52 protein-coding genes, 1 tRNA gene, 1 pseudogene and 1 riboswitch (1 of these 55 running past the window's edge) are annotated in these 57,098 nt (G+C 63.8%); of the genes and pseudogenes, 21 read left to right on the forward strand and 33 right to left on the reverse strand.

Annotated elements, in window-relative coordinates:
- The 3 genes from X726_RS151110 to X726_RS151105 form a co-directional block, all read left to right on the forward strand.
- On the forward strand, positions 1-2,337 hold a 2,337-nt coding region (locus X726_RS151110), incomplete at its 5' end, for a glycine cleavage T C-terminal barrel domain-containing protein (protein ID WP_023670759.1).
- On the forward strand, positions 2,330-2,947 hold the full coding sequence (locus X726_RS0135485) for a sarcosine oxidase subunit gamma (protein WP_050588551.1): 618 nt from the start codon (positions 2,330-2,332) through the stop codon (positions 2,945-2,947). The genes X726_RS151110 and X726_RS0135485, both read left to right, overlap by 8 nt.
- Positions 2,948-3,100: 153 nt before the next feature.
- On the forward strand, positions 3,101-4,543 hold the full coding sequence (locus tag X726_RS151105) for an MFS transporter (RefSeq protein WP_023670761.1): 1,443 nt from the start codon (positions 3,101-3,103) through the stop codon (positions 4,541-4,543).
- Between the two features lie 18 nt (positions 4,544-4,561).
- On the opposite strand, the gene X726_RS151100 is transcribed toward X726_RS151105, so the two are convergent.
- Positions 4,562-5,266, reverse strand: a complete 705-nt coding sequence (locus tag X726_RS151100) for a nitroreductase (protein WP_023670762.1) — start codon at positions 5,264-5,266, stop codon at positions 4,562-4,564.
- Positions 5,267-5,548: 282 nt separating this feature from the next.
- Here X726_RS151100 and X726_RS151095 point away from each other — a divergent pair, with 282 nt between their 5' ends.
- From X726_RS151095 to X726_RS151075, 5 genes are all read left to right on the forward strand, one after another.
- Positions 5,549-6,091: an XRE family transcriptional regulator gene (locus tag X726_RS151095; protein ID WP_023670763.1), complete on the forward strand. Its 543-nt coding sequence runs from the start codon at positions 5,549-5,551 to the stop codon at positions 6,089-6,091.
- Between the two features lie 96 nt (positions 6,092-6,187).
- On the forward strand, positions 6,188-8,641 hold the full coding sequence (locus X726_RS151090; RefSeq protein WP_023670764.1) for an FAD-dependent oxidoreductase: 2,454 nt from the start codon (positions 6,188-6,190) through the stop codon (positions 8,639-8,641).
- Positions 8,638-9,537: a homocysteine S-methyltransferase family protein gene (locus tag X726_RS151085; RefSeq protein ID WP_023670765.1), complete on the forward strand. Its 900-nt coding sequence runs from the start codon at positions 8,638-8,640 to the stop codon at positions 9,535-9,537. Before X726_RS151090 ends, X726_RS151085 begins: the two co-directional genes overlap by 4 nt.
- Positions 9,537-10,718 (forward strand): pyridoxal phosphate-dependent aminotransferase, encoded by a 1,182-nt coding sequence (locus X726_RS151080; protein WP_023670766.1) that lies wholly within the window; start codon positions 9,537-9,539, stop codon positions 10,716-10,718. Before X726_RS151085 ends, X726_RS151080 begins: the two co-directional genes overlap by 1 nt.
- Positions 10,715-13,162 (forward strand): FAD-dependent oxidoreductase, encoded by a 2,448-nt coding sequence (locus X726_RS151075; RefSeq protein ID WP_023670767.1) that lies wholly within the window; start codon positions 10,715-10,717, stop codon positions 13,160-13,162. Before X726_RS151080 ends, X726_RS151075 begins: the two co-directional genes overlap by 4 nt.
- A 170-nt stretch (positions 13,163-13,332) precedes the next feature.
- Here X726_RS151075 and X726_RS151070 read toward each other — a convergent pair whose 3' ends face one another.
- The 7 genes from X726_RS151070 to X726_RS151040 all read right to left on the reverse strand — a co-directional run bounded on the left by X726_RS151070 (position 13,333) and on the right by X726_RS151040 (position 20,350).
- Complete coding sequence (locus tag X726_RS151070) at positions 13,333-13,914, reverse strand: NAD(P)H-dependent oxidoreductase (RefSeq protein ID WP_023670768.1); 582 nt, start codon at positions 13,912-13,914, stop codon at positions 13,333-13,335.
- Positions 13,914-14,495 (reverse strand): NAD(P)H-dependent oxidoreductase, encoded by a 582-nt coding sequence (locus X726_RS151065; RefSeq protein ID WP_023670769.1) that lies wholly within the window; start codon positions 14,493-14,495, stop codon positions 13,914-13,916. The genes X726_RS151070 and X726_RS151065 overlap by 1 nt, the downstream gene beginning before the upstream one ends.
- A gap of 286 nt (positions 14,496-14,781) precedes the next feature.
- Entirely contained in the window at positions 14,782-16,185 is a 1,404-nt protein-coding gene (locus tag X726_RS151060) for an FAD-binding oxidoreductase (RefSeq protein ID WP_031215058.1), read from the reverse strand.
- On the reverse strand, positions 16,185-17,486 hold the full coding sequence (locus X726_RS151055; protein ID WP_023670771.1) for a cytosine deaminase: 1,302 nt from the start codon (positions 17,484-17,486) through the stop codon (positions 16,185-16,187). The genes X726_RS151060 and X726_RS151055 overlap by 1 nt, the downstream gene beginning before the upstream one ends.
- Positions 17,487-17,680: 194 nt before the next feature.
- Positions 17,681-18,532, reverse strand: a complete 852-nt coding sequence (locus tag X726_RS151050; RefSeq protein ID WP_023670772.1) for an ABC transporter permease — start codon at positions 18,530-18,532, stop codon at positions 17,681-17,683.
- The gene (locus X726_RS151045) at positions 18,519-19,343 is read right to left on the reverse strand and encodes an ABC transporter ATP-binding protein (protein ID WP_023670773.1); all 825 of its coding nucleotides are present in this window, start codon (positions 19,341-19,343) and stop codon (positions 18,519-18,521) included. Before X726_RS151045 ends, X726_RS151050 begins: the two co-directional genes overlap by 14 nt.
- A gap of 2 nt (positions 19,344-19,345) precedes the next feature.
- On the reverse strand, positions 19,346-20,350 hold the full coding sequence (locus X726_RS151040; protein WP_023670774.1) for an ABC transporter substrate-binding protein: 1,005 nt from the start codon (positions 20,348-20,350) through the stop codon (positions 19,346-19,348).
- Between the two features lie 255 nt (positions 20,351-20,605).
- Between X726_RS151040 and X726_RS151035 the strand changes: the two genes are divergently transcribed.
- A complete protein-coding gene (locus X726_RS151035) occupies positions 20,606-20,989 on the forward strand; it encodes a RidA family protein (protein WP_023670775.1) in 384 nt (127 codons plus the stop codon).
- A gap of 53 nt (positions 20,990-21,042) precedes the next feature.
- A complete protein-coding gene (locus X726_RS151030) occupies positions 21,043-21,846 on the forward strand; it encodes a creatininase family protein (RefSeq protein ID WP_023670776.1) in 804 nt (267 codons plus the stop codon).
- A gap of 9 nt (positions 21,847-21,855) precedes the next feature.
- Here X726_RS151030 and X726_RS151025 read toward each other — a convergent pair whose 3' ends face one another.
- Positions 21,856-22,365, reverse strand: a complete 510-nt coding sequence (locus X726_RS151025) for a tyrosine phosphatase family protein (RefSeq protein WP_023670777.1) — start codon at positions 22,363-22,365, stop codon at positions 21,856-21,858.
- Positions 22,362-23,417, reverse strand: coding sequence for a threonine-phosphate decarboxylase CobD (cobD, locus tag X726_RS151020; protein ID WP_023670778.1), 1,056 nt, complete (start codon positions 23,415-23,417; stop codon positions 22,362-22,364). The genes X726_RS151025 and cobD overlap by 4 nt, the downstream gene beginning before the upstream one ends.
- On the opposite strand from cobD, the gene cbiB reads away from it, so the two are divergent.
- The gene (cbiB, locus tag X726_RS151015) at positions 23,416-24,405 is read left to right on the forward strand and encodes an adenosylcobinamide-phosphate synthase CbiB (protein ID WP_023670779.1); all 990 of its coding nucleotides are present in this window, start codon (positions 23,416-23,418) and stop codon (positions 24,403-24,405) included. The genes cobD and cbiB overlap by 2 nt on opposite strands.
- A 14-nt stretch (positions 24,406-24,419) precedes the next feature.
- On the opposite strand, the gene X726_RS151010 is transcribed toward cbiB, so the two are convergent.
- The 7 genes and pseudogenes from X726_RS151010 to X726_RS150985 all read right to left on the reverse strand — a co-directional run bounded on the left by X726_RS151010 (position 24,420) and on the right by X726_RS150985 (position 27,943).
- A complete protein-coding gene (locus tag X726_RS151010; RefSeq protein WP_023670780.1) occupies positions 24,420-24,734 on the reverse strand; it encodes a hypothetical protein in 315 nt (104 codons plus the stop codon).
- A gap of 24 nt (positions 24,735-24,758) precedes the next feature.
- Complete coding sequence (gene cobO, locus X726_RS151005; protein WP_023670781.1) at positions 24,759-25,373, reverse strand: cob(I)yrinic acid a,c-diamide adenosyltransferase; 615 nt, start codon at positions 25,371-25,373, stop codon at positions 24,759-24,761.
- A gap of 1 nt (position 25,374) precedes the next feature.
- On the reverse strand, positions 25,375-25,869 hold the full coding sequence (gene cobU, locus X726_RS151000; protein ID WP_023670782.1) for a bifunctional adenosylcobinamide kinase/adenosylcobinamide-phosphate guanylyltransferase: 495 nt from the start codon (positions 25,867-25,869) through the stop codon (positions 25,375-25,377).
- Positions 25,852-25,961: pseudogene (locus tag X726_RS1000000171755) on the reverse strand (bifunctional adenosylcobinamide kinase/adenosylcobinamide-phosphate guanylyltransferase); the annotation flags it as partial. The pseudogene X726_RS1000000171755 and the gene cobU, both read right to left, overlap by 18 nt.
- On the reverse strand, positions 25,954-26,757 hold the full coding sequence (locus tag X726_RS150995) for a CbtA family protein (RefSeq protein WP_023670783.1): 804 nt from the start codon (positions 26,755-26,757) through the stop codon (positions 25,954-25,956). The gene X726_RS150995 and the pseudogene X726_RS1000000171755, both read right to left, overlap by 8 nt.
- A gap of 15 nt (positions 26,758-26,772) precedes the next feature.
- Positions 26,773-26,952: a CbtB domain-containing protein gene (locus tag X726_RS150990; RefSeq protein WP_023670784.1), complete on the reverse strand. Its 180-nt coding sequence runs from the start codon at positions 26,950-26,952 to the stop codon at positions 26,773-26,775.
- 35 nt (positions 26,953-26,987) lie between these two features.
- Positions 26,988-27,183, reverse strand: a riboswitch (cobalamin riboswitch).
- Positions 27,184-27,250: 67 nt separating this feature from the next.
- Positions 27,251-27,943 carry a gamma-glutamylcyclotransferase gene (locus X726_RS150985; RefSeq protein WP_031199063.1) on the reverse strand — a complete coding sequence of 231 codons (693 nt, stop codon included), beginning with the start codon at positions 27,941-27,943 and terminating at the stop codon, positions 27,251-27,253.
- Between the two features lie 134 nt (positions 27,944-28,077).
- On the opposite strand from X726_RS150985, the gene X726_RS150980 reads away from it, so the two are divergent.
- Positions 28,078-29,253: an aromatic ring-hydroxylating dioxygenase subunit alpha gene (locus X726_RS150980; protein WP_023670786.1), complete on the forward strand. Its 1,176-nt coding sequence runs from the start codon at positions 28,078-28,080 to the stop codon at positions 29,251-29,253.
- A 7-nt stretch (positions 29,254-29,260) separates the two neighbouring features.
- On the opposite strand, the gene X726_RS150975 is transcribed toward X726_RS150980, so the two are convergent.
- Entirely contained in the window at positions 29,261-30,460 is a 1,200-nt protein-coding gene (locus tag X726_RS150975) for an MFS transporter (protein WP_023670787.1), read from the reverse strand.
- A gap of 233 nt (positions 30,461-30,693) precedes the next feature.
- Here X726_RS150975 and X726_RS150970 point away from each other — a divergent pair, with 233 nt between their 5' ends.
- Together X726_RS150970 and X726_RS150965 are read left to right on the forward strand one after the other, a co-directional pair.
- A complete protein-coding gene (locus X726_RS150970) occupies positions 30,694-31,704 on the forward strand; it encodes a DUF1624 domain-containing protein (protein ID WP_023670788.1) in 1,011 nt (336 codons plus the stop codon).
- Positions 31,701-32,207: an isoprenylcysteine carboxylmethyltransferase family protein gene (locus X726_RS150965; protein ID WP_023670789.1), complete on the forward strand. Its 507-nt coding sequence runs from the start codon at positions 31,701-31,703 to the stop codon at positions 32,205-32,207. Before X726_RS150970 ends, X726_RS150965 begins: the two co-directional genes overlap by 4 nt.
- A gap of 311 nt (positions 32,208-32,518) precedes the next feature.
- Here X726_RS150965 and X726_RS150960 read toward each other — a convergent pair whose 3' ends face one another.
- Both X726_RS150960 and mgtE read right to left on the reverse strand, forming a co-directional pair.
- Positions 32,519-32,905, reverse strand: a complete 387-nt coding sequence (locus X726_RS150960) for a MerR family DNA-binding transcriptional regulator (RefSeq protein WP_006203215.1) — start codon at positions 32,903-32,905, stop codon at positions 32,519-32,521.
- Positions 32,906-33,063: 158 nt separating this feature from the next.
- Positions 33,064-34,482, reverse strand: a complete 1,419-nt coding sequence (mgtE, locus tag X726_RS150955; RefSeq protein WP_023670790.1) for a magnesium transporter — start codon at positions 34,480-34,482, stop codon at positions 33,064-33,066.
- Between the two features lie 266 nt (positions 34,483-34,748).
- Here mgtE and X726_RS150950 point away from each other — a divergent pair, with 266 nt between their 5' ends.
- From X726_RS150950 to sucD, 5 genes are all read left to right on the forward strand, one after another.
- Positions 34,749-35,414, forward strand: coding sequence for a response regulator transcription factor (locus tag X726_RS150950; RefSeq protein WP_023670791.1), 666 nt, complete (start codon positions 34,749-34,751; stop codon positions 35,412-35,414).
- A 146-nt stretch (positions 35,415-35,560) separates the two neighbouring features.
- Positions 35,561-36,751: an aminotransferase class V-fold PLP-dependent enzyme gene (locus tag X726_RS150945; protein WP_023670792.1), complete on the forward strand. Its 1,191-nt coding sequence runs from the start codon at positions 35,561-35,563 to the stop codon at positions 36,749-36,751.
- A 6-nt stretch (positions 36,752-36,757) separates the two neighbouring features.
- On the forward strand, positions 36,758-37,732 hold the full coding sequence (locus X726_RS150940) for a CoA ester lyase (protein WP_023670793.1): 975 nt from the start codon (positions 36,758-36,760) through the stop codon (positions 37,730-37,732).
- A gap of 18 nt (positions 37,733-37,750) precedes the next feature.
- A complete protein-coding gene (locus X726_RS150935; protein ID WP_023670794.1) occupies positions 37,751-38,935 on the forward strand; it encodes a malate--CoA ligase subunit beta in 1,185 nt (394 codons plus the stop codon).
- A 14-nt stretch (positions 38,936-38,949) separates the two neighbouring features.
- Positions 38,950-39,849, forward strand: coding sequence for a succinate--CoA ligase subunit alpha (gene sucD / locus X726_RS150930; protein ID WP_023670795.1), 900 nt, complete (start codon positions 38,950-38,952; stop codon positions 39,847-39,849).
- Between the two features lie 27 nt (positions 39,850-39,876).
- Here sucD and X726_RS150925 read toward each other — a convergent pair whose 3' ends face one another.
- A complete protein-coding gene (locus X726_RS150925; protein WP_023670796.1) occupies positions 39,877-40,809 on the reverse strand; it encodes a TauD/TfdA family dioxygenase in 933 nt (310 codons plus the stop codon).
- A gap of 399 nt (positions 40,810-41,208) precedes the next feature.
- Between X726_RS150925 and X726_RS150920 the strand changes: the two genes are divergently transcribed.
- On the forward strand, positions 41,209-42,288 hold the full coding sequence (locus tag X726_RS150920) for a histidine kinase dimerization/phosphoacceptor domain -containing protein (protein ID WP_023670797.1): 1,080 nt from the start codon (positions 41,209-41,211) through the stop codon (positions 42,286-42,288).
- Positions 42,289-42,955: 667 nt separating this feature from the next.
- On the opposite strand, the gene X726_RS150915 is transcribed toward X726_RS150920, so the two are convergent.
- A tRNA-Leu gene (locus X726_RS150915) sits at positions 42,956-43,040 on the reverse strand.
- Between the two features lie 338 nt (positions 43,041-43,378).
- On the opposite strand from X726_RS150915, the gene lipB reads away from it, so the two are divergent.
- On the forward strand, positions 43,379-44,122 hold the full coding sequence (lipB, locus tag X726_RS150910; RefSeq protein WP_023670798.1) for a lipoyl(octanoyl) transferase LipB: 744 nt from the start codon (positions 43,379-43,381) through the stop codon (positions 44,120-44,122).
- A gap of 19 nt (positions 44,123-44,141) precedes the next feature.
- Here the strand turns inward: lipB and X726_RS150905 are convergent, their stop codons facing one another.
- The 11 genes from X726_RS150905 to nuoL form a co-directional block, all read right to left on the reverse strand.
- Positions 44,142-45,392, reverse strand: coding sequence for a peptidase M50 (locus X726_RS150905; RefSeq protein ID WP_023670799.1), 1,251 nt, complete (start codon positions 45,390-45,392; stop codon positions 44,142-44,144).
- Positions 45,393-45,851: 459 nt separating this feature from the next.
- Complete coding sequence (locus X726_RS150900; protein WP_023670800.1) at positions 45,852-46,535, reverse strand: ABC transporter ATP-binding protein; 684 nt, start codon at positions 46,533-46,535, stop codon at positions 45,852-45,854.
- Positions 46,532-47,878 carry a lipoprotein-releasing ABC transporter permease subunit gene (locus X726_RS150895; RefSeq protein ID WP_023670801.1) on the reverse strand — a complete coding sequence of 449 codons (1,347 nt, stop codon included), beginning with the start codon at positions 47,876-47,878 and terminating at the stop codon, positions 46,532-46,534. The genes X726_RS150900 and X726_RS150895 overlap by 4 nt, the downstream gene beginning before the upstream one ends.
- Positions 47,875-49,203, reverse strand: a complete 1,329-nt coding sequence (proS, locus tag X726_RS150890) for a proline--tRNA ligase (RefSeq protein ID WP_023670802.1) — start codon at positions 49,201-49,203, stop codon at positions 47,875-47,877. Before proS ends, X726_RS150895 begins: the two co-directional genes overlap by 4 nt.
- A 729-nt stretch (positions 49,204-49,932) precedes the next feature.
- Positions 49,933-50,217 carry a DUF1467 family protein gene (locus X726_RS150885; protein ID WP_023670803.1) on the reverse strand — a complete coding sequence of 95 codons (285 nt, stop codon included), beginning with the start codon at positions 50,215-50,217 and terminating at the stop codon, positions 49,933-49,935.
- Positions 50,214-50,618 carry a methylmalonyl-CoA epimerase gene (mce, locus tag X726_RS150880; RefSeq protein ID WP_023670804.1) on the reverse strand — a complete coding sequence of 135 codons (405 nt, stop codon included), beginning with the start codon at positions 50,616-50,618 and terminating at the stop codon, positions 50,214-50,216. The genes X726_RS150885 and mce overlap by 4 nt, the downstream gene beginning before the upstream one ends.
- A 97-nt stretch (positions 50,619-50,715) precedes the next feature.
- Positions 50,716-52,389 carry a ribonuclease J gene (locus X726_RS150875; RefSeq protein WP_023670805.1) on the reverse strand — a complete coding sequence of 558 codons (1,674 nt, stop codon included), beginning with the start codon at positions 52,387-52,389 and terminating at the stop codon, positions 50,716-50,718.
- A gap of 32 nt (positions 52,390-52,421) precedes the next feature.
- The gene (locus tag X726_RS150870) at positions 52,422-53,243 is read right to left on the reverse strand and encodes a biotin--[acetyl-CoA-carboxylase] ligase (protein ID WP_023670806.1); all 822 of its coding nucleotides are present in this window, start codon (positions 53,241-53,243) and stop codon (positions 52,422-52,424) included.
- 4 nt (positions 53,244-53,247) lie between these two features.
- Positions 53,248-54,684 (reverse strand): NADH-quinone oxidoreductase subunit NuoN, encoded by a 1,437-nt coding sequence (gene nuoN, locus X726_RS150865; RefSeq protein ID WP_023670807.1) that lies wholly within the window; start codon positions 54,682-54,684, stop codon positions 53,248-53,250.
- An 18-nt stretch (positions 54,685-54,702) separates the two neighbouring features.
- Complete coding sequence (locus tag X726_RS150860; protein WP_023670808.1) at positions 54,703-56,208, reverse strand: NADH-quinone oxidoreductase subunit M; 1,506 nt, start codon at positions 56,206-56,208, stop codon at positions 54,703-54,705.
- A protein-coding gene (gene nuoL / locus X726_RS150855; protein ID WP_023670809.1) for an NADH-quinone oxidoreductase subunit L crosses the window boundary here: on the reverse strand, positions 56,208-57,098 show its 3' end. It continues 1,083 nt past the right edge of the window; only the last 891 of its 1,974 coding nucleotides appear in the window; the start codon falls outside the window, past its right edge; it ends in the stop codon at positions 56,208-56,210. The genes X726_RS150860 and nuoL overlap by 1 nt, the downstream gene beginning before the upstream one ends.

Below are 57,098 nucleotides of genomic sequence, written 5' to 3' on the forward strand. Positions count from 1 at the left end.
ATCGACGGCGCGCCGGCCGCCGACTGGGCGGCGCGCGCCGTCAGCCAGCTCGAAGGCCATGACACGGTCCGCCTGCTGCCGCGCACCACGGTGTGGGGCTATTACGACGGCAACACGCTAGCCGCGCTCGAGCGCGTCACCGACCACAAGGAAACGCCCGGCAAGGGCGAGCCGCGCCATCGCTACTGGGCGATCCGCGCCAAGACGGTGGTGCTGGCCACCGGCTCTTTCGAGCGGCCGCTTGTGTTCCCCGGCAATGACCGGCCGGGCGTCATGCTGGCGCATGCCGCCGAGCGCTATGCTAACGATTATGGCGTGCTGCCCGGCGACAGGATCGCGCTGTTCACCAACAATGACAGCGCCTATCGCTCGGCGCTGGCGCTGAGGAAGGCCGGGGCGGCTATTGTCGCCATCGTCGATGTGCGCCCCGAGCTTTCGGCCGAAATGCGCAGCCTCGCCACCGAGGCCGAAGCCGAAATCCTCTCCGGCCATGCCGTGGTCGCCACCGAAGGCGGCAAGGCGCTCTCCGGCCTCAAGGTGCAGCGCTTCGACATGACCTCGGGCGCGCTCAGCGGTGACGCCCGCAGCATCCACGCCGATTGCCTGCTGATGTCGGGTGGCTGGTCGCCGACCATCCATCTCGCCAGCCAGGCCGGTGCCAGAGCCGAATGGAACCCTGCCCGCCAGGCCTTCCTGCCGCCGAAACCGACTCGGCAATGGATTGGCGCCGGCGCTTTCAACGGCAGCTTTTCGACCGTCGAAGCCATCACTGAGGGCCGTGCAGCCGGCCTGTCCGCCGCGGGCGGAGCGGCTGCGCCGGCAGCTTTGCCGGATGTCGAAGCAGCCCCGGGAAACCCCGATCCGGCGCCGGTGTTCGAGATCAAAGCCAAGGGAAAAAGCTTCGTCGACTTCCAGCATGACGTGACTGCCGAAGACGTGCGGCTGGCGCATCGCGAAGGTTTTGTCTCCGTCGAGCATCTGAAGCGCTACACCACGCTCGGCATGGCGACCGACCAGGGCAAGAACTCCAACGTTCCGGGCCTCGCCATCATGGCCGAGGCGTTGGGCAAACCGATCCCCGAAGTCGGAACGACGCGCTTCCGCCCGCCCTATTCCGCGGTGTCGATCGGCTCGCTTGCCGCCGAACGCTTCGGCGATCTGAAACCCGAGCGCCTGACGCCCATGCATGACTGGCACCTCGCCAATGGCGCAACGATGTATTCCGCTGGCCTCTGGTATCGACCAATGATCTACGGCCTTGCCGGCGAGACGGTCGAGCAGGCCTATGTCCGTGAAGCCAGGGCGACGCGCGAAAGCGCCGGCATCGTCGACGTCTCGACGCTGGGCAAGATCGCCGTTCAGGGGCCGGATGCGGGCGAATTCCTCGACCGGGTCTACACCAACATGTTTTCCACCCTCCCCGTCGGCAAGGCCCGCTACGGCCTGATGCTGCGCGAGGACGGGCTGGCCTTCGACGACGGCACCACATGGCGGCTCGGCGAACAGGATTTCCTGATGACGACCACCACGGCCAACGCCGGCAAGGTGATGCAGCATCTGGAATATTTCCTCGACGTCATCTGGCCGGAGCTCAAAGTGCACGTCACCTCGGTAACCGACGAATGGGCGGGCGCGGCCATCGGCGGGCCGAAGGCGCGGGCCATCCTCGCCGCCTGTGTCACCGGCACCGCGGTCGACAACACAGCCCTGCCGTTCATGGGCATCGTGCGCGGCGAGATATCAGGCGTGCCGGTGATGATTTGCCGGCTGTCCTTCTCCGGAGAAATGGCCTTCGAGGTCTATTGCGGCGCCGGCTACGGCACCCATGTCTGGGAAGCCCTTATCGAAGCCGGCAAGCCGTTCGGCCTGGTCACCTACGGGCTGGAGGCGTTGGGCACGATGCGCATCGAAAAGGGCCATGTCACCGGCGCGGAGATCGACGGGCGCACTACGGCGCGCGACCTGCATCTCGACTGGATGCTGTCGAAGAAGAAGCCGTTCATCGGCTCGGCGATGATGGACCGCGAAGGCCTGATCGCGCCCGAGCGGCTGCAGCTGGTCGGCCTAGTCTCGCTCGACAATCGGCCGTTCAATGGCGGAGCCCACCTCGTCGAGGAACTGGACGAAGCCAATCCGCACGACTCCATCGGCCATATCACCGCCTGCTGCTACTCGCCGGCGCTGGGCAAGCACATCGCGCTGGCTTTGGTCGAGGGCGGCAAGGCGCGCCATGGCACCCGGGCATTCGTCTCCGATCCGCTGCGCAAGCGGTTCGGGCCGGTCGAGATCGTCTCCAACCATTTCTACGACCCGGACGGGAGCCGCATGCATGGCTGAGCGCCAATCACCCGAACGCCAATCACCCGAGCGCCTCTCGCCGCTCGAGCCGGTGTCCCATCCGGGTTCGCACGGCAATTTCGAGCATGGCGTCGATGTCATCCTGACCGAGACCCGGCCGGGCTCGATCCTGCAGCTGGCCGCGTGGCCGGGCGCGGAAAAGCAACTGATCGACGTGATCGGCAAGGTCACCGGCCTCGATTTGCCCGATGGCGCCGGCGGCGGTCTCGCCAAGGACGGCAAGGCCGTGTTCGGTTTCGCGCCTGGAAAATTCACAGTCGTCGACGAGGCCGAGGGCCTGGCGGCGAGTTTTGCTGGGGACGTAACCCCGGCAATCGGCACGATCACCGACCTGTCGCATGGCCGCACCGCTATCCGCATCGCCGGCCCTAAGGCCGAATGGGTGCTGGCGAAATTCTTCGCCATCGACTTCGCCCTGCCCGCCTTCCCCACAGGCTCCGGCCGTTCGACCACCCATCACGACGTCTTTGCGCAGATCCAGCGCACCGGCGCCGACCAGTTCGACATCTATGTCTTCCGCTCCTTCGCCCGATCGTTCTGGAAGGCGCTCTGCCATGCCAGCGAGGAGGTCGGCTACGAGGTTCAGTAGGGCCAAAAGCCGTTCTGGCCTCAAGGCCAGCCGGTTCTGCCGCTAGAGAATGCTCCAATGGAAGCCCATGGTGGGGAACGTGGCCCAACCGGCCCAGGGGATTAAAAAGATCCCGTCTCAGAGTCGGCATCGTCGTTTGGTTCGAACATCCCCATGACCGCAGAACTATCCGCCGGCGCCACGGATTGCGCCGATGTGTCGGCCAGAGCCTTGCTCCTGCTGCCGCTCACGGTCGCCTGCGGCGTGTTCATGACCAGCCTCGACCAGAATGTCGTGGTCACCGCCCTGCCCGGCATCAGCGACAGCCTCGGCCGGCCGCCGAGCCAGCTCGGCCTGTTGATCACCGTCTATGTCGCCAGCCTGATCATCTCGATGCCGCTCGGCGGCTGGGCCGCCGACCGCTTCGGCCTGCGCAATGTCTACTGCTTCGCCTTGCTGGTGTTCGCCGCGTCATCGGCGCTGTGCGGCCTGTCCAACGACATCTGGACGCTGGTCGGCGCCCGCGCGCTGCAAGGCTTCGGCGGCGCCTTGATGGGGACGCTCGGCCAGGTCGTCATCCTGTCGACCTTCCCGCGCAGCCGCACGCTGAAGATCAACATGTATATTTCGCTGGCCGGCCAGTCCGGACCGCTGGTCGGCCCGCTGGTCGGCGGCGCCCTGACGACTTATATCTCCTGGCGCTGGATCTTCTTCATCAACGTGCCGTTCGCGCTGGCGGCGGCCGTTCTTGCCGCCTCGCTCTTTCCGACTGTTACCAAACCGGTGCGCACGCCGTTCGATTTCCCGGGCTTCCTGCTGGTCGGCAGCGGCATGGTCCTGCTGGTCTTCGGCATGGATTCGCTTGCGGCGAAAGACGCCGCCGGCAGCATGATCGCGGCCGAGCTGACGCTGGCGATCGTCATCCTGACGCTTGCCTCCTTCCACTGCCTGCGCGCCCGCAACCCCTTGCTTGACCTGAAACTCCTGCGCATCCGCACCTTTCGCATCTCCTTCCTCACAGGCGGCGGACTGGACACGATCGGCCTCAGCTCGGTCGTCTTCCTGCTGCCGCTGATGTTCCAGCTCGGCTTTGGCATGAGCGCGGTGCAGGCGGGATCGCTGACTTTCGTTGCCGCAATCGGCTCGCTGATCATGCGTGTGTTCATGCCGCGCCTGCTCAACCGCTTCGGCTTTCGCCGTGTGCTGGTTGTCAACACGCCGATCGTTGCCGCCATGGTTGCGGGCTTCGCCTTGATAGAGGCAACAACGCCCGTCTGGATCGTGCTTGCCTATATCTTCGCCTTCGGTGTCCTGCGCTCGGCGCAATGGGCTTCGACCGGCAATCTCGCCTATTCCGACATCGCGCCCGACCAGCTCGCCCGCTTCAGCGCGCTCTACTACATACTGTGGCAGTTGGGGGTGGCGATCAGCGTCGGCCTGGCGGCGGCGCTGTTGTCGTTCCTGGCTGGCGGCAGGCCGGCGGTGACCAACGATTTCCGCATCCTGTTCGTGGTCGAGGGCGTCATCACTTTGTGCGCGCTGATCGCCTATCTCAGACTGACACCGCAGGACGGCGCCCATGTCAGCGGCCATGGCGCGCAGATGAACGTGGAATAAGGCCCCGGTAGCCGAGGCCTAGCCGCTGAACGTCACCCACTCTTCCAGCGGCACGCGGTCGGTGCGGAAGTCGTTTTCGGGTTTCGACGTATCCTCGAGGCCGAGCGCCATGCCGCAGACGACGATCTCCTCGTCGGGGATGTTGAGCACCGGCCGGATCTGCCGGTGATAGGGCGCGAAGGCGGCCTGCGGGCAGGTGTGCAGGCCCCTGCCTCGCGCCGCCACCATGATGTTCTGCAGGAACATTCCGTAGTCGATCCACGAGCCCTGGTTCAGCCGCCGGTCGATGGTGAAGATCATGCCGACCGGCGCGTCGAAGAAGACGAAGTTGCGGTCGTGCTGGGCGCGCATCTTGTCGACCTCGCGGCGGCCGATGCCGAGTGCCCCATAGAGCCCGAAACCGTTGGCGCGGCGGCGGGTGAGATACGGCTCGAAGAACTGGGTGGGGTAATAGCGATACTCGTCCCAATCGGCCTTTTCGGCCCGGATACCGGAATTCAGGATGGCATCGGTGATCTGCTGCTTGACCTCGCCCTTGACGACATAGACCCGCCAGGGCTGCATATTGGTGCCCGAAGGCGCGCGCGCGGCGACGCCAAGAATGGCTCGGATCGTCTCGTCATCGACCATGTCGGGCAGGAAGGCGCGCACCGAACGGCGCGAGATGATCGCCTCGTCGACAACAGCCGCGTTATGCGCTGCCAGGCCGTTTTTTTCCAGCATGGGCCGTCCCTTTGCGCACACTTCGAAAGCCGAACCGGCTATCGGAAAAGACCTTGCGCAGATTTCAATCCTTGGTCGCCGACCCGCATTCCCACACCCGCCGCTCGTGCCAGAGCCTTTGCATGAACCGCCAAAATCGCGCAAGCAAATCTTGTGTGTACATGAAAATTCGCTTGATTTTTTCACGGACGTGAGCTCTCATGAAATTCATTTCCAGTTTTTCATCAAGTGAGCGTTTTGCCCCCAGCTATCCCCAAAACATTGCAGGGACCTGACGAGCGCCTGCTGGCGAGCGACATCCGTGCGCTGCGCAAGGCGCGCGGGCTGACGCTGGCTGAGATCGCGCTGAAGCTTGGTCGCTCCGTCGGCTGGGTCAGCCAGGTCGAGCGCGGCCTGTCTATCCCTTCGCTTGGCGACCTCAGGGCTTTCGCCGATTTGTTCGGCGTGCCGCTCAGCCTGTTCTTCAGCCACGACGTGCCGATCGAAAAGGAGCGCGGTTTTGTCGTGCGCGCCGGCAGCCGGCGCACGCTTGGCACAAGCGAATCCGGCCTGGTGGAGGAGCTTCTGTCGCCCGATCTCGGCGGTAGTTTCGAGATGGTGCGTTCGATCTTTGCGCCGGGCGCCGAGATGAAGAGCGAGCAGCTGCGGCCGACCGAGGAAGCCGGCTACATCGCCTCTGGCGTTTTCGAGATCGAGATCGCGGGCGTCTGGCACCGTCTTGTCGAAGGCGATTCCTTCCGCTTCGAGCGCAAGCCATATCGCTGGCGCAATCCCGGCAGCGAGCCGGCCGTAATCATCTGGGTGGTTTCGCCGCCTGTTTATTGAATGCATGTCGCCCAAAAGTGTGCAGCGGTTTTGGGACAACGACATGCATCAAGCAAAAAATAGAAGCGCAGCGCGCTTCAGGTTTGGGAGAAGAATATGGCCGGTTTGCCGACCACGGCACGCGTGGTGATCATCGGAGGCGGTGTCGTCGGCACCTCCTCGCTCTACCACCTTTGCAAGGCGGGCTGGACCGATTGCGTGCTGCTTGAAAAGAACGAGCTGACATCGGGCTCGACCTGGCATGCCGCCGGCAATGTGCCGACCTTCTCGTCGTCCTGGTCGCTGATGAACATGCAGCGCTATTCGACCGAGCTCTATCGCGGCTTGGCTGATGCCGTCGACTATCCCATGAACTACCACGTTACCGGCTCGCTCCGCCTCGCCCACACGAAGGAGCGCATGCAGGAGTTCCAGCGCGCCAAGGGCATGGGCCGCTACCAGGGCATGGACATCGACATCGTCGGCCCCGACGAGATCAAGCGCCGCTATCCCTTCATCGAGACGCATGAATTGAAAGGCGCGCTCTACGATCCGAACGACGGCGACATCGACCCCGCGCAGCTGACGCAGGCACTTGCCAAGGGTGCGCGCGACATGGGGGCAAAGATCATCCGCTTCTGCCCAACCACGGGCGTGCGCCGCGAGAACGACGAATGGGTTGTCGAGACGCCGCAAGGCGAGATCCGTTGCGAGATCGTCGTCAACGCCGCCGGCTACCGAGCCGCGGAAGTCGGCAAAATGTTCGGCCGCGACGTCCCGATGATGGTGATGAGCCATCAGTACATCTTGTTCGAGGAAATCCCCGAACTGGTGGCCTGGTCGAAGGAGCAGGGCAAGAAACTGCCGCTGCTGCGCGACGTCGACACCTCCTACTATCTGCGCCAGGAAAAGAACGGCATGAATCTCGGCCCCTATGAGCGCAATTGCCGCGCGCATTGGGCGACCCACAACGACCCGATGCCGGAGGATTTTTCCTTCCAGCTATTCCCCGACGATCTCGACCGTCTCGAGCACTACCTTGCCGATGCCGTCGCCCGCGTGCCGATCCTGGGCACTGCCGGCCTGTCCAAGGTGATCAACGGGCCGATCCCTTACGCGCCGGACGGCAATCCGCTGATCGGTCCGATGCCCGGCGTTCCCAACGCGTTCGAGGCCTGTGTCTTCACCTTCGGCATCGCCCAGGGCGGCGGCGCCGGCAAGGTGCTGGCCGAATGGGTTACGCAGGGCCAGACCGAATGGGACATGTGGTCTTGCGATCCGCGCCGTTTCACCAGCTTTGCGGCCGCCCCCGACTATAGCGTCGCCAAGGGCATGGAGATCTACGGCAACGAATACGCCATCCAGTTCCCGCGCCATGCCTGGCCGGCTGGGCGCGACCGCAAGCTGTCGCCGATCCACGATCGCATCAAGGCGCTCGGCGCCCAGTTCGACGCCTATAATGGCTGGGAGCGTGCCACCTGGTATGCGCAACCCGGTGACGACACGTCGGAAGAAGCAACACTCACCTTCCGCCGCGACGGGCCGTGGCAGCACCGCGTGCGCGAAGAATGCTTGGCGGTGCGCGACGCCGCCTGCATTCTCGACCTGCCCGGCTTCTCGCGCTTCAACCTCGAAGGTCCTGGCGCAGCCGAATGGCTGGCACTGCAGGTCACCGGTCTGGTGCCCAAGCCCGGCCGAATCGGCCTCGCCTATTTCGCCGACGACAAGGGCCGCATCGTCACCGAGATGTCGGTGGTGCGCCATGGCGAAGAGCAGATGACGCTGATCACCGCGGCGGTAGCGCAGTGGCACGATTTCGAATGGCTGAAGTCGCGCCTGCCGAAGGACGCGGCTTTCACCCTCACCGACAGGACCGAAGACTATTCGACGCAAATCCTCGCCGGCCCCAGTTCGCGCAAGATCCTGGCCGAGGTCTGTGGCGCGGATCTCTCGCTGCCCTGGCTGATGCATCAGGAAACCACCATCGCCGGCCGCTGGGCGAAGCTGGTGCGGGTATCCTTCGCCGGCGAACTCGGCTGGGAAATCCACACCAAGGTGGGAGACACCGCCGCCATCTTCGACGCCGTCTGGACGGCGGGACAAAAACACGGTCTGAAACCGTTCGGCATGTATGCGCTGGATTCGCTGCGCCTCGAAAAGGGCTACCGGACCTGGAAGGGCGACCTGTCGACCGACTATACGGTCCTGCAGGGCGGGCTCGAGCGCTTCGTAAAATGGGACAAGCCCGACTTCCGCGGCAAGGCAGCCCTGCAGAACGAAAAGCAGCAAGGCGTAAAGAAGCGCTTCGTCACGCTGGTGGTCGAAAACCCCGGCGATTGCGACGCGCCGTCGGTGTCGACGCTCTGGCATGACGGCAAGATCGTCGGCGAGACGACGTCCGGCGGCTGGGGGCATCGCATCGACAAATCGATCGCGCTCGGCATGCTGCGCGCCGACCTGGCTGAACCCGATACCGCGATCGAGATCGAAATCTTCGGCGATCGCTTTCGGGCGGTCGTGCAGAAAGACGAGCCGCTGTGGGATCCGAAAAACGAAAGATTGAGAGCATGAAGAAAGTCATTCTCACCGATGGCGGCATGGGCCAGGAACTGGTCCGCCGCAGCAGCTCCGAGCCGACGCCGCTCTGGTCGGCCAGGGTGCTGATCGACGAGCCGGATCTGGTGCGTGGCCTGCATGCCGAATTCATCCGGGCCGGCGCTCGCGTCATCACCATCAACACCTATTCGGCGACGCCGGAGCGGCTCGCGCGGGAAGGAGCAGAAGACCTCTTCAGGCCCTTGCAGAAGCGCGGCATCGAATTGGCAAGACAGGCACGCGAGGAGGCAGGCGATGCAGCGATCGCCGGCTGCCTGTCACCGCTGTTCGGCAGCTATGCGCCGGCGCTGACCATATCGTTCGAGGAGACGCTGGACATCTATCGCCGCATCGTCGCCGAGCAGACCGACGGCGTCGACCTGTTCCTGTGCGAGACCATGGCCTCAGCCGAGGAAGGCCGTGCGGCCGTTACCGCTGCGTCGGAAAGCGGCAAACCTGTCTGGGTGTCTTGGACGCTCGCCGATCACGGCGCGCCGCGGCTGCGCAGCGGCGAAACAATAGCGGCAGCGGCGGACGCCCTCGACGGCCTGACGGTTGCAGCGCGCCTGGTCAATTGCTGCCGGCCAGAAGCGATCGCCGCGGCACTGCCCGAATTGATTGCTCTCGGCGGCCCGGTCGGCGCCTATGCCAATGGCTTCACCTCTGTCGAAGCGCTCAAGCATGGTGGAACGGTGGAAGTGCTGCACGCACGCCACGACCTTGATCCGGATGCCTATGCCGACCAGGCGCTCGGCTGGGTCGCCGCTGGCGCCACCATCGTCGGCGGCTGCTGCGAAGTCGGCCCTGCCCACATCGCCGCCTTGCGCGACCGGCTCGAACAGGCCGGCCACGAAATCTCGGGAGTATCCTGATGCCCAGACCATCATCGCGCATTTCCGGCATCGTGCCTTCGGGCAAGGATGGCTGGGAGGTCCACACCGAGGCATGGGCCCGCAAGGAGGCGGGCCAGGACATCATCATGCTGTCGGTCGGCGACCATGATTTCGATACGCCGAGCCAGACCATCGAAGCCTGCGTGACGGCGGTTCGCGGCAGCAACCACCACTACACCCCGCTTCCCGGCGTTCCGCGCCTGCGCAGGGCGATGGCGGCGGCCTCGACCGCCTGCACCGGGGTCGAGACGAGCCCCGACCAGGTGATCGCCACGCCGGGCGGTCAGGCCGCCCTTTACGCGGCGGTGCAGGCCGTTCTCGACCAGGGCGACCACGCTATCGTGGTGGCGCCCTACTACGCGACTTATCCCAACACCTTCAGCGCCGCCGGCGCCAGCTTCACCGTCGTCGAGACGCCGGCCGGAGACGGTTTCCAGCCGCACGCCGAGATGATCCGCGCGGCGCTCAAGCCCAACACGCGCGCCATTTTGATCAACACGCCGAACAACCCGACCGGCGCCGTCTATTCGCGTGAGCGTCTGGAAGAGCTGGCCGAGATCTGCCGCGAGCACGATCTCTGGCTGCTGTCGGACGAGGTCTACTGGACGCTCGGCGGCGGCGAGCACATCTCGCCGCGCGGCCTGCCCGGCATGGCGGAGCGCACGCTGGTCATCAATTCGATGTCCAAGAGCCATGGCATGACCGGCTGGCGCATGGGCTGGCTGACCGGCCCAGCGCAGATGATCACGCTGTTGACCAATCTCAATCTGGTGACGACCTACGGCCTGCCGGCCTTCATCTCGATCGCCTGCGCCGAGGCGCTGGAGAACCGCTTTGGCGTCAGGGAGATCGCCGAACGCTATGCGGCGCGCCGCACCGTCCTGCTCGACGCCGTGCGCGGCATGAACAATATCAGCGTGCACGGCTCCGAGGGCGGCATGTATGTCATGCTCGACATCTCCGCAGTCGAGCCCGACGACGAGAAATTCGCCTGGGCCTTTCTCGACCAGGAGAGTGTCGGCGTCATGCCGGGTTCCAGCTTCGGCAAGGCCGCTGCCGGCCACATCCGCATCAGCCTCTGCCAACCGGAACCGGTGCTTCAGGAAGCCGCAAAACGCCTGCGCCGCTTCGCATCCGGCTATCGCCGCGAGGCCGCATGACCAGAAGCATTCCCACCAAGGCCCGCGCGGTTATTATCGGCGGCGGTGTCTCCGGCTGTTCGGTCGCCTACCACCTGGCCAAGCTCGGCTGGACCGACATCGTGCTGCTGGAACGCAAGCAGCTGACCTCGGGCACGACCTGGCACGCCGCCGGCCTGATCGGCCAGCTGCGCGGCTCGCAGAACATGACGCGGCTGGCGAAATATTCGGCCGACCTCTACGTCAAGCTGCAGGCCGAAACCGAAGTCGGCACCGGCATGCGCCAGGTCGGCTCGATCACCGTGGCGCTGACCGAGGAGCGCAAGCACGAGATTTATCGGCAGGCCTCGCTCGCCCGCGCCTTCGATGTCGATGTGCGCGAGATTTCGCCTGGTGAAGTCAAGGAGATGTACCCGCATCTCAACGTGTCCGATGTGGTCGGCGCCGTGCATCTGCCGCTCGACGGCCAGTGCGATCCGTCCAACATCGCCATGGCGCTGGCCAAGGGCGCCCGCCAGCGCGGCGCCGCCATCGTCGAGAATGTGAAGGTCACCAAGGTCCATACCAAGGCCGGTCGCGTCACCGGTGTGTCGTGGGCGCAAGGCGAGGATCAGGGAACGATCGAGGCCGACATCGTCGTCAACTGCGCCGGCATGTGGGCGCGCGAGCTCGGCGCCCAGAACGGCGTCACCATCCCGCTGCATGCCTGCGAACATTTTTATCTCGTCACCGAGCCGATCCCCGGGCTCGGTCGTCTACCGGTGCTGCGCGTTCCCGATGAATGCGCCTACTACAAGGAAGATGCCGGCAAGATGATGCTCGGCGCTTTCGAGCCTGTGGCCAAGCCCTGGGGCATGGACGGCATCCGCGAGGATTTCTGCTTCGACCAGTTGCCGGAGGACATGGAGCATTTCGAGCCGATCCTCGAAATGGGCGTCAACCGCATGCCGATGCTGGCAACCGCCGGCATTCACACCTTCTTCAACGGCCCCGAAAGCTTTACCCCCGACGACCGCTATTATCTCGGCGAGGCCCCGGAACTCCGTGGCTACTGGATGGCGACCGGCTACAATTCCATCGGCATCGTCTCGTCCGGCGGCGCCGGCATGGCACTGGCGCAATGGATCAACGATGGCGAAGCGCCCTTCGACCTCTGGGAAGTCGACATCCGCCGCGCCCAGCCATTCCAGAAGAACCGTAGGTATCTCAAGGAGCGTGTCTCCGAAACACTCGGCCTGCTCTATGCGGATCACTTCCCCTACCGGCAGATGGCAACGTCCAGGAATGTCAGGCGCTCGCCTTTGCACGAGCATCTGAAGGCGCGCGGCGCCGTGTTCGGCGAAGTCGCCGGCTGGGAGCGCGCAAACTGGTTCGCCCGCGAGGGACAGGAGCGCGAATACCGCTATTCCTGGAAGCGGCAGAACTGGTTCGACAACCAGCGCGAGGAGCACCTGGCGGTCCGCAACAAGGTCGGCCTGTTCGACATGACCTCGTTCGGCAAGATCCGTGTCGAAGGCCGCGACGCCTGTGCCCTCCTGCAAAGGCTGTGCGCCAACGATATGGACGTGGCGCCGGGCAAGATCGTCTACACCCAGATGCTCAACCAGCGCGGCGGTATCGAAAGCGACCTGACGGTGTCGCGGCTATCTGAGACCGCCTACTTCCTCGTCGTGCCGGGCGCGACGCTGCAGCGCGATCTCGCCTGGCTGCGCCGGCATGTCGGCGACGAATTCGTCGTCATCACGGATGTCACAGCAGCTGAGGCGGTGCTCTGCCTGATGGGTCCGGATGCGCGAAAACTGATGCAGAAGGTCAGCCCTAATGATTTTTCTAATGAGAACAATCCGTTCGGCACCTTCCAGGAGATCGAGATCGGCATGGGCCTCGCCCGTGCCCACCGCGTCACCTATGTCGGCGAACTCGGCTGGGAACTTTATGTCTCGACCGACCAGGCGGCTCATGTCTTCGAGGCGATCGACGAGGCCGGCGGCGATGTCGGCCTGAAACTTTGCGGCCTGCATACGCTGGATTCCTGCCGCATCGAAAAGGCGTTTCGGCATTTCGGCCACGACATCACCGACGAGGACAATGTGCTGGAGGCCGGCCTCGGCTTTGCGGTCAAAACCGCCAAGGGCGAGTTCATCGGCCGCGATGCGGTGCTGAAGAAAAAAGAAGCCGGCCTGTCGCGCCGGCTGGTGCAGTTCCGTTTGAAAGACCCTGAACCCCTGCTCTTCCACAACGAGGCGATCCTGCGCGACGGCAAGATCGTCGGCCCGATCACATCGGGGAATTACGGCCACCATCTCGGCGGCGCGATCGGACTGGGCTATGTGCCCTGCCAGGGCGAGAGCGAGGCGGATGTGCTGGCCTCGTCCTACGAGATCGAGATCGCCGGCGAGCGTTTTGCGGCGGAAGCATCGCTGAAGCCGATGTACGATTCCAAGGCGGAACGGACGAGGATGTAGCACCTTTTTACCCTCCCCTTGTGGGGAAGGTCGGCTCGCAGTCGGAGCGAAGCGGCGATTGCGAGACGGGGTGGGGGGTGCGCCCTACGAGACCCCCCACCCCGCTTCGCAAAAGCCGCCTTGCGGCATTTGCTGCGCTACCCTCCCCACAAGGGGGAGGGTGAAGAAGCTCAAAACCGCTCCAGCTTCGCCCGCACCTTCACCAGAAACGCCGCCCTCGTCCTTGGCGTCGAGGCGTCCATCAGGTAGTGCGCCAGGAAAAACGTCCGGCAGCGGCGGGCGCACAGCGCGCGCATACCGCGCAGCAAGGTCTTGCGGCCGGGCTGGCCGACGACGACGCTCCACCAGGTCGGCGCGCCGCAGGTGGTGATGACGCCAACCTTGGTGACATGCGTCATCAGCGACGTGATACGCCCCTTGCCCAGCTTGAAGGCGACATCGGTCGCCCAGACCCGGTCGAGCCAGCCCTTCAGCATGGCCGGCAGCCCGTACCACCAGGTCGGATAGATGAACAGGATCGCCTCAGCCCAGGCGAGATGCTCGAAATGCGGTTTTAGGGCCGGATCCTCCGGCGCCCGCTCATTGTAGGCGCGCCGCTCCTCGCTACCCATCACCGGGTCGAATTTTTCGGCATAGAGGTCGAGCAGCCTCACCTCCCAGCCGCGTGCCTTCAGCACATCGACGGCGGCATCTCTGATGGCGGCGCAAAAGCTTTCGGGCACCGGATGGCAATAGACCACCAGCACGCGCATCAGAATTCATCCATCCCGGCCGCGACCTTGGCCATGAAGGCTGCCCGCGTCTCGTCGGTCGACAGGTTCATCGAATAATGAGCGAGGTAGGACACCGAGGCGCCGGGCCTGATCGTCGCGCGCAGCATCCGCTTGACCAATTTGCGCGGCGGATCGCCCATCAGCATGGCGCGGAACCGGCTGCCGCCATAGGTGGTGACGGCGGTCAGCTTGCGGATGTTGTGGAGCGAAGGCTGCGCCTTGCCGTCGACCAATTTGAACGACACGCCGGGCAGAAACACGCGGTCGAAAAAGCCTTTCAGGATGGCCGGGAAGCCGTAGTTCCAGACGGGATATGACAGCACCAGCGCCTCGGCCTTGAGCAGCCGCTCGACATAGGGCGCGGCCAGGTCCGCAGGGCTGCGTTGGTTATGATAATCCAGCCTCTCCCCGCGCGTCAGCCGGGGGTCGAAATCCTCGGCATAGAGATCGCAATCGTCGACCTCATGGCCGGCGGCCGTCAGCCGCTCGACGATCGTGCGGTGCAGACCTGCATTGAAGCTGGTCTCCACCGGGTGTGCGTAGAGGACGAGGACTTTCATGGGGAAATACTTGCGAGGTGGGCGCGAGGCACCCCCCTCTGCCCTGCCGGGCATCTCCCCCGCAAGGGGGGAGATCGGACTGCCGCATCGCTTTCACTAATTGTCAGCGTGTCAGATTGGCCGCGGCGTTCAGGCTGCCAATCTCCCCCCTTGCGGGGGGTGAGAAGTGGTCGGCGAAGCCGATGGGAAGCCAATTGCTTGGCTTTCCAAACGACGAACGCCCGAAGCGGCAGCGTAGGGCCTGTGCCGGCAGGACAGAGGGGGGTGCTCAAGCTCAAACCTCTGCTCATTCTGCTTTCTGCAAACCCTTGAACAAAAAAGTCCGGCCCGAGCGATAGTCGTAATCCGGATTTTCCCAGGCGATCATCTTGCCGGGATTGAGCAGGCCTTGCGGATCGGTCTCGCGCTTGAAGGCGAGCTGGATTTCATCCGTCTGCTTCATGCCGCCCTCTTCCAGCGTGTAGCGGTGCGGGTTGAAGATCGGGCAGCCGTTCTCCTCATGCAGCCGGATGATTTCGTTGAGCCGCGCCTCGGTGGTGAATTTCACCAGCGGCAGGCCAAAACAGGTGATGTTGCCGTCGAGGCGCACGAATTCGAGATGCGAAAAGACCTCGTTCGGAAACATCGCGTCCATCTTCTCCACCAGCGCCAGCTGGTTGGGAAACGGATAGAGCGATTGCAGATAGGTGATCGCGGGATCGACCCGCAGTGCCCTGAGCGTGGTGTGGTTCCACGCCAGTTCGAAGCCCGGCGGCAGGCCCTTTTTCTCTTCGTCCGTGGCCGTCGCCGCATTGAAGATGACTTCGCCGCCGGTACGGCGGGTGAAGGCGAGGAACGCGTCTAGCCCATGCCGGGCAACCATGACGACGCAGATGCTTTGCCCGTCCCGGAAGAACTTCTGGTGGCGCTTGAAATAGAGCTGCGGCACGGGCGCGGCGATCGGCGTGATCAGCTTGGTCAGGATGCCGTCCTGGCGTGCCAGCGCGTTGCCGTAGCGGGCTGCCGGCATGAAAGCGTCGAAGCCGACGATCACGTCGATCCATTCATAGGCTGCAGTCAGCGGCATCTCGACCTCGGTGATGATGCCGTTGGTGCCATAGGCGTGGGTGACCTTGTGCAGGTCCTCGCCGGCGAGTTCGAGCGCCTTCGGCTCCGCCTCCATAGTGACGACGCGCAGGCGCAGCACATTGCCGAAATCACGCAGACCGCCGAAATTGATCGAGCCAACGCCGCCCGAGCCGCCGGCGATGAAGCCGCCGATCGAGGCGGTGTTGTAGGTCGACGGCGACAGCCGCAGTTCCTGCCCGGAATGCGCGCGCGTCGCTCTGTCGATGTCGGCGAGGATCGCGCCCGGCCCGGTGACGACGCGGCCCGGCGCTATGGCCTTGATCTCGTTCATCTCGGCGAGGTTCAAAACCACGCCGCCCGACAGCGGCATCGCCTGGCCGTAATTGCCGGTGCCGCTGCCGCGCGGCGTCACCGGAACGCCATGACGGTGGCAAGCGGCAAGCACGCGGATCAGTTCGGCCTCGTTCCTGGGCGTCACGATCAGGTCGCCGGTGACGTGGTCGAGCTGCTGCTTCAGCACCGGGCTGTACCAGTAGAAGTCGCGGCTCTTCTGCTGGACGATGGCCGGATTGTCGTCGAGCTTTATCCCGTCGAGATCGCGTTTGAGCGCCGAAACATCCATCATTCCACCATCAGTTCGTCGAGCTCGGCATAGTCGGGCAATTGCCTGTCGATCGCTCGGCCGTTGCGCACGACGATGCGATCCGATTCGGGCCGCGACAGCAATTCCGTCCAGTTCCGCCCTTTGAAGACGATGAAATCGGCGCTGCCACCGGCTGCCAGTGTCCCGACACCGTCGAGCCGCATCACCTTGGCCGGCGTCGCCGCCACCGTCTGCGGCCAGTCGCCGACCGGATGGTCGAAATGCAGGATGCGCGTCGCCATGCGGTAGACCTCCAGCATGTCGAGATCGCCATAGGCATAGAAAGGATCGCGGGTGTTGTCGGAGGCGACCGCGACCGCAATGCCCCTCGCCTTCATCTCGTGCAGCAAGGTCACGCCGCGCCAGCGTGGCGTGGTCTGGTCGGCGCGCCGGTCCTGCAGATAGAGATTGCACATCGGCAGCGACACCACGGCAAGTTTGGCCTTGGCGACCTTGTCCAGCGTGTCGAGCACGTCGAGGTCCGGCTGGCGCGCCAGCGAGCAGCAATGTCCCACCAGTATGTTGCCCTCAAAACCGTTCCAGAGTGCGGCCTCGGCAATCTTCTTCAGCGAGATCGCCGCGATATCGTCGGTCTCGTCGGCGTGGAAATCGAGATCGAGCCCGTGCTTGTTCGCCTCGGCGAACACCTTGTCGAGAAGCTCTTCGAGATCCGGCACCATATAGGTGACGACGCCGAGCACGCCCTTGGCCGCAGCCACACGCTTGGCCAGCCTCTCGAACCACTTTCTGTCGCGCACGCCTTCGATGCCGAGCAGGCAGGCCGCCTGCAGCTCGATGCGGCCGCGCCATTTCTCTCGCATCGCCTCGAACACCGGCCAGGAGATCTCCTCCTGCGGCGGCACGCTGTCGAGATGAGTGCGCAAGGCCCTGGTGCCGTGCGCGTAGGCCGAGCACAAAGAGAAATCCATGCGCCGCGCCACGTCCTCGGCGCTCCAGCGCGCTGCACGGTCGGCGCCGGTGGCGTTGAGCGCGCCGATGAAACTGCCGTCGGGATTGGGTTTGCGCGGCCAGATATGGCCCTTGTCGATGTGGGTGTGGCAATCGACGAAGCACGGCAGGATGATGCGGCCGGCAAGGTCGATGGCGGTGGCTGGCGCTTTTGATTTCTTGTGCGCGGCGATGCTGGAGAGCTTACCGTCGGCGACGGCGATGTCGGCCAGCGCGAAGCCGTCAGTATCGTAAGTGGTGGCAAGACCTGATGTCAGCGACCGGTGGAGGCGGACGTTGGTGAGATGGTACGAGCCAGAGGTCGGTATCAAGGACCGCCCCCCTCTGCCCTGCCGGGCATCTCCCCCTCAAGGGGGGAGATTGGCAGCTTTGCCGGCAGCACCCGTCTTCCAACGTCGATAATTGGCGAAATCCCGGATGACGTCCAATCTCCACTCTTGAGGGGGAGATGGCCGGCAGGCCAGAGGGGGGTGCTTCGCGCCAACGTCTCGCTCACCTCGTCACCCTACCGCTCCTGCTTCAGCGCGCTCTCGTGCCAGCGGCGCAGGATGAGATGCGACACCAGCGACAGCACCAGGAAGATCAATATGCCGGTGAGCGAGATCAGGATCAGCGCCGCGAAAAGCCTTGGCGCGTTGAGGCGGTAGCCGGCCTCGATGATGCGCGAGGCGAGCCCTGAGGATTGTCCCTGCGCGCCGGCGACGAACTCGGCCACCACGGCGCCGATCAGCGACAGGCCGCCGGCGATCTTCAAGCCTCCTAGAAAATACGGCATGGCCGCCGGCAGTCTGAGATAGCGCAATTGCTGCCAGCGCGTCGCGCCGTTGAGCTTGAACATGTCGCGCAGATTGCGGTCGACCGAATTGAGGCCGAGCGTGGTGTTGGACAGGATCGGGAAGAACGCGACGATCCAGGCGCAAAGCAAAAGCTTCACCGTCTGGTTGTCCACATAGATGTTGATGAGCGGGAAGACCGCCACGATCGGCGTTACCTGCAGCACGATGGCGAAGGGAAAGAACGACATCTCCACCCATTTTGATTGCGCAAACAGCACCGCCAGTCCGACGCCGCCGACGACCGCGAGCAGCAGGCTGAGAAAGGTTATGCGCAACGTGACCAGCAGCGCGGAGAACAGGAGCCCGGCATCGCTATAGAGCGTCCACAGCACCACGCCGGGGCGCGGCAGAATATATTGCGGGATCGCGTTCCACACGCAGATGCGGTCCCACAGCCAGATCGCCAGGATCATGATCGCCAGCGGCAAGACCCACCGGCCGATCCGCTCCAGCCGCTCCTGACGTACGCGGCCGGCCTCCTCCGCGTCGAGCGTTGCGGCATTCTGGTCAATGGCCGTCATGGTGCGGTCCGGCTGATGTGTTGATGGCGTTGACCAGGATGTCCGAGGCCTGGCGGCAGAGCGCGGCATAGTCGGGCGAGGTGCGAAACACCTCGTCGCGTGGATAGGCGGCATCGATTGCCAACTCGGCATGGACGCGGCCCGGCCGCGCCGCCATGACGACGACGCGGTTGGACAGGAACACGCTTTCGAAGACGCTGTGGGTGACGAAGACGACGGTGAAGCGCTCTTCCTGCCACAGCTCCAGAAGGTCGTTGTTGAGCTTGAAGCGGGTGATCTCGTCGAGGGCGGCGAACGGCTCGTCCATCAACAGAATGCGCGGCTTCGTCACCATCGCGCGTGCGATCGAGACGCGCATCTTCATGCCGCCGGAAAGTTCGCGCGGCACGGCGTTTTCGAAACCGGTCAGGTGCACCCGCTCCAGCATCTCCATCACCACCGGCGCCGCCTTGGCACGCGACACGCCTTTCAGCCTGAGCGGCAGCCAGACATTGTCGAAGACATCGGCCCAAGGCAGCAGCGTCGGTTCCTGGAAGACGAAGCCGATATTGGCGCGGTCGATCGAACCGCCCCAGTCGAGTTGACCGGATGTCGGCGTCGACAGGCCCGCGATCAGCCTCAACGCCGTCGACTTGCCGCAGCCGGACGGCCCGAGCAGGCTGACAAAATCGCCCTCGCGGATGGCGAGATCGACGTCGCTCAATGCAGTCACGCCATTGGAAAACACCTTGCCGACATGGCGCAGCGTCAGCAGCATCGGGCCTTCACCCGATGCCGTCATGGGCGCCTGCGCCATCTTTTCCAGCTTCACGATTACTTCTTCAGCTCGATTCCGACACCTTTGTTGATGAAGGCCAGCGTATAGGCCTTCTTGATATCGATGCCCTCGGGCGTGACCTTGGCCTTGACCATCTTGTCATAAAAGCTCTTGATCCGGTCTTCGTTCATGGCGCCGATGCCGAGCTTTTCGGTGTCGCCGGAATCGGCCAGGCCGAACTTCTTCATCTGCTCGATCGAGAAGGCAATCTGCTCGTCGCTCATGTCGGGATTGTCTTTCTTGATCATCTCGTTGGCGGCCTTGTTGTCGCCGTAGAGGTAGTTGTACCAGCCCTTGGCCGAGCCATCGACGAAGCACTGGACCACCTCCGGCCGCTTGTCGATCGTGTCCTGCATCACCTCGATCGTCGTCGAATAGGTGTCCCAGCCATAGTCGGCGAGCAGGAACTGGTTGGGCACGAAGCCGCCTTCCTTCTTGACCGCAAAAGGTTCCGAGGTGACGTAACCCTGCTGGATCGACTTCTTGTTGGCCAGGAATGGAGCGGTGTTGTAGGTGTAGGGCACGCGCTTGGCGGCATCGAAACCGAGTTCGATGACCATCCACTGGAAGAAGGTCTGGACGCCCTCGTCGCCGAGAATGTACTGGTCGGCGTTCTTCAAATCCTCCCACTTGTCCAGCCCCTGCCCCGGGTGGGACATGATGACTTGAGGGTCCTTCTGGAAATCGGCGGCGACGACGCGCATCGGGATGCCCTGCTGGACGGCGTCGAAAGCCGACAGCAGATTGCCGCCCATGTAGAAATCGAGCTTGCCGGCCAGCAGCAGCGGCCGCCCGCTGACCTGCGGACCTCCCTGCGAAATCGTCACGTCGAGGCCACATGCAGCGTAGGTGCCGTCGGCGACGGCCTGGTAGTAGCCGCCATGCTCGGGCTCGGCCAGCCAGTTGGTGCCGAAGGTGACCTTCTCGTTTGCTGCCGCGCCGAACGTGCCGGCTCCAAGCAGCGCGACCGCAAGCGCTGAAATCTTCTGTTTTCCGTACATCGACACCACCCTTTGTTGGCTCCGGAGCGTCACGCGCCGGGCTCGACACCATTGATCCAAGAAGCAAGACACATGCCACCGCCCGGGCCGCCTGCTTGCGCGGCAGTCACTGCCAACACCGGACGGGTCATGCTGTGCGGGAGGCATCGTGCCTATTTTTTGGACGCCTGTCCACAATCGCCCTTGTGCCATGCACCACATCTTGAACGTACTATCGGTCACGTCTTAGGCTGGTCTCGCAGACAGGAGATTGCCATGTTCAGATACCTCGCGCCGAAGTCGATCAAGCCGCCTTTCGCCCGCTACAGCCACGGCGTCGAGGTGCCGCCAGGCAAGCGGCTGGTTCTGTGCTCCGGCCAGGTCGCGATCACGGCGGACGACCAGATCCCCGAGGATGCCGGCGCGCAGGCCGAGCTCTGCTTTCAAAACATAGCGGCGATTCTGGCTGAAGCCGGGCTGGGGCTAGGCGACATCGTGCGCATAAACGCCTACGTCACCGACCGCGCCTTTCTGCGGCCCTATATGGACGTCCGCGACCGCTTGTTTGCCAGCCCCGCGCCCGCCTCGACGCTGATGATCGTGTCAGGCTTTGCGCGGCCGGAGTTCAAGGTCGAGGTCGAGGCGATTGCGGCTGGGTGATCGACAGGCGACGTTTGGCGCGCTAGGTCTCCCTCACAGTCAAGAGGCATGACATGACCGTTGCAAACAGACGCGTTTGGTGGGGCGACTACCGGACCACCGAATACGCCGCGATCGATCCGGAGGCGACGATTGCCGTGCTGCCGGTGGCGGCGATCGAGCAGCACGGCCCGCATCTGCCTGTATCAACCGATACCTCGATCATGAACGGCATGCTGGAGACGGTCATCGCCCGCCTGCCCGGCGATCTCGACATCCGCATCCTGCCGGTCCAAACGGTCGGCAAGTCGAACGAGCATCTGCAGGCGCCGGGCACGCTCACCCTGCCGGCGGCCACCCTGGTCGATGCCTGGACCGAGCTTGGCCTGTCCGTTGCCCGCGCAGGCGTAAGGAAACTGATCGTCGTCAACTCGCATGGCGGCAATGAAGAGATCATGGGCATCGTCACGCGCGAGCTGCGCGTGCGTGAGAGGATGCTGGCGGTGAAGACCAGCTGGCAGCGCTTCGGCCGCCCCGCCGGCATGTACACCGAGCTGGAAGACCGCCATGGCATCCATGGCGGCGACGTCGAGACCTCGTTGATGCTGCATTTTCGCCCGGAGTTAGTCGACATGGCCAAGGCCGACAATTTCGCCTCCAAGGTCGCCCGCGCCGAAACCGAATTTGCGCTGCTGCGCCACACCGGAACGCACGCTTTCGCCTGGATCGCTGGGGATCTCAACCCCAACGGCGTGGTCGGCGATGCCAGCATTGCCACGGCCGAGAAAGGCCGACTGACGGCGGAGCATCAGGCCGACGGCTTCATCACCCTGTTGAAGGATGTGCGCAAGGCGAAGCTTGCCGACTGGCTGGCATAGCGGGCCGCCTTAGCCGTCGATCTTCAACACGAAAGGCGTACCCTCAAAAGCATCGGCGCCGCGTCCGATCGCCTCGATCGCTTCGATCATGCGGCCTTGTCGTGAGAGCAGAGCATCCGCGACGGCGATCAACCGTGGATTGGGTGTCGCCGAGGGCGAAAGCTTCCGCAATGTCTGCGCAAGTTCGACTTCGTCGCGCTTCGGGGCGAGCGCCGCCGCAATGATATAGGCCGAGGCGGTCGAGCGGCTGATGCCGGCATAGCAATGGACGACCATGGGTTTGGCGCGGTCCCATTTCCGGGCAAAATCGAGCAGACTGCGCACATGGTCTTCGCCGGGCATGGTCATGCCGTCCTGCGCCACCGCGATGTCGTGCATGACCAGATGCAGGTGGTTCTCCCTCGATATCGAGGCCGGCCGCGTCACCTCGGTGCCGGCAGCGAGCAGCGACAGCACGCGCTCGGCGCCGCTTTTGGCCACCGTCTCCTCAAGCTTTGCCAGCGAACAGATATGGATCATGGCGCGATCTCCTTCGACCCATCGTCGCGCCGTGCGCGCCAGTCGGCAAGCGCCGATTCGAGCCGCTGCCATTCCTCCTGACGTCCAGGCAGCCCCGCGCGGAGCACCTGGGGACGCTCGAAAAAATGCCTGAGCAATATGCCGCGCTCGCCGAGCGTCGAAAACAGCCCCGGTGCATCGGCAAGCCGGAGATAGCGAAACAGGGTCGTGCCGCCGGCGACAGCAACGCCAAAGCGCGAAAGCAGCGCATCGAGCCGCGCCGCATCCTGCGCCAGCCGCCGCCGCATGTCGGCCTGCCAGCCGCTGTCGGCAAGCGCGCGGATGCCGTATTCGAGCGCTGGACCGGCGACCGCCCAAGGGCCGAATTGCGTTTCAAGCCTTTCGACCGTCGCTGCATCGGAAAGTGCGAAGCCGAGCCGCAGGCCGGCGAGACCGAAGAACTTGCCAAACGAGCGCAGCACGACGATGCCGCCCCGCCCGACATCGCCGGCCAGGCTTTCCGCGTGCGGGCCGACATCCATGAAGGCTTCGTCGACGACCAGCAGACCGCCTATGGCGCGCAATGTCTTGGCAAGCCGAAGCAGCCTTTCCCGCGACACGACTCGCCCGTCGGGATTGTTGGGATTGACGACGATGGCAATTTCGGCTCCGGCAAGCGCCTCGAAATCGTCGACCTCCGCCACCGCATGGCCGGCAATCGCGGCGGCCCTGGCATGCTCGGCATAGGTCGGCCCGAGCACCAGCGCCTTGCCGGGGCTGACCAGCGAGGCGACGCGCGGCAGCAGGATCTGCGTGCCCGGGGCGACCGCCACATTCTCGGCCGAAGGCGCGCCATAGGCGCCGGCCGCGACCCTGGCCAGCTCACGCAGGCGCGCGGCCTCCGGCAATCGTGACAGGGCGGTGGCGGGCAGCTCGAAAAGCGGGTAGGAGTGCGGATTGATACCTGTCGAGAGATCGACGAAAGGTTGTGGCGCGTGAGGGAAGAGCGCCTTCGCCCGGCCAAGGGATCCACCGTGATCCACCACAGTAATCGCTCCATCAGAAAGCTTCATGTCGATCCTGATCGCTTTCCTGTCGCTGGCCATCGAACGCATCCTGGGTTACCCGGACTGGCTGTTCCGTGCCGTCGGCCATCCCGTCACCTGGTTCGGCAGGCTGATAGCCTTTCTCGACCTCAGGCTCAACCGCGACACTGATTCCGACGCGCTGCGTCGCCGCCGCGGCGTGCAGGCGCTGCTGGTGATCGTGCTGGTGCCGGCGGCAATCGCCTTCATCGTGCAAATCCTGCTCTGGCAGGTCTTTCCTGCCGGCATGATCATCACGGCAATCCTGGCCTCGTCGCTGCTGTCGCAAAAGAGCCTTACCGAACATGTCGAGGCGGTGGCCGATTCGCTGGATACCGGCGGGCTGGCGCTCGGCCGCATTGCGGTTGCGCGCATCGTCGGTCGCGATCCAGAGAAGCTCGACCATGCCGGCGTCAGCCGCGCCGCCATCGAAAGCCTGGCCGAGAATTTCTCCGACGGCATCGTTGCGCCCGCCTTCTGGACAGGTGTCTGCGGTCTGGCCGGCGGCGTGGCCTACAAGGCCGCCAACACCGCCGATTCGATGATCGGCCACCGCACCCCGCACCACGAGGCCTTCGGCCGCGCGGCAGCACTCTTCGACGACTGGATCAACCTGCCGGCGTCCCGGCTGACCGCGTTGCTGATCGTTGCCGCCGCCTTTCTCGTTGACGGCGCCGATCCCCGCAACGCCTGGCAAGCAGTGCGGCGCGACGCCAAAAAGCACCGCTCGCCCAATGCCGGCTGGCCGGAAGCGGCAATGGCCGGCGCACTCGGCCTGGCGCTCGCCGGCCCGCGCAGCTATGGCGGCGTCATCGTCGAGGACGCCTATATGGGCGAAGGCGGCCGCCGCGAGGCCGACAGCACCGACATCCGGCGGGCGCTGAAACTTTACCAGATAGCAGACTATCTGCTGATCGCGCTGTTTGGATTGCTCTCCGCGGTCGTCATCTACCTGGATGTTTTGATCTCGCAGTAGATGCGCCGCCTGACTCACCAAGAGACACGGACTTCCTTGGCGTTTGAATCCACCGCCGCGCCAAATCTTTTGATCGCGTAACCGCCGGCGGCCACTGCCGAGGATTTCAGCACAGGCTCAATCACAAGGAAAAGCTTCTCGGCGTCTGGCCCGTACAGATAGAGGGTGCATTTGCCCTCGCCAAACTCGTCGCCATCAAATTCGCCGACATGCGCATTCGAAACAGCTTGTTCCAACCGATCCTCCAGAACTTGGACCGATTGCCGCTCTTCCGGCGCCCCGAACTGACCGCCGCTCAGAAGAAGATAGACAATTACCGCTTGTTCCAACGGTCATCTCCCGAAGTTAGACCCTCAAAACTCGATTCCCTGCTGCGCCTTAACGCCTGCGGAAAAATGGTGTTTGGTCACGCCCATCTCGGTGACGAGGTCGGCCGCCTCGACCAGCGCCGGCTTGGCATTGCGGCCGGTGACGACGACATGCAGGCCTTCGCGCCGCGCCTTCAGCGCCGCGACCACCTTGTCGAGATCGAGATAGTCGTAGCGCAGCGCAATGTTGAGCTCATCGAGGACGACAAGGCTGACAGAGGGGTCGGCGATCAGTTCCAGCGCCTTGGCCCAGGCGGCTTCGGCCGCCGCAATGTCGCGCTTCAGATCCTGCGTCTCCCAGGTGAAACCCTCGCCCATCGTGTGCCAGACGACGCGGTCGCCAAACGCCGCGAAGGCATCCTTCTCGCCGGTGTGCCATTTGCCCTTGATGAACTGGACGATTCCGACGCGCTTGCCATAGCCGAGCATGCGCAGCGCCAGCCCGAAGGCAGCCGTGGTCTTGCCCTTGCCGGGTCCGGTGTTGACGATCAGCAGCCCCTTCTCGACCGTCTTTTCCGCGACCTCGGCGTCCTGCACCGCCTTGCGCTTGGCCATCTTGGCGCGATGGCGCTCTTCGTCTTTTGTGTCGATATCGGTCATCTCATTTCACCTTGAGCGGCAGCCCCGCCACCATCAGAAGCACCATATCAGCTACGACCGCGATCTGCTGGTTGAGCCGGCCGGCGGCATCGCGGAACCGGCGTGCCAGCGCATTGTCGGGCACGATGCCTTGTCCGACTTCGTTGGAGACCACGAACCACGGTCCGCGCGGCCGCGAAAGCACATCGGCCAGCCGCCGGCACTCCCCCTCCAGATCATGATCGGCCAGCATATGATTGGTCAGCCACAGCGTCAGGCAGTCGACAAGCACCGGCTGGTTGTCCGGCAATGCCTCGAGCGCACCGGCAAGATCAAGCGGGGCGTCGATGGTCGCCCACCCCTCGCCACGGCGCGAGCGGTGCTGCGCGATGCGCTCGCGCATTTCGCCGTCATAGGCTAGCGCGGTGGCGATATAAGCCCATGGCGGCAGCAACGCCGTCGCCAAAGTTTCGGCATGCGCGCTCTTGCCGGAGCGCGNGTGGCGATATAAGCCCATGGCGGCAGCAACGCCGTCGCCAAAGTTTCGGCATGCGCGCTCTTGCCGGAGCGCGCACCGCCGATGATGAAGGTCAAACTGCGATCAGGCAAAGCTGTCGCGCAGGCTGGTCGCGGTGCCGGCGAAGCGCGCGCGCACTACACCGACAACTGCGCCGAGCACCAGCCAGAACACCAGATTGGTCAGCGTCACCGCCACCACGAACTGATGATGCAGGCCCTCCGGGATCGGCGTTACGAAACTGTCAGGCTGCGGCGCGCCGACAATATGCGGGGCGACGATCAGGACGACGGCGAGCACGGTCAGGGGCGCCGACGTGCGGAAGGTGATAAGGGCAAGACCGATCGCCGTTGTCATCACCGTTGCCCACCACCAGATCTGGCGCTGCATGAGATCGGCCGCCGGCATTGCCGGCAGTTCCGGCGGCAGGCCGAGGCCCGGCGCCAGCGTGAACACGGCAAAGCCGGCCAAGCCCCAGAACACGCCCTGGCGCCAGCTGCCGATGCCGCCGGCGAACTCGGAAACCGCCACCAGGACCAGCGCGAAGCCGATGCCGGTGACGATATTGGCGACGACACTGAAGGCGAAACGCTCGAAGCCGTCGGCCGGCGCCCAGCCTTCGTCCTCCGCCGGCGCGGCTGCTTCAGCCGGTGCTGCGCTGCTCACCGCATTTTCCGCCGGCGCGGCGGTGCTCATGGCATCGGTGTCCGCAGCGTTGGCGGCGGGCGCCGCGGCATGCTGATGCTCATGGCCGCCACCAGCCTTTTCGTAGACCTCCGCCTTGAGGATCAGCGGCACGGTGGCGTAGGCCTGCATGCAGGCGAGAGCGACACCCGCCACGAGCCCTGCGATCGCCGCGATGAACACGACGTTGCGAAACAGGTTCATGATGTCAGATCCTCGTCAGTGGCAGGGAAACGCCATCGAATGGCGATAGTCGTGCGCCGCATTGTGGACCGCATCGATATGCGAGAAACCGACAACGCCGACGACGAAAATGCCCAGAAACGCGCTAAGCACGAGCTGCATGAAGCGCGACTGCGAGGAGACGGATGCGCCGAGGGAGACGGAAGCGGTATTCATATCTTGTCCTTTCGCCCTCCACCCGAGGGCATCGAAGTCAGTTCCCTGTCGCCGGCAGGTCTCCTGGCTCGCGGATCAGCGCCCTTCCCCACCTTCCCGAGGAAAAATCCTCAGTGGCTTGGAGAGGACTACCGCACACAGTTGCGGGGGCAGCCACGGCATTGGGCAACAAGTCAGCCCTCACCGCATTCCCTCTTGGTCCCTAACGGAACCGACGACATGCATGACTATAGGCTGAAACGGCCGCATCCGGCAAACCAAATTCCGCCGGCCAACAGCGCGAATGCGCCATGCGGCGTTACGGGTTCAACGCGGTGATCCGCTCGGCAACCAGCCGCTGCAGCCGCCACAGATGGCGATCGTGAATGCCGCGCTCTTCAAGGTTTTTCACCGTGTTGTAGAGATAGTCGGCGCCCGATCCCCAGTGCCCGCAGGACGTGGCCAGCCTTTCGACGATCTTGCCTTCGTCGAGCGGGCCGGAATAGGTCAGGCCGTTGCGGTTGATCACGAAGGCCAATGCCCTGAGCGGTCCGGCCTCGCTTGCAAGCTTCAGCATGCGCGGCCGGTAGCTTGTCGGCTTCAGCGTGACTTCGCGCCGGAAAAGCCGGCCCAACTGCTCGCGCCGGTTATTGTCGGTCAGCCGAAAGGCGACGCCCTTGCATTGTCCGCCACGGTCCAGCGCCATCATCAGGCCGGGGCTGACCTTGGTGCCGCGCCAGCGCGTCATGTTCATGCAAAAGGACCGATGCCAGCCGCGCGCCAGCGCAACGCGGTCCTCGACATAATCTATTTCCGGTTTCCAGATCAGCGATCCATAGCCGAACAGCCATAGCGGTTCGCTATCCGGGAGTTCGACCTGCAATTCATCCAGAAGCGCGTCATAGTCGGCTTCATCGAGATGCATCGCGTCCGGATCAGGCCCGGGGTCCCTGATCTCGCGCCAGCAGCGCGCGACCAGCTCCGGCGTAAGCGACATCTGTCGTGCGGCCACGTCCGAATCCCCCCAATTCCGAATGTCCCATGTCCACGACATGATTATGCGCCGCGCCTGCAACCGGCAATGCGGCACTCTGATTGACAAACGATTTGCCGGGGTGTCGGCTGACGCTTCATAGGAAGCCAGCCATGCATCCCAACCCGAGCGAGCGCGACCCCTATAACGGCCTGAGCCGGGCCGAACCGACGCTACCGTCATCGGCCTATTGGGATAGCGAGGCTTACCAGCGCGATCTCGAGGCCATCTGGTACAAAAGCTGGCTGCTCGTCTGCCGCGAGGCCGATCTTGCCCAGCCTTTGGCATTCAGGACATTCCGCGTCGGCACGCAGGAAATCGTCGTGCTGCGCGACGACACCGGCGAGTTGCGCGCCTTCCACAACACCTGCCGGCATCGCGGCTCGCAGCTTTGCCAGGAAAGCGAGGGCCGGCTGAAAGCGCGGCTCATCACTTGCCCCTACCATGCCTGGTCCTACTCGCTGCGCGGCGATCTCGTGCGCGTTCCCTCGAAATCGCTGCCAGATGGTTTCGACAAGGCAGATCATCCGCTCTACCGGGTGGCGCTGTCGGTGTGGCGCGGCTTTGTCTTTGTGAACCTTCAGCAGGCGACGGCCGGCTCCGCCGAGACCTCCTTCGATCCCGCATCCGGCGACCTCGCCAACTGGCCGCTGGAAACGCTGGTATCAGGCCATGTCCTGCGCAAGGTGATGAACTGCAACTGGAAAATCTTCTGGGAGAACTTCAACGAGTGCCTGCATTGCCCAGGCGTCCACAAGGACCTGTCTCGGCTAGTGCCGATATACGGCCGCGGCCTGATGAGCCGGCACGACGACCCCGACTGGGTCCGCCATGCCGACAATGACGCACCGGAGTTTTCGGGTGGCCTGCGCGCCGGCGCCGAGACCTGGTCGCGCGACGGACATGCCCATGGCCCGGTCTTCCCGGGCCTGACGCCAGCCGAGCGTGCGGCCGGACAGACCTATGCCACCAGCCTGCCCTCGATGTTCATCGTCGGCCATGTCGATTATGTCAGGACGGTGCGACTGATGCCGCTCGGTCCCGAACAGACCGAACTCACCGCCGAATGGCTGTTCGCGCCCGAGGCGCTGGCTGAGACGGACATCGACAATGTCGTCGCCTTCGGCACCCAGGTGCTGGAGGAGGATGCCGCGATCTGCGAGATCAACCAGAAAGGCCTGCGCTCCATGCGTCACGCGGCCGGCGTGCTGATGCCGGAGGAGTACGATCTGCACCGCTTCCACAACTGGGTGCGCGAGCGGCATGCAGCGCTTGAGGCAACCGCCTGATCGGCGACTAAAGCGACTTCGGCAGATAGCGCCAGGTGATAAAGCCGCAAACAGCGGCCAGAATGCCCAGCGTCACGAACACCGAGCCGAGGCCGAAAAACGCCAGCACCACCGAATAGACCAGCGGCGGCGTCAGCTCGGAAAAGTCGAGATAGGTGCGGTAGACCGCGGCCATCTGCGCCCGCTCATAGGACCGCACCGAGCGCATGAAGGCGGTCGAGCCCAGTGCATCGAGCGCGATGGTGAAGAAGGCGCCGCAGAGCAGGAAAAAGCCCGTAAGCAGCGGCGCGGTAGTGCCGACCGCGCCCGCCGCAAGCAGCGTCGCCGACATCGCGAAATAGGCGAAGGTCATGGTGCGCCGGCCGCCGAAGCGTTTTCCCGCTTTGCCCCAGAAGATCGCCATGAACAACAGCGCATTGCCGGCCGAAACCAGCAGGCCGCCGGCAAGCTTGCCCTCGCCGGTAATCACCATGAACAGCGGCCCGTAGACGAAGAACGTCGTCCAGAAGCAGGAGCGGCCGAAGGCGATCAGCCAGGCCAGCCTGAGCCTGGGTTGTGCTACGAAGCGGCCGATATTGGCCAGCGGATTGGCCGGCCGTGTCTTGCCCGGCCGGATCGACCGGTTGTCGCCCAGCCTGTAGGTCCAGAACAGCGCCAGCAAGGCCAACGCAAACACCGCGACCGCGCCATGCGCGGCATAGATGCCGTAGCGTGTGTAGAGGAAGATGCCGAGTGTCGGCCCGCCGGTCCAGGCCAGCATCGACCACGCCATGCGCAGCGATTCGGCCTGCATGAAATCGGTCTTGCGGATGTGGTCCATGATGTAGAGGTTGAGCGTGATCGACAGGGCGCTCGCCCCCATGACGCGGCACAGCATGCCTGTCAGTTGCCCGGCAAGCGTGTGGGTGACGAAGAACAGAGAGCCTATCGCCAGCAGGCAGGCGCCGGCGGTATAGACCCAGCGCCGGGCAAACCTGCGGATCAACATCGGCATGAACAAGGTCATCGACAGGCCGAGCAGCGCCACGATGGTGTAGAGGATCGAGACGATCTGCTCGTTGTGCAGAATCTCATAAGCCTGGATCGGGATGACGCTCGATACCGTGGCGCGGGCGAAGGATTCGACCGCATAGAGCGAGGCAAAGGTGCGGGCATCCGCCGGACGCAGGGCCGGAAGCCAGATCGGATGGCGCACATGGGTGGACATTTGATCCCCAAATCAGACTCGCGGCGTCAAATCTGCGCTGGCGCTTCCTCCGCCGGTAACAGGAAACCGACCCCTTCCCGGCAAAAAGCGAATTCGGCCAAAGGCTTTCCGGCTCTGGCCTAAAGCGCCGCCCGATGCAGCCGCACGGCGCGACCCGGAGCGTAGAGGGCGGCCTTCTTTTGTCCGGTGCAACCGTGATAGTCGTCTTTGGGGCTGAATCAGATCGCGAGACCATGAGCATCCATACCGCACCCCCTGGAGATCAACTGAAGCGAGATCAACCGAAGCGCATCGTCGCCATCGATGTCGTACGCGGCATCGCGCTGATCGCCATGGCGAGCTACCACTTCACCTGGGATCTCGAAAATTTCCACTACACCGATCCCGGCCTCACCGCCGTCGGCTGGTGGAAGATCTATGCGCGCTGCATCGCCTCGACCTTCCTGTTCCTGGTCGGCGTCAGCCTGTTTCTCGCGCATGGCAGGCAGATCCGCTGGACCGGCTTCTGGAAACGCTTTGCCATGGTCGCCGTCGCGGCCGCCGCTATATCGGCGGTCACGTACTTCATCACGCCGGACAGCTTCATCTTCTTCGGCATCCTGCACGAGATCGCGCTGGCCAGCCTGCTCGGCCTTTTGTTCTTGCGGCTGCCGTCCTTGCTGACGCTTTTCGTGGCAGCTTTGGTGATCGCAGTCCCCCTCTATCTCCGATCCGAAGCCTTCGATCATCCGGCGCTGTGGTGGGTCGGCCTGTCGGCGATCAACCCGCGCTCCAACGATTACGTGCCGCTGTTTCCCTGGTTCGGCGCCGTACTTCTCGGCATCGCCGCGGCAAAGTTTGCGTCCACCACCGGCCTGCTGGCGCGGCTGGCCACGCTGGGATCAGGAAGCTGGACCAGGCCGCTCACCTTCATCGGCCGCCACAGCCTGGCTTTCTACCTGATCCACCAGCCGCTGCTGTTCGGCTGCGTCTGGCTGTTCTCGCAGATTGCGCCGGCGCCCGTCGAAACAAGGGAAGTGATCTTCCTCAAGGAATGCCAGGTATCTTGCGAACAGCAGCGCGACACGGAGTTCTGCACCAGCTATTGTGTGTGCATGCTGGACACGCTGCAAAGCGAAGCGGCATTCGACCGGCTCTACAATGGCGACCAGACCCCGGAGTTCAAAGCGCATCTCGGTGAACTCGCCGGCATCTGCACCGCCAGGACGGAGGAGAGCCCGATGACGCAGGGAGGGCAACAATGACCGACAAGCTCACAAAACCCGGGCTGGCAAAACCCGATCTATCGAGACCACGGCTGATCCCGTGGCCGCCACTGATCTACATCGCCGCCATCGCCATCAGCATCGTGCTCGGCCTGTTCTATCCCCTGCCCTGGATCGGCGACCTCTTGGGCGACCTTTTGTTTGCCGCCGGCTTTGTGGTGCTGTTTGCCGTCGCAGCCCTCTGGTTCACCGCTATCCGCGCCATGATCCGGGCCAAAACGACGATGAACCCCAATGGCTTGCCGGAGCATCTGGTGACGTCTGGCCCGTTCGGCGTGACGCGCAACCCGATGTATCTGGCCAACACGCTGCTTTTGATCGGCGTCGCCTTCGTCTCGGGGATCATATGGTTCCTGCCGCTGGCCCTGATCGCGGCTTTTGCAACGCAGAAGGTCGCCATCGAGAGCGAGGAGAAGGTGCTGTTCGCCAAATTCGGCAAGAAGTACCGCGACTATACGAAGCGGGTGCGCCGGTGGATTTGAGGCGGGTGTGATCGCTGGCAGGGTTCGCATGCCTTGGCGACTAGCCGAACGCCCATCTCTTCATCATCCACGGGCGGAGTAAGGAGCGTAGCGACGCAGCACAGACCCGAGGATCCATGCCGGGACTCCAGAGCGTTGCTATGGTCCAGAATTCGCTACCGCCGCACTCCACGACCGATGTCACGGAATGGATTCTAGGGTCTCCGCGACGGAGCTTCGCTCCTGCTTCGCCCTAGAATGACGAAGTGCGGAAGGGCTCCGGCTAATTACGAACGTTTGCGACGGGCGCGCGCAAACGCTCGACGGTCCGCTCAGGTATTAACCCCCAGCTCCACCAGCCGCTCAACACATGACTCCTCAGCCTGGTCGAGCTCCGCCAGCGTCTCCTCGAGATCGCGGCGCTTCTGGCGCAAATCCTCGCGCTTCTCCTCGATGCGCTTGATCATCAGCTTGAGTTGACCGACCTCGCCGGGCGGTTCCTTGTACATCTGGATGATTTCGCGGATTTCGTTGATCGAGAAGCCGAGCCGTTTCCCGCGCATGATCTGGCGGATCAGATGCCGGTCAGATGGGCGAAACAGCCTTGTGCGGCCCCGCCGGACCGGTTGCACCAGCCCCTCATCCTCGTAGAAGCGCAGCGTCCGCGTCGACACGTCGAATTCGCGGGTCAGTTCGGTGATCGAATAATATTCCCGCATCTTTGCTCCAAATGTCGGAACATCGGAAAACGCCCGGTCGCCCGGGATTTCCAACGCATTCCGATCAACCCCGTTCCAAGCCGGACTCGGCATGGAACCCCGCGCAAGCCTCGCACCACATTTACGTAAAAGTCAATTGAGCCCGCAACGCCTCTTTCTCAAGGGATAGCGAACCACCAGGTGGCCAGCCCCAGGAAAGCAAAGAAGCCAACGACGTCGGTGACGGTGGTGACGAAAACCGCCGACGCCACCGCCGGGTCGATCTTGAACCGGTCGAGCAATAGCGGGATCAGGATACCGGCAAGGGCTGCCACGAACATATTGATGATCATCGCCGCCGCTATGATGCCGCCCAGATTGGCATCGCGGAACCAGACGGCCGCGACGATGCCGATCAGCACGGCGAAGATGATGCCGTTGATGGAACCCACGCCCATTTCGCGGCGGATGATGCGGCCGGCATTGTAGATGTCGAGATCCCTGGTCGCCAGCGCGCGTACCGTGACGGTCATGGTCTGCGAACCGGCATTGCCGCCCATGCCGGCCACGATCGGCATCAGCACGGCCAGTGCCACGATGTGCTCGATGGTGCGGTCGAACAGGCCGATCACCGACGCCGCCAGGAACGCCGTCAACAGGTTGACCAGCAGCCAGGGAACGCGCGAGCGCGAGGTCGAAAGAATGCTGTCGGACAACTCTTCGTCGCCGACGCCGCCCATGCGCAGCAGATCTTCCTCGGCCTCCTGCTGGATGACGTCGACGACGTCGTCGATGGTCAGCACGCCGACCAGCCGCTCGTTCTCGTCGACGACGGCGGCGGACAGAAGATCGTATTGCTCGAAGTCCCGCGCCGCCTCTTCCTGGTCCATGGTGGCCGGAATGGCGTGCCTCGTCTCGTGCATCACGTCTCCGACCTTGGTCGTGCGCTTGGTGCGCAGGATCTGGTCGAGGTCGATGGCGCCGAGCAACTTGAAGCTTGGATCGATGACGAAGATCTGGCTGAACCGCTCGGGCAGGTTCTTGTCTTCGCGCATGTAGTCGATGGTCTGGCCTATGGTCCAGAACGGCGGCACGGCGACGAACTCGGTCTGCATGCGGCGGCCGGCGGTCTCTTCCGGGTAGTCGAGCGAGCGGCGCAGCCTGATCCGCTCGGTGAACGGCAGCTGCGACAGGATCTCGTCCTGGTCTTCCTTTTCAAGATCTTCGAGAATGTAGACCGCGTCGTCGGAATCGAGGTCCTGCATGCCCTGGGCAATTTGCTCATTGGGCATATTGTCGACGATATCGCGGCGGATCGCCTCGTCGACCTCGGTCAGCGACGAGAAGTCGAAGTCGGCGCCGAGCAGTTCGACAAGGGCGCGACGCTGTTCGGGGTGCAGGGCCTCGAGCAGATCGCCAAGTTCCGACTGGTGCAGGTCGTCGACTTCGCGCTTCAGCGTCAGCGTATCGCGATCGGCGATCGCCGCCCCGATCTGGGCGAGGAATGATGACAGAACGGCGCCGTCCTCGCCATAGATGTCGGCGTGGGCATCGTCAGCGGCTTTGGCGCCGGTCGTGTGGTCGTCCTGGCGTTCCACCAGCGGCTCCCGCCATGGGAATTTCGGAAAAGGTGCCTGTCAGGTCTAGCGCGCAACGCACGGTAATATCAAACGAAATGCGCCCCGCCCTGCATATGGGCGAGAGCGATTTCATCAGGATATGACGCCGCCCAGGATTCAGGCGGCGCGACAGCGCATGTCGCTGGGGAAAGAGCACCCCAGCACGGTTGGGGCAGAATTGTCATGATGCAGGTTCAGGCAAAGGCCGGACCCGCCCAGGCGACAACCAGAACAGCCGGAAGCCCTTGAAGATCAGGTCGCAGACGCAGAAAGCAATCGAGGAACGGCGTGTGCGCGTGGTCGTGGCCGAACGCAATCCGCTCGTGATATCGGCGCTGCGCGACATGCTGGACTGCGACGGGCGCTTCGAGCTCCTGGCCTGCGTGCAAAGCGGCAGGCATTTTCTTGAGTTGGCAGCGGAAGGCGAATTCGACGTCGCAATCATCGGGTGGAAGCTTGCCGACATGGACGGCGCCGATGTGCTGGCCGAGGTTCACAGCCGCAAGCTCGGCGTGCGCATCGCGGTGTTTTCCAACGACCACGACATCGGCATCCTGAAGCAGTGCGTGCGCCTCGGCGCCCAGGGCTACTGCTTCCAGTTCGACGATCCAGCGATCATCTTCGAGACCATCCTGGCCGTCGCGCATGGACGCATCTGCATCCCCTACATCGACATCAACAAGGTCAACGACACGCCCTTGTCGCTGCTCACCGTGCGCGAGCGCGAACTGCTGGCCGTGCTGTCCGACGGCTGGACCAATTTGCAGATCGCGACGCGTACGGGGATTTCCGAGAACACGGTGAAGTATCACCTCAAGAATCTCTACGACAAGCTCGACGTCCGCAACCGGGCGATGGCCGTCGCGCTCTATGCGCGCGAGCGGCGTACCCAGAAGCAGCCGTTCGGGTAGGAAAGCGATGAGCCGCGGGTAGGTCACCCGGGTAGGCAACCCCCACCCGCGCGCGGCAAGATGTTACCTCTTGAGGTGTTGTTGCCATTAGCCGTCGAAACGAAACTCCCCATCACCGCTTTGCTGGATCAGGAGGAGTTCGCGACATGGCCGGTTTCACCCATCTTTTCATTCCCGGACCGACCAACATTCCCGAACAGGTCCGCCAGGCGATGAACCTGCCGATGGAGGACATGCGTGCAGCATCCTTCCCCGATCTCACGCTACCGCTGTTCGAAGACATCAAGCGCGTGTTCAAGAACGAGACCGGCCGCGTCTTCATCTACCCCTCCTCCGGCACCGGCGCCTGGGAAGCGGCGATGACCAATGTGCTCAGCCCCGGTGACCGCGTGCTGATGTCGCGCTTCGGCCAGTTCTCGCATCTGTGGGTCGACATGGCCGAACGGCTCGGCTTCGAGGTCGATGTCATCGACTGCGAATGGGGAACCGGCGTGCCGCTCGAGCTCTATGCCGAGCGGCTCAGGGCCGACAAGGCGCACCGCATCAAGGCAGTCTTCTGCACCCAAAACGAGACCGCGACCGGCGTGACCAGCGACGTCGCCGGCTGCCGCGCCGCGCTCGATGACGCCAACCACCCTGCTTTGCTCTTCGTCGACGGCGTCTCGTCGATCGGCTCGATCGACTTTCGCCAGGAGGAATGGGGCGTCGATTGCGCGGTTAGCGGCTCGCAGAAGGGTTTCATGCTGCCCGCCGGCCTCGGTTTCCTCTCCGTCAGCAAGAAGGCGCTGGTCGCCTCGCGGAGCGCCACCCACCGCCGCTGTTTCTTCTCCTTCGAAGATATGATCCGCGCCAACGATGCCGGCTACTTCCCCTATACGCCGGCTACGCAGCTGCTGCGCGGCCTGCGCGCCTCGCTCGACCTGATCGCCGAGGAAGGGCTGGAAAACATCTTCGCCCGCCACCATCGCCTCGCCGAAGGCGTGCGCAAGGCGGTCGACGCCTGGGGCCTGAAGCTCTGCGCCAAGACGCCTAAATGGCACTCCGACACCGTCAGCGCCATCCTGGTGCCGGACGGCGTCGACAGCGGCGATGTGGTCAAGCGCGCCTACCAGAAATACCAGACCGCGCTCGGCGGCGGCCTCAACAAGGTGATCGGCAAGGTCTTCCGCATCGGCCATCTCGGCTGGCTGAACGAGGTGATGGTGCTGGCCTCGCTCTCGGCCGCCGAAATGGCGCTGCTCGACTGCGGCGTACGGCTGGCGCCCGGCTCCGGCGTCGGCGCCGCCATCCAGCACTTCCGCGCCTCGGCCGCCGTGCCGGTCGCCGAAGCCGCCTGAGGAGCAATGAGCCACACCATCAACCACCTCAAGAAATTACGGCTGCAGCGCAGCGAGCTGGCGGTTCCAGGCTCCAGCCCGGAAATGATCGACAAGGCGGCCAACAGCGCCGCCGACTTCATCTTCCTCGACATCGAGGATGCGGTCGCCCCGCCCGACAAGGAACGCGCCCGCAAGAACATCATCCAGGCGCTCAACGACATCGACTGGCGCGCCAAGGGCAAGACCGTCTCGGTGCGCATCAACGGCCTCGACACGCACTACATGTACCGCGACGTGGTTGACGTCATGGAGCAGGCCGGTGACCGGCTGGACACCATTTTGGTGCCGAAGGTCGGCGTGCCGGCCGACCTCTACATGGTCGAGGCCATGGTCAACCAGATCGAGATGGCAAAGGGTTTCAGGACCCGCGTCGGCCTCGAAGCGCTGATCGAGACCGCGCTCGGCATGGCCAATGTCGAGGCGATTGCCGCGACACCCGGCCGGCTGGAAGCCATGCATTTCGGCGTCGCCGACTATGCGGCAAGCTGCAAGGCGCGCACGGTCAACATTGGCGGCCTCAACCCCGACTATCCCGGCGATCAGTGGCATTTCGCTCTGTCGCGCATGACCGTCGCCTGCCGCGCCTATGGCTTGCGCGCCATTGACGGGCCGTTCGGCGACTTCTCCGATCCGGAGGGCTACATCGCTGGCGCCAGGCGCGCGGCGGCGCTGGGCATCGAAGGCAAGTGGGCGATCCACCCCTCGCAGATCGCGCTTGCCAACGACGTCTTCTCTCCACCGGAAAAAGAGGTCACCCGCGCCCGGCGCATCCTCGAAGTGCTGAAGGAGGCGGAGGCGCAGGGCAAGGGAGCGGCCGCACTCGACGGCAAGATGATCGACGCAGCGTCGGAACGCATGGCGCGCAATGTTCTGGTGGTCAACGAGGCAATCGAACGGGCCAGCCAATTCTCTAGCGAGCCGCGCGTCGCCACGCATTGACTGTTCAGGGAGGACAAAATGGACATCCACGAATATCAGGCCAAGGAACTGCTGGCACGCCACGGCGTGCATGTGCCGCGCGGCGGGCTGGCCTACAGCCCCGAGCAGGCGACCTACAGGGCCCGCGAGATCGGCGGCGCCAAATGGGTGCTGAAGGCGCAGGTGCATTCCGGCGCCCGCGGCAAGGCCGGCGGCATCAAACTGTGCGCCAATGACGAGGAGATTTCCAGCGCGGCCGAGGGCATGCTCGGCCGCAAGCTGGTGACACAGCAGACCGACCCGCGCGGCAAGCTGATTTCGCGCCTGTATCTCGAGGAAGCCGTCGATATCGCGCAGGAGCTCTATGTCGGCTTCGTGCTCGACCGCAAGGAAGAGCGCGTCATGATCGTGGCGTCCGCTGCCGGCGGCATGGAGATCGAGGACATCGTCGAGAAGGCACCGAACTCCATCCTGCGCACATCGGTCGATCCCGGTGTCGGCATGCAGCGTTTCCAGGCGCGCGAGATCGCCTTCGGCCTCGGCCTCGACCACAATCTGATCGGCAAGGCGACCGAGACCATCTTCAGCTGCTACCGGGTGTTTCGCGACTACGACGCCTCGATGCTGGAGATCAATCCGCTGGTGGTGACCCGCGACGGCAATCTGATCGCGCTCGACGCCAAAATGTCGTTCGACGAGAACGCGCTGTTCAGGCGGCCGGAAATCTCCGAGCTGCGCGACAAGAGCCAGGAAGACCCGCGCGAGACCTTCGCCAGCGACCGCGGCCTCTCCTATGTCGGGCTCGACGGCAACATCGGCTGCATCATCAACGGCGCCGGCCTCGCCATGGCGACCATGGACATGATCAAAATCGCCGGCGGCGAACCGGCCAACTTCCTCGACATCGGTGGCGGCGCCTCGCCCGAGCGGGTGGCCAAATCCTTCCGCGCCGTGCTCGGCGACAAGAATGTCGAGACCATACTGGTCAACATCTTTGCCGGCATCAACCGCTGCGACTGGGTCGCCGAAGGCGTCATCAAGGCGATACGCGAGGTCGGCGTCAACGTGCCGCTGGTGGTCCGTCTCTCCGGCACCAGGGCCGAGGAAGGCCGCCGCATCCTGGCTGATTCCGGCGAGGCGGTGATCGTTGCCGACACGCTGGCCGAAGCCGCCGAAAAAGCCGTCGCCGCCTGGCGCGCGGCCACCAAGAAAAAAGCAGCCTGAGGGAGGTCGAGAAAATGGCAATCCTGCTCAACCGCAGCACCCGCGTCATCGTCCAGGGGTTCACCGGCAAGATCGGCAGCTTCCATGCCGAGGACATGAAGCGCTACGGCACCAAGCTGGTCGGCGGCGTTACGCCCGGCAAAGGCGGCCAGAAGCATCTTGGCCTGCCCGTCTTCAACACGGTCAAGGGCGCGGTGCGCGAGACCCGCGCCGAGGCCAGCATCGTCTTCGTGCCGCCGCCCTTTGCCGCCGATTCGATCATGGAAGCGGCCGACGCCGGCATAAAACTCTGCGTCTGCATCACCGACGGCATCCCGTCGCAGGACATGATGCAGGTCAAGCGCTACATGCTGCGCTACCGCTACGAGGACCGCATGCGGCTGATCGGGCCGAACTGCGCCGGCGTCATCACGCCCGGACAGGCGCTGATGGGCATCATGCCCGGCAGCATCTATCTGCCTGGCCGCGTCGGCATTGTCGGCCGCTCGGGAACCCTGGGCTACGAGGCGGCGTCGCAGATGAAGTCGCTCGGCATCGGCGTCTCGACCAGCGTCGGCATTGGCGGCGACCCGATCAACGGCTCGTCCTTCAAGGACATGCTGAAACTGTTCGAACAGGATGACGACACCGACGCGGTGGTGATGATCGGCGAGATCGGCGGACCGCAGGAAGCCGAAGCCGCGATCTGGGCGCGCGATAATATGCGCAAGCCCCTGATCGCCTACATCGCCGGCCTCTCCGCCCCCAAAGGCCGCCGCATGGGCCACGCCGGCGCCATCATCTCGGCCTTCGGCGAGTCGGCGCAGGAAAAGGTCGAAATCCTGAAGGAGGCCGGTGTGATCATCGTGCCGACGCCGTCCTCGTTTGGTGAGGTGGTCGCCGATACGCTGTCACGTATGAAGAAGGCCGCCTGAACAGCGGCCTTCGCGTTCGACCGCGCCTCATGCCGCCTTGTCGGCTGCCGGCTTCGCGACCTTGGTGCGGGTGGCGCTGCGGCGGCCGTCGACGCTGACCGGAATGTCGCCGTCGACCGTGGCGCGACGGACCACCCGGTGCTGGTCGCCGTAATCGTTGACGGCGTAGTGCTGCGTCGCGCGGTTATCCCAGATCGCCACATCGCCGGCCTTCCAGCGCCAGCGCACGGTGTTCTCCGGCGCCGTGACATAGGACTGGAACACCTCGTAGAGCTTCGCCGAATCGCTTTTGGAAAGACCGATCAGCCGTTGCACGAAATTGCCGAGCAGCAGCGAGCGCTCGCCTGTTTCGGGATGGACGCGGACACCGGGATGCTCGGTCTCGTAGATCGTCGAGGTGAAGATTTCCTCGAAGTGCTTCTTTTCCGCAGCACTCGCACGCGGCCGCACCGCGGCGTAATCGTAGGCGTTGCTGTGCACCGCCCAGAGATTGTCGGCCAGCAGCTTCAACGGCTCGGGCAGGTCCTGATAGGCGGCCGCGGTGTTCGACCAGATGGTGTCGCCGCCGGCCGGCGGTATGACGACGCCGCGAAGAACGGAGAATTTCGGATAGGCGTCGACGAAGGTGACATCGGTATGCCATTGGTCGGCGCGACCGCCGCCACGGCTGGAATCGAGTTCGAGAATGGACGCCGTTCCCTTGACGGGACCTTGCGTCGGATGCGGGACGAGGTCGCCGAGACGCTGGGCAAAGCGCTCCTGCCCGGCATCGTCGAGATGCGCCTGGTCGCGGAAGAACACCACCTTGTGCCGCAACAGGATCTGGTTGATCGCCGCGACCGTCTGCTGTGGCAGGTCGCCGGAGAGCCGAATGTTCCTGATCTCTGCGCCGACGCGTCCGGTAAGCGGGACAATATCGGAAACCGGGATGATCTGCTCTACGGGGGTAAGTCTGGTCATGGGAACCTCTTCCTCTAAAGCCGCGGGCTGGTGGCAATGCTCCGCCGTCTGCCGGCCGCATAGCGATCGGCGGAGCAACTCCCTCATCGGGAGCCGACTTGCTTGGCAACGAGAGCACTGATCTCAGCTCAGGAGGCGAAGGCCGCCAAGGCTTGCGAGCAGTACCGAGATCCCATTCAAAGCGTAATTCTACAAATTCCATAGACATTTCTTTTCAAAGTTCGGCGGCCCTGAGAAAAATGCCTTCTGTCCAATTCGTTCGTGAGCGGCAGGCGGTGGAGCGCTGCGCGACGCGGCCCGCACCAGTAGTGACGCTGTCGTATCCCCTTCGATATTGGAGATGGCGGGTGAATTGCATGCCTGATATTGATGGCTTCCACGCATCACGCAGGCGCCGAGATGACAGACTCCGATAAGGCTGACGCTGTCGAGCAATTGCTCGATACGCCTGACCTCGCCACCGCGCTGGAAAGCGACCAGTTCAAGAAATTTCTCGACCAGATGCCGATCGCGATCGCCGTCTCGGAATTGATCGCGAAGGAACGTGTCGTCTACGCCAATCCCGAATTCGAGAAGCTCTCGGACCTCAAGGCGCCGAAGCTTGCGCGGGAAAACTGGGCGGCCCTTTCCGGCAGGGGGCTTCATCGGCAGAAGGACAGGCCGCTCGCCGAGGCTGTCGTTGAAGACACCGATTTCGTCGGCACATTTCGTCTTGAGCGCGGCGAGGACAAGCCGGCAATCGTCGACGTTTATTCCAACGTCATCGAGGACGACAACGGCAAGCTCTGCTTCCGGCTGGTGGCGCTTGTCGACGTCACGGCACACGGTGAGACCGAGGACACGCGACCCGCGGAGGAGCTCATCCGGGAGAAGGACACCCTGTTGCGCGAACTGCAGCACCGGGTGAAAAACAATCTGCAGATGATCACCGCTTTGATCCGGATGGAAACCCGCAACGCCACCGAACCGGACCAGAAGCGTTTCGAAAGGCTTGCCGGCCGGGTAGACGCATTGGCAATCCTTTACCAGACCTTGTCGGCTGACCAGCAGAAGGATGAGGTGGATCTTGGTGTGTATCTTAGCCAGATCGCGTCCGCCGTCATGGCGTCGCACGCAGTCGAAGGTATCCGCCTCGACCTTAAGGTGGATACCTATCCGGTATCCATCAACGTTGCCATGCCGACAGGCCTGGTCGTCAATGAGTTGCTGACCAACGCTCTCAAACATGCATTCGTCGGGCGCGACGGCGGCACGATCACGCTGCACAGCGTCGTCAGCGGCGATGGTTGCCGGGTGACTGTCGCCGATGATGGAATCGGTCTGCCGACGGGTGAGACCTGGCCCAGGCCAGGCAAGCTCGGCTCCCTGATCGCGCGGTCGCTGACCGAAAATGCCAAAGCGCAATTCGACGTCAAGTCGAGTGCCGGCGAGGGAACCAAGGTCACCATCGTCTTCAAGCGATCGGCGGCGACGGACTGAGGCTATGTAACGGCGCGCCCGACAAATCCCGGCCGGACAGGTGCTTCGGGCGCTCGCGGGTGTGGCCTTAAGTCGCAAACGATTTGGCTGCAGAAGCGGGGCGCCGGGCTTCTTTGACGGTGCGATCAGCACCATATGTGGTCCACAGCCCTAAACGAGAGAAGCTAGCTCCGACGGGTCGCACCGCGGTCGTCAGCCGGCAATGGCTATGAACCAGGAAACTGAAAACCATCATGCGTGAAAATATCAGACCAGCGTCGAGAGACGTCCCCCTCATTCAGCTAGGCCTGCACCAGTGCCGCTTCCCGGTGAGCGAAGACCGGTCGGTACCCGGTGGTTACCGGTTTTGTGCCGGGCCGACGTCGCCGGATCGCGTCTACTGCGATCACCACCACACCGTCGTGACGGCCGTTGACCCTCGTCGAGCCCGTCCGGGTCTCCATTTCCCGCAACGACGCGCCGCTTAGGTCACCCACATCCCCTGCCCCGCCACCGGCAAAGCCGGGGACTCGGGTGCAGGAGGCTGGCCGGTGCGAGCCAAGCGGCGTTCGCGTGCGGCTCTGCGACCTCTTGTTGCAACTCTGCTGCGGCCGGTTCAAGCGCCAAAGGCGATGATTTGGCGTCGATGGCCTGAGAAGCCGCAATGATTTCAATGGCCGAAAAATTATGGTGCGGTCGAGAAGACTCGAACTTCCACGGGTTGCCCCACAGCGACCTCAACGCTGCGCGTCTACCAATTCCGCCACGACCGCCCGTGGTAGGAGCCGGAACGAACCGGCTCGCGGCGTGTAGCAAATCGTTTCCGGCGAAACAAGGGCGCGGCGCGCAATAATCGCCGCAAATTGGCATATCGGCCTCTACAGCGCCGCGCGTCCTGTGGGACGCGCAAAGGACGCTGCAGCACTTTGATTTGGCGCATGATCCTTTCCGAAGATCGTTCCTATCTTCGGGGTCGTGCGCGAAGGCCGAAATGCGTGGCGAACTGGACGTTTCAGCCGGATACCGCCATATGAAGGGCAAATGCATTTGGCCCCAGAGCGCAAGCCGGTTTCGCCAAGCCGGCGTGCGTCACGCGAAAAACGAAAAAGCCATGACCGAACGCAGCCAGATCGCCACGTCGTTCCTGCCCTTGCCGGGTTCGGCGCCGGTCGAATGGCGCATCGAGCCCGGCCTGACCGGCTACACCGATGCGCTGGCCCTGATGGAAGCGCGCGCCGAGGCGATCCGCACGGGTGCGGCCGCCGAGATGGTCTGGCTGGTCGAGCATCCGCCGCTTTACACCGCCGGCACCAGCGCCCGCATCGAGGACTTGATCGACCCCGACCGTTTCCCGGTCTTTGCCGCGGGGCGCGGCGGCGAATACACCTATCACGGGCCGGGGCAGCGGGTTGCCTATGTCATGCTTGACCTGAAGCGCCGGCGCGAGGATGTGCGCGCCTTCGTCGCCGCGCTCGAGCAGTGGATCATCGGCACGCTTGCCGCCTTCAATGTGCGCGGCGAACGCCGCGAGGACCGCGTCGGAGTCTGGGTGGTGCGGCCCGAGCGCCCGTCCCTGCCCGACGGCTCGCCGGCTGAAGACAAGATCGCGGCCATCGGCATCCGGCTGCGGCGCTGGGTGAGCTTTCATGGCATTGCCGTCAATGTCGAGCCGGATCTCAGCCATTTCAGCGGCATCGTGCCATGCGGCGTGCCGGATCACGGCGTCACCAGCCTCGTCGACCTCGGCCTGCCCGTGACCATGGGCGATTTCGACCTGGCGCTGAAATCCGCCTTCGAGGATGTTTTCGGGGCAGCGGAGTCAACTTCTGCAGAACCGGCTCGCAAGGCCGGCTGAGTCTCGCCTCGACCAACGCTCAAAGCAACCGCGCCGAGGCCCACAACAGCCCGAAACCGTGAATGGCGAAGACGGCCAGCAGCGCGCCGGCCATGGCGAAACGGTCGAAGATGCGGATCGGCTTCAATTCGTGGCGCGGTTTTACCCCGCTACCCACTGTCATCAGGCTGAGGATGGCAAAGACGGCGCCCGCCACCAGCAGAAAGCTTTGGGAAAAGCCGGCCAGCCAGCCAAGCCATAGCAAGGCCGAGAGCAGGGAAAACGAGGCGAGCGCCAGGGCGACCGGCCCCGGGCAGATCTGGCGCAGCACCTGACCGCCGTCGAATTTCCACACCGGCACCAGATTGGCGATGTTGAACAGCGCGGCAAAGCCGGCAAGCGTCGCCAGAAGGGCCGCGGCGAGCCGATGTCCCTCGCCGGATGCGAGCCCGCTGGCGACGATCAGCAGCGGTACCAGGAACGCGGAAAAACCAGCGCCCATCAGCGCCACGAAGGCGACCTCGAAGCGGCTGTCATAAGGCCGGCCGCCAATGGCGATGCCGCCGAGCAGCGGGATAAAGATCATCCGCGCCTTACGATGACCGGTCAGCCGGAAGGCCGCCATGTGGCCGAGCTCATGCAGGGCGACCACCGAGGTCAGGATCGCGGCCAGCGCCAGGCCGCCGAGATTGAGTCCGAAGAACGGCCAAAGGATGAAAGCCGACAGAACGGCGAAACCGACCTGGCTCAGCGGATGCTCGAACCAGCCGCCCTTGCGATACTGTCCGGTCGTCGCCCAGACCTCCAGCTTGCCGAGCTCGCGGCGCATGGCGAAGTAGCGGAACACCAGGAAGGCGACGCCGCGATAGCGATCGGTCTGGCTGAGCGTGACGCGCGTGCCGGCGCCTTCCGAGGTGAGTTCGGTGGTCTCGTAAAAATCCTTCCAGAACGACGCGTCGAGCGCGGTATCCTCGATGACCCGCATCGAAAAACGACTGCCTTCGACGACGTCCTCGAAGCGCGACCTGCGCTCGATCGGCTGGCCGTCCCGGCCTTCCCACGACAGCAGGATGCGGGCCGTGCCCTGCCCGTCCAGCGGCTGGGCCGAGAGTATCTCGCCGGACCAGCCGGCACCGCTGCCGAGCGGCCACAGCGCCTGCCAGAGGCGCTGCCGGTCCATTGCGACCACGCGGCTGAGCCTCACCGTGCGCAAACCGAGCGGCGCGGTCATCAAAAGGAAAATCAATCCGAGATTACCGACCACGAGAAGGGCCGTCACGATCGGCGACACCTAAGGTTTTGCTCCCTGTATTTGGCAGGGCACCCTAGCGGCACGGCGGCAAGAAAGGCTTAACGGCACAACGCCCTCCTGTCCGCCTAAACACTGCGGCCAACCGCAGATTTATCACATGGCGCCGATCCAGACCGCCATGGAAACGAGAAACGCACTCATGCACACCAACGAAACGACGTCCTGAACAAGATCGCTCATAACTCTCTCCTGTTGTTGATATGTTCGTATTTTGTTCTAACTTTGTTCGAAAGTCAATGAGCGGAAAGCGGCATGCCGACGAATCCTGACAGCCGGTTTGGGCAGGGTTAAGGAAAGGTTGACGGGGTGACGGCGGTGCTGACGCAGGGCGCATCGCATGCCTTTGCGATCGGGACACGCACCAATCACTTCGTGATCCTAGGGCGGAGCAAGGAGCGCAGCGACGCGGCGCAGACCCTAGGATGAGGAAGTTGGGGCCTACAACGGAACGACCTTGCCATCCGCCAACGTCACCCGGCGGTCCATGCGCGAGGCGAGTTCGTGATTGTGGGTCGCGATCAGCGCGGCAAGGCCGGACTGCTTGACCAGCGCGCCAAGCGCGTCGAAGACATAGGACGCGGTGACCGGGTCGAGATTGCCGGTCGGCTCGTCGGCCAAAAGCAGCAAGGGCGCATTGGCGACGGCACGGGCGATGGCGACGCGCTGCTGTTCGCCGCCGGACAGCTCCGACGGACGGTGCGACGCGCGCTTGCCGATCTGCATATAGTCGAGCAGCTGTGCTGCGCGCTCCGACGACTCCTTGCGCGAAAGCCCTTTGATCAGCTGCGGCATCATGATGTTTTCGAGCGCCGAAAACTCCGGCAGCAGATGATGGAACTGATAGACGAAGCCGACATCGTTGCGGCGGATCGCCGTGCGTTCGTCGTCGGAGAGCCGTCCGCAGGCGCGGCCGGCCAGAATGACGTCACCGGCGTCGGGGCGCTCGAGCAGGCCCGCCGTATGGAGCAGCGTCGACTTGCCGGTGCCCGACGGCGCCACCAGCGCCACCATCTCGCCGCGCTTCAGCGAAAAGTCGGCGCCGTTCAAAATGGTGAGCTTGCGCGGCCCCTGGACATAGTGCCGCTCGACGCTCTTCAGCTCGATAATGATCTCGGACTTCATTCGTATCTCAAGGCCTCGACCGGATCGAGCCGTGCGGCGCGCCATGCCGGAAACACCGTTGCCAGGAAGGACAGGCCGAGCGCCATCAGGATGACATAGGTGGTCTCGCGCGGGTCCATCTTTGCCGGCAGCTGGCTGAGGAAATAGAGTTCCGGATTGAACAGCACCTTGCCGGTCATCCAGGAGAAGAACTGGCGGATGGATTCGATGTTGGTGCAGATGAGCACCCCGAGCAGCACGCCGGCCAGCGTGCCGGTGACGCCGATCGCAGCACCCGTCATCAGGAAGATGCGCAGGATGGCGCCGCGCGAGGCGCCCATTGTGCGCAGGATGGCGATATCGTGGCCCTTGTCCTTCACCAGCATGATCAGGCCGGAGATGATGTTGAGCGCCGCCACCAGCACGATCAGCGTCAGGATCATGAACATGACGTTGCGCTCGACCTGCAGCGCCGAAAAGAACGTCTCGTTGCGCTGGCGCCAGTCGACCATGTCGATCGGGCGTTGCGCCGCCGCATCGACCAGCGGTTTCAGCGCGTCGACATTATCGGGGTTGTCGACATAGATCTCGATCGTCTGCGCCCTGCCGTCCATGTTGAAATAGAGCTGCGCTTCGGAAAACGGCATGTAGACGATGGAGCTGTCATACTCCGACATGCCGACCTCGAAGATCGCCGCCACCTTGTAGCCCTTCAGCCGCGGCGTCGTGCCCATCGGCGTCACATCGCCGTCCGGCGAGATCAGCGTGATGGTGTCGCCGAGCACAAGGCCGAGATTCTCCGCCATGCGCTTGCCGATGGCGACGCCATCGCCGGAGTCGAAGCCGTCAAGCGTGCCTTGCTTGACGTTCTGGGCGACGATGGCGATCTTGCCGAGGTCTTCGGCCCTGATACCGCGCACCAGCGCGCCCATGCCGCCGCCGACATTGCCTTGCGCCAGCACCTGGCCGTCGATCAGCGGGATCGCGTATTTGACGCCGGCCACGCCGTTGATGCGGGCTGCGACCTGCGCATAGTCCTCAAGCGGCGAATCCAGCGGCTGCACGATCAGATGGCCGTTGACGCCGAGGATGCGGGTCAGAAGTTCGGCTCGAAACCCGTTCATGACAGCCATGACGACGATCAGCGTGGCGACGCCCAGCATGATGCCGAGGAAGGAGATCGAGGCGATGACCGAGATCACCGTCTCCTTGCGGCGCGACCGCAAATAACGCCAGGCGACCATGCGTTCGAACATGGAGAACGGGCCGGCGACCGGAGACTTGGTGACCGGAGACTTGGCGACCGGAGACTTGCCAACCGGAGACTGGGCTACCGAAGACTTCGCTGCCGCGGCTTCGCTCATGCGGTTGCACCGAAGCGTTTCCTGGCCTCCGCGACCGGCAGCGTCTCGCGCTCGCCGGTCCGGCGGTTCTTGATCTCGATCTCGCCGGCGGCCACGCCGCGCGGCCCGACGATCACCTGCCAGGGCAGGCCGATCAGGTCCGCGGTGGCGAACTTGCCGCCCGGCCGCTGGTCGGTGTCGTCGTATAGCACATCCTTGCCGGCGCTGGTGAAGGCGGCGTAGAGCTCGCCGCAGACGCGGTCGCACTCGGCATCGCCGGCCTTCATGTTGATCAGGCCGATGTCGAACGGCGTCACCGCTTCCGGCCAGATGATGCCGTTATCGTCATGGCTGGCCTCGATGATCGCCGCCACCAGCCGCGACGGACCGATACCGTAGGAGCCGCCGGAAACGAAATGATCCTTGCCGTCGGGCCCGGTCACCTTGGCGCCCATGGGCTTGGAATATTTGTCGCCGAAATGGAAGATGTGGCCGACCTCGATGCCGCGTGCCGAGACCCGGTCGGCTTCGCCAAGCTTGTCCCAGGCCGCCTCGTCATGCATCTCGTCGGTGGCGGCGTAAGGCGTCGTCCACGTCTTGACGATGTCGGCGATCTCGCCGTCATTGCCGAAGTCGGTTTTCTCGCCGGGCACCTGGAGCGACAGATATTCGCGGTCGCAATAGACCTGGCTCTCGCCGGTGTCGGCCAGGATGATGAATTCATGGCTGAGATCGCCGCCGATCGGCCCTGTGTCGGCCCGCATCGGAATGGCCTGCAGCCCCATGCGCGTGAACGTTCGGAGATAGGATACGAACATGCGGTTATAGGCGGCTTTGGCTCCCTCGAAATCGAGGTCGAAGGAATAGGCGTCCTTCATCAGGAATTCGCGTGAACGCATGACGCCGAACCGCGGCCGCACCTCGTCGCGGAACTTCCACTGGATGTGGTAGAGGTTGAGCGGCAAATCCTTGTAGGACTTGACGTAGGCGCGCACGATCTCGGTGACCACTTCCTCATTGGTCGGACCGTAGAGCATGTCGCGGTCCTGCCGGTCCTTGATGCGCAGCATCTCCTTGCCGTAATCGTCATAGCGGCCGCTTTCGCGCCACAGATCGGCCGACTGGATGGTCGGCATCAGGATTTCCAGAGCGCCGGCGCGGTTCTGCTCCTCGCGGATGATGCGGCAGACCTTGTCCAGCACCAGCTTGCCCAGCGGCAGCCAGGAAAAGCTGCCCTGCCCCTGCTGGCGGATCATGCCGGCACGCAGCATCAGCCGGTGCGAGACGATCTCGGCCTCGCGCGGATTTTCTTTCAGGATGGGCAGGAAAAACTGCGACAAACGCATGGACAGGTCCGTGAGAGAGGAGGCTGCGCCGGAATCGGCGCGGCTGGCTTGCTTGCCCCGGCTTCATAGCTATTTCGTGACGGAATGGAAACCCGACCGGTCGCATCGGTCCGAAATCGCAAAAATCGATTCTTCTTCCAAAGACCTTCGCACCGAAAACGATAATGCTTCTGACGCAAAGTGATCGCCTGACTGCAAAGTCCTCACACACGCTTTGCGCGTCCGGGCTACGCGGCACACCTGGCCCCATTAATGCGGCAGCCCCGGCGTTGTTCGTTTCGCAAGCAAAGCCTGCCGCACTATTGTGCACTGCAGCACAGATTGCCCGATTGCGGGCAAAATTCTGCGTGACAATTTCATCAGGGTTAGGCTAGTGTGCCCCGATAACCGAGAGGGTGGAGAAAAATCTGCTCTCCTACGCGGTCAAAGTCTTGGGAGGATGCGATCTAGGCGCGGTTACCCGCTGCCGCCGGAAACCGGAAAACAGATCGGAACGCGTTTAAATTGCAAGGCCTTGTGCCTTGCATTTTTTTTGCCCGATCATCTGGTTAGATCAACCTGTTCCCAAATCACGTGAGCTTGCGTCAGCCTGACACCAAGGCGTGATTCTAATGCGGGTGGGCCATGCCTGGCCGCCGATTGCGCATCGCAGGCTGGTGAGCCAAACCCTGAGTTTGGCGCTTCGAAAACAGGCACGAACACCCCACCCGATCTGTCGGCGGGAAAGTGTTAGTTAGCCGGTGCCTGGCTGGCTTCGGGGATGATGTGCGGGACTTCGTCGAGGCTGTAGCCCAGCCCGTGCGTCAGGCTATAGAAAACCCCCATGACGACAGCCGTGACGATGGTGGTGCGGATCACGGCGCGCAGCATATGCGGCCCGCGCGGCGCACTCGCAACCGTGCCCAGCGTCACGTCCTGGTCGTCATCCTGCGTCTTGACGCTGAACGGCAGCACGATGAACAGCATCAGCCACCAGGTGATGAAGAACAGCGCGGCAAACGAAATCCAGCTCATGCCTGCTCCAGTTCGACCAGCGTGCCGAAGAAATCCTTGGGATGCAGGAACAGCACCGGCTTGCCGTGGGCGCCGGTTTTGGGATTGCCGTCGCCCAGCACGCGGGCGCCGCTCGCTTTGAGGTGATCGCGCGCGGCAAGGATGTCGTCGACCTCGTAGCAGACATGATGCATGCCACCCGAGGGGTTCTTGTCCAGAAAGGCCGCGATCGGCGACCCCTCGCCCAGCGGCTCCAGGAGTTCGATCTTGGTGTTGCCGACATCGACGAACACCACGGTAACGCCATGCTCGGGCAGCGCTTGCGGCGCGGTGACCTTCGCGCCAAGCGTATCGCGATAGGCCGCAATCGCCGCGGCCAGGTCCGGCACGGCAAGCGCTACATGGTTCAGGCGTCCGAGCATGAAGTGCTCCACAAGTTAAGGGAGTAGGGAATAGGCAGCAGGCAGTAGTGATACATCTGCATTTTTCTCCACTGCCTACTGCCTACTGCCTATTCCCTCACCTCGTCACAAACACCGTCACCAGCGGCTTCTTGCCCCAGGCCTCGTTGGCGGCGCCGCGCACGGCGCGGCGCACCGCTTCCTGCACCAGATCGAGGTCCTTGCGGCGCTGGCGAGGGATCGAGTCGACCGCGCCGACGGCCGCGTCGAGCATCAGATCTTCCATGTTTTCGCCACGGGCATCGGCCTCGGCGACGCCGATGGCGACCAGATCGGGATCGCCGGCGAGCTCATATTTGTCGTCGAGCACGACATTGACCGCGACATGGCCGGCGAAGGATAGCTTGCGCCGGTCGCGTATGCCCATCGCCTGGTCGGTGCCGATCAGCCTGCCGTCCTTGTAGATGCGGCCGAACGGCACCTGGTCGATGATCGTGGCCGGACCCGGCGCCAGCCGCAGCATGTCGCCGTCGCGCACTTGCGCCACCTGGCCGATGCCGGAGGTCGACATCAGCGACCCCTGCGCCACCAGATGCGCGGCTTCGCCATGCACGGGAACGCCGATCTGCGGCCGCACCCACTCATACATCCTGCGCAATTCGCTGCGGCGGGGATGGCCGGAGACATGCACAAGCGCGTCGCCATCCTCGATGATCTTGATGCCGAGGTCGATGAGGCGGTTCTTGATCTCGAGGATCGCCTTCTCGTTGCCGGGAATGGTGCGTGAGGAAAACACCACCGTGTCGCCGGCCGTCAGCGACACCGATTTCATCTCGTCGCGCGAAAGTTTTGCCAGTGCCGCCAGCGCCTCGCCCTGGCTGCCGGTGCAGATGATGACCAGGTTCTCGCGCGGGATGAAGCCGAAATCCTCTTCGGCGATGAACTCCGGCAGCCCGTCCATGTAGCCGAGCTCGCCGGCGACATCGATGACCCGCCTCAGCGAGCGGCCGAGCACCAGGCACTGGCGGCCGGCATCGCGCGCCGCCTTGGCGATCGAAACGATGCGCCCGACATTGGAGGAGAAGGTGGTGACGGCGACACGGCCGACGGCGCTCTGGATGACGCCCCTGAGGCCTTCGCCCACCGCCACTTCCGACGGCGATTCGCCTTCGCGCAGCGCATTGGTCGAATCGCAGACCAGCGCCAGCACACCCTTGTCGCCATAGGCGCGAAACCGCGCCTCGTCGGTTTTCGGACCGATCGTCGGTTCCGGATCGATCTTCCAGTCGCCGGTATGGATGACGGTGCCGGCCGGGGACGTAATCGCCAATGACATCGGCTCGGGGATCGAGTGCGCCACCGGAATGGCCTCGATCGAGAACGGGCCGACAGTGAATGTTTCACCTGCCCGGTAGATCGTCACCGGAATTTTCTTCGGCGCGCCCTGCTCGCCCTGGCGCTTGGCGTCCAGCAGGCCGGCGCTGAACGGTGTCATCCACACCGGCGCCTTCAGCTTCGGCCAGATGTCGAGCAGCGCCCCGTAATGGTCTTCGTGCGCGTGGGTGATGATGATGCCGCGCAGGCCGGCGAGGTTCTCCTCGATGAAGCGCGTATCGGGCAGGATCAGGTCGACGCCCGGATGCGCCGCGTCGGGAAAAGTCACGCCGACATCGACGACGATCCACTCGCGCGCGCTAGGCGGCCCATAGCCGTAAAGGGCGAAGTTCATGCCGATCTCGCCGACGCCGCCGAGCGGCACGAAGACGAGTTCGGCGTTTTGCGCTTTCGCCATCAATTTTCCCTTCCCGGCCCTTGCGGCCAGCCCTAAATCTTTGCCGACGCGACGGCGCCGAAATGCACGTCGCCGGCGGCTACCGTCACGACCGACCCCTCATCATCGCGGATCACGAAACGGCAGTCCGCGTCAATGGTCTCGAAGGTACCGCGCACCACATTCCCGTCAATCCTGACAGCAACCTCGCCGCCAAGCCCCGCCGCGCGCGCCAGCCAGCGACGCCGGATGGCGTCGAGCCCGCGTCCGTCATCCCACAGCCGGGCATTGTCGGTCCAGGCATCGGACAGCGCCAAGAACAGCGTTTCGGCGTCGCATGTCGCGCCCAGCGCCTGAAGCGATGTCGCCGGATACGGCAAATCCGGCGGATGCGCCACCACATTGACGCCGATGCCCACCGCCACCGCGAAACGGCCGCCATCGAGAATGGCCGATTCCAGCAGGATGCCGGCCAGCTTGGCGCCGGAGGCCAGCACATCGTTCGGCCATTTCAGCTCGAAGCGGTTCTGCCCCTGGCTGGCGCCGTCGAGGCCGATAGCGATCCTGCCCTTCGGCACCACGGCGTCGAGCGCATCGGCCAGCGACAGGCCGGCGACGAAGCCCAGCGTCGCCGCCAGACGCAACTCACCGCCGGTGATGACCAGCAATGTCGCCGCCAGATTGCCCTCGGGCGATACCCAGGCCCTGCCGCGGCGGCCACGGCCGCTTTCCTGCTTCTTGGAAACGACCCACAATTTGCCGGGGTCGCCTGCCCTTGCATGGTCCAGCGCCAGCGTGTTGGTGGAACCCACGCTGTCATGGGCCTCGAGCCGGAACCCTTCCGTCTCAGAGGTCGGAGCCAGCCGAAATGCCATCCGTTCAGAAAAATGTCTTGGCGGCGGCTTCGGCGTAGGTCGCGATCGGACCGCCGATCAGCACATAGAACAGCACGAAAGCGCCGGAGATGCCAAGCACGAGGCGCAGCTCAACCGCCATCGGCACGAAGCCGCCGGCCGGTTCGTCGAACCACATGATCTTGATGATGCGCAGATAGTAGAACGCGCCCACGACGGAGGCCAGCACGCCGATGATCGCCAGCGCATAGAGGTTGGCGTTGATGGCGGCGAGGAACACGTACCATTTCCCCCAGAAGCCGGCGAGCGGCGGGATGCCGGCCAGCGAGAACATCAAGATGGTCAGGATCGTCGCCATGATCGGATTGGTCGACGACAGACCGGCGAGATCGCTGATCTGCTCGACATTGCCTTCCTTGCGCCGCATGGCGAGGATGAAAGCGAAGGTGCCGAGCGTCATGACGAGATAGATCAGCATGTAGATGGCGACGCCGCGCACGCCGGCCTGGCTGTTGGCGGCAAGGCCGACCAGCGCATACCCCATATGGCCGATCGAGGAGTACGCCATCAGCCGCTTGATGTTGGTCTGGCCGATCGCGGCAAAGGAGCCGAGCGCCATCGAGGCGATCGAGATGAAGACGATGATCTGCTGCCAGTCGGAAGCGATCGGCTTGAAGGCGCCCATGGTGACGCGCACGATCAGCGCCATTGCCGCCATTTTGGGAGCGGCCGCCAGGAAGGCGGTGACCGGCGTCGGCGCGCCCTCGTAGACATCGGGCGTCCACATGTGGAACGGCACCGCCGAAATCTTGAAGGCAAGACCGGCCAAAACGAAAACCAGGCCGACGACGAGGCCGAGCTGGCGCTCACCGCTGCCAAGCGCGGAGGAAATTTCCTGGAAGCCGACATTGCCGGTGTAGCCGTAAATGAGGCTGATGCCGTAAAGCAGCATGCCCGACGACAGCGCGCCCAGCACAAAATACTTCAAACCGGCCTCGGTCGAACGCAGATTGTCGCGATTGATCGCGGCCAGCACGTAAATCGCCAGCGACTGCAGCTCGAGGCCGAGATAGAGCCCGATCATGCCGTTGGCCGAGATCATCAGCATCATACCGAGCGTGCAGAGCAGGATCAGCACCGGGTATTCGAACTTGTCGAAATGCTCCTGCCTGGCGAAGCGCATCGACATCACCAGCGTCACCGCCGAACCGATCAGCGACAGCACCTTCATGAAGCGGGAGAACGGATCCTGGATGAAGGCGTTGCCGTAGGCTGCGCCCTGTCCCGTGGGAAAGATCAGCCATAGGCCTGCGATCACCAGCACGGCGACGGCAAGGACAGTCACCAGAATGGCAGTGTTGGCGCGCGAATAGGCGCCCACCATCAACAGCGCCAGCGCGCCGATGGCGAGGATCAGCTCCGGCGTCGAGAGCGAAAGGCTGGAGTAAAGGTCCGGCGTCATGGTTCGCAAAACCTCTGGTCAGTTCGCCGCCGCGGTCTGCGCGGCGCCGATGGATGCGGTGACATTGGTGACGAGCGCCTTGACCGACTGGGCCGTGGCATCGAAGACGGGAGCGGGATAAACGCCGAAGAAGATGACCAGCACGACCAGCGGGTAGATGATTGCCTTCTCGCGCGTCGACAGATCGAGCAGGCCCTTCAGGCTTTCCTTGGTCAGCGCGCCGAAGATCACCCGGCGGTAGAGCCAGAGCGCGTAGGCCGCCGACAGGATGACGCCGGTGGCGGCGAAGAAAGCCACCCAGGTGTTGACCCGGAACACGCCGAGCATGGTCAGGAACTCGCCAACGAAACCTGACGTGCCCGGCAAGCCGACATTGGCCATGGTGAAGATCAGGAACACCGTGGCGTATTTCGGCATGTTGTTGACCAAGCCGCCATAGGCGTCGATCTCGCGCGTGTGCATGCGGTCGTAAATCACGCCGACGCACAGGAACAGCGCGCCCGAGACGAGGCCGTGGCTCAGCATCTGGAAGATCGCGCCCTGCACGCCTTCCTGGTTCATGGCGAAGATGCCCATGGTGACGAAGCCCATATGGGCGACGGAGGAATAAGCGATCAGCTTCTTCATGTCTTCCTGCATCAGCGCCACCAGCGAGGTGTAGATGATGGCGACGACCGACAGCGTAAACACCAGCGGCGCGAACATTTCCGACGCCAGCGGGAACATCGGCAGGGAGAAGCGCAGGAAGCCGTACCCGCCCATTTTCAACAGGATGCCGGCCAGGATCACCGAGCCCGCCGTCGGCGCTTCGACGTGGGCGTCGGGCAGCCAGGTGTGCACCGGCCACATCGGCATCTTCACCGCGAAGGAGGCGAAGAAGGCCAGAAATAGCCATGTCTGCATGTGGGCCGGGAAGTTGTGGGTCAGCAGCGTCGGGATGTCGGTGGTGCCCGCCTGGAAGAACATCGCCATGATGGCGAGCAGCATCAGCACCGAGCCGGCCAACGTGTAGAGGAAGAACTTGAACGAGGCATAGACGCGGCGCTTGCCGCCCCAGACGCCGATGATGATGAACATCGGGATCAGGCCGGCCTCGAAGAAGACGTAGAACAGCACGATGTCGAGCGCGCAGAACACGCCGATCATCAGCGTTTCCAAGAGCAGGAAGGCGATCATGTAGGCCTTGACCCGCTTGTCGATCGCTTCCCACGACGCCAGGATGCAGAGCGGCATCAGGAACGTCGTCAGGATGACGAACAGCATCGAAATGCCGTCGACGCCCATATGGTAGGAGATGCCGGAATCCAACCAGGCAAACTTCTCGACGAACTGGAAGCCGGCTTGCGAATTGTCGAAGCCGGTCCAGATGAACAGCGAGATGATGAAGGTGGCTGCTGTCGTCGTGAACGCGATGGCGCGGATGTTGCGACGCGCATTCGGGCTGTCATCCCTGATGAACAGGATCAGCAGCACACCTACGAGCGGCAGGAACGTGACCAGCGAGAGGATTGGCCAGGCGGTCATCAGAGCATCATCCAGGTGACGAGTGCGGCCACGCCGATCAGCATGGCGAAGGCATAGTGATAGAGATAGCCGGTCTGCAGCTTGACGACGCGGTCGGTGACGTCGACGACACGCGCCGAAATGCCGTCAGGGCCGAGCCCGTCGATGATGGTGCCGTCGCCGGTCTTCCACAAGAACCTGCCCAGCGCCTTTGCCGGCCGCACGAACAGGACGTCGTAGAGCTCGTCAAAGTACCATTTGTTGAGCAGGAAGGCATAGAGCAGCCGATGGTTGGCGGCGACGCTCCGGGGCAGCTCCGGCGAGCGGATGTAGAACTTCCAGGCGACGGCAAAGCCGATGATCATGGCGACGAACGGTGCCAGCTCGACCCACAGCGGCAATTCATGGATCTCGTGCAGGATGTGGTTGCCCGGCAGCGTGAACAGCGACGCCTTCCAGAATTCGGCATAGGCTTCGCCGATGAAGGCGCCATGAAAGACAACGCCGGCAAACAGCGCGCCCGCGGCCAGGATGAACAGCGGCACCAGCATCACCGGCGGCGATTCATGGACATGGTGCATGACGTCGTGGCTCGCCCGCGGCTCGCCGTGGAAGGTCATGAAGATCAGCCGCCAGGAGTAGAAGGAGGTGAAGCAGGCGGCGATGACCAGCAGGACAAAAGCGAGGCCGGCGACCGAATTGTGGCCGGCAAAGGCAGCCTCGATGATGGCATCCTTGGAGAAGAAGCCGGCGGTGCCGATGACGGTCACCGGAATGCCGACGCCGGTCAGCGCCAGCGTGCCGATCACCATCATCCAGTAGGTCTTCGGAATGAGCTTCCGCAGGCCGCCCATCTTGCGCATGTCCTGCTCGTCGGAGACGGCATGGATGACCGAGCCCGAGCCCAGGAA

This window comes from Mesorhizobium sp. LSJC285A00 (assembly GCF_000503155.1).
Classification (GTDB): domain Bacteria; phylum Pseudomonadota; class Alphaproteobacteria; order Rhizobiales; family Rhizobiaceae; genus Mesorhizobium.

What these genes read in the sequence shown, in the direction of transcription:
- X726_RS150965 (WP_023670789.1), top strand. Translation starts at nt 31,701, where the DNA reads ATGACCGACAAGCTCACAAAACCCGGGCTGGCAAAACCCGATCTATCG.
- X726_RS151080 (WP_023670766.1), top strand. Translation starts at nt 9,537, where the DNA reads ATGCCCAGACCATCATCGCGCATTTCCGGCATCGTGCCTTCGGGCAAG.
- X726_RS151060 (WP_031215058.1), bottom strand. Translation starts at nt 16,185, where the DNA reads ATGGATGTTTCGGCGCTCAAACGCGATCTCGACGGGATAAAGCTCGAC.
- X726_RS150960 (WP_006203215.1), bottom strand. Translation starts at nt 32,905, where the DNA reads ATGCGGGAATATTATTCGATCACCGAACTGACCCGCGAATTCGACGTG.
- X726_RS150875 (WP_023670805.1), bottom strand. Translation starts at nt 52,389, where the DNA reads ATGGCGAAAGCGCAAAACGCCGAACTCGTCTTCGTGCCGCTCGGCGGC.
- X726_RS150860 (WP_023670808.1), bottom strand. Translation starts at nt 56,208, where the DNA reads ATGACCGCCTGGCCAATCCTCTCGCTGGTCACGTTCCTGCCGCTCGTA.
- X726_RS150945 (WP_023670792.1), top strand. Translation starts at nt 35,561, where the DNA reads ATGGCCGGTTTCACCCATCTTTTCATTCCCGGACCGACCAACATTCCC.
- X726_RS150935 (WP_023670794.1), top strand. Translation starts at nt 37,751, where the DNA reads ATGGACATCCACGAATATCAGGCCAAGGAACTGCTGGCACGCCACGGC.
- X726_RS150885 (WP_023670803.1), bottom strand. Translation starts at nt 50,217, where the DNA reads ATGAGCTGGATTTCGTTTGCCGCGCTGTTCTTCATCACCTGGTGGCTG.
- X726_RS150920 (WP_023670797.1), top strand. Translation starts at nt 41,209, where the DNA reads ATGACAGACTCCGATAAGGCTGACGCTGTCGAGCAATTGCTCGATACG.
- X726_RS0135485 (WP_050588551.1), top strand. Translation starts at nt 2,330, where the DNA reads ATGGCTGAGCGCCAATCACCCGAACGCCAATCACCCGAGCGCCTCTCG.
- X726_RS151075 (WP_023670767.1), top strand. Translation starts at nt 10,715, where the DNA reads ATGACCAGAAGCATTCCCACCAAGGCCCGCGCGGTTATTATCGGCGGC.
- mce (WP_023670804.1), bottom strand. Translation starts at nt 50,618, where the DNA reads ATGCTCGGACGCCTGAACCATGTAGCGCTTGCCGTGCCGGACCTGGCC.
- X726_RS151105 (WP_023670761.1), top strand. Translation starts at nt 3,101, where the DNA reads ATGACCGCAGAACTATCCGCCGGCGCCACGGATTGCGCCGATGTGTCG.
- X726_RS151090 (WP_023670764.1), top strand. Translation starts at nt 6,188, where the DNA reads ATGGCCGGTTTGCCGACCACGGCACGCGTGGTGATCATCGGAGGCGGT.
- proS (WP_023670802.1), bottom strand. Translation starts at nt 49,203, where the DNA reads ATGCGTTTGTCGCAGTTTTTCCTGCCCATCCTGAAAGAAAATCCGCGC.
- X726_RS151085 (WP_023670765.1), top strand. Translation starts at nt 8,638, where the DNA reads ATGAAGAAAGTCATTCTCACCGATGGCGGCATGGGCCAGGAACTGGTC.
- X726_RS151070 (WP_023670768.1), bottom strand. Translation starts at nt 13,914, where the DNA reads ATGCGCGTGCTGGTGGTCTATTGCCATCCGGTGCCCGAAAGCTTTTGC.
- X726_RS151025 (WP_023670777.1), bottom strand. Translation starts at nt 22,365, where the DNA reads ATGATCCATATCTGTTCGCTGGCAAAGCTTGAGGAGACGGTGGCCAAA.
- X726_RS150940 (WP_023670793.1), top strand. Translation starts at nt 36,758, where the DNA reads ATGAGCCACACCATCAACCACCTCAAGAAATTACGGCTGCAGCGCAGC.
- X726_RS150900 (WP_023670800.1), bottom strand. Translation starts at nt 46,535, where the DNA reads ATGAAGTCCGAGATCATTATCGAGCTGAAGAGCGTCGAGCGGCACTAT.
- sucD (WP_023670795.1), top strand. Translation starts at nt 38,950, where the DNA reads ATGGCAATCCTGCTCAACCGCAGCACCCGCGTCATCGTCCAGGGGTTC.
- X726_RS150990 (WP_023670784.1), bottom strand. Translation starts at nt 26,952, where the DNA reads ATGAATACCGCTTCCGTCTCCCTCGGCGCATCCGTCTCCTCGCAGTCG.
- X726_RS151030 (WP_023670776.1), top strand. Translation starts at nt 21,043, where the DNA reads ATGACCGTTGCAAACAGACGCGTTTGGTGGGGCGACTACCGGACCACC.
- nuoN (WP_023670807.1), bottom strand. Translation starts at nt 54,684, where the DNA reads ATGACGCCGGACCTTTACTCCAGCCTTTCGCTCTCGACGCCGGAGCTG.
- X726_RS151100 (WP_023670762.1), bottom strand. Translation starts at nt 5,266, where the DNA reads ATGCTGGAAAAAAACGGCCTGGCAGCGCATAACGCGGCTGTTGTCGAC.
- X726_RS151035 (WP_023670775.1), top strand. Translation starts at nt 20,606, where the DNA reads ATGTTCAGATACCTCGCGCCGAAGTCGATCAAGCCGCCTTTCGCCCGC.
- X726_RS151050 (WP_023670772.1), bottom strand. Translation starts at nt 18,532, where the DNA reads ATGACGGCCATTGACCAGAATGCCGCAACGCTCGACGCGGAGGAGGCC.
- X726_RS151040 (WP_023670774.1), bottom strand. Translation starts at nt 20,350, where the DNA reads ATGTACGGAAAACAGAAGATTTCAGCGCTTGCGGTCGCGCTGCTTGGA.
- X726_RS150925 (WP_023670796.1), bottom strand. Translation starts at nt 40,809, where the DNA reads ATGACCAGACTTACCCCCGTAGAGCAGATCATCCCGGTTTCCGATATT.
- lipB (WP_023670798.1), top strand. Translation starts at nt 43,379, where the DNA reads ATGACCGAACGCAGCCAGATCGCCACGTCGTTCCTGCCCTTGCCGGGT.
- X726_RS150995 (WP_023670783.1), bottom strand. Translation starts at nt 26,757, where the DNA reads ATGAACCTGTTTCGCAACGTCGTGTTCATCGCGGCGATCGCAGGGCTC.
- X726_RS150980 (WP_023670786.1), top strand. Translation starts at nt 28,078, where the DNA reads ATGCATCCCAACCCGAGCGAGCGCGACCCCTATAACGGCCTGAGCCGG.
- X726_RS150895 (WP_023670801.1), bottom strand. Translation starts at nt 47,878, where the DNA reads ATGAGCGAAGCCGCGGCAGCGAAGTCTTCGGTAGCCCAGTCTCCGGTT.
- X726_RS150870 (WP_023670806.1), bottom strand. Translation starts at nt 53,243, where the DNA reads ATGGCATTTCGGCTGGCTCCGACCTCTGAGACGGAAGGGTTCCGGCTC.
- cobO (WP_023670781.1), bottom strand. Translation starts at nt 25,373, where the DNA reads ATGACCGATATCGACACAAAAGACGAAGAGCGCCATCGCGCCAAGATG.
- X726_RS150975 (WP_023670787.1), bottom strand. Translation starts at nt 30,460, where the DNA reads ATGTCCACCCATGTGCGCCATCCGATCTGGCTTCCGGCCCTGCGTCCG.
- cbiB (WP_023670779.1), top strand. Translation starts at nt 23,416, where the DNA reads ATGTCGATCCTGATCGCTTTCCTGTCGCTGGCCATCGAACGCATCCTG.
- cobD (WP_023670778.1), bottom strand. Translation starts at nt 23,417, where the DNA reads ATGAAGCTTTCTGATGGAGCGATTACTGTGGTGGATCACGGTGGATCC.
- X726_RS150970 (WP_023670788.1), top strand. Translation starts at nt 30,694, where the DNA reads ATGAGCATCCATACCGCACCCCCTGGAGATCAACTGAAGCGAGATCAA.
- X726_RS151065 (WP_023670769.1), bottom strand. Translation starts at nt 14,495, where the DNA reads ATGAAAGTCCTCGTCCTCTACGCACACCCGGTGGAGACCAGCTTCAAT.